The 57,671-nt window shown below is 47.2% G+C and carries 53 protein-coding genes and 3 pseudogenes (1 of these 56 running past the window's edge); 18 read left to right on the top strand and 38 right to left on the bottom strand.

What is annotated here, in order from left to right:
* Positions 1-1,765 carry the 5' portion of an alpha-glucan family phosphorylase gene (gene glgP, locus BLU47_RS04680; RefSeq protein ID WP_091959126.1) on the bottom strand. The gene continues 812 nt to the left of window position 1, outside the view, so 1,765 of the gene's 2,577 nt are visible here — the first part of the coding sequence; its start codon is at positions 1,763-1,765; its stop codon lies beyond the left edge, outside the window.
* Between the two features lie 34 nt (positions 1,766-1,799).
* Positions 1,800-3,473, bottom strand: a complete 1,674-nt coding sequence (locus tag BLU47_RS04675) for a glycogen/starch synthase (protein WP_091959124.1) — start codon at positions 3,471-3,473, stop codon at positions 1,800-1,802.
* A 136-nt stretch (positions 3,474-3,609) separates the two neighbouring features.
* On the opposite strand from BLU47_RS04675, the gene BLU47_RS04670 reads away from it, so the two are divergent.
* Complete coding sequence (locus BLU47_RS04670; RefSeq protein ID WP_091959121.1) at positions 3,610-4,035, top strand: hypothetical protein; 426 nt, start codon at positions 3,610-3,612, stop codon at positions 4,033-4,035.
* Positions 4,036-4,054: 19 nt separating this feature from the next.
* Here BLU47_RS04670 and BLU47_RS04665 read toward each other — a convergent pair whose 3' ends face one another.
* The 3 genes from BLU47_RS04665 to BLU47_RS04655 are packed head-to-tail and all read right to left on the bottom strand — an operon-like array spanning position 4,055 to position 9,631.
* Positions 4,055-7,057: a glycoside hydrolase family 2 TIM barrel-domain containing protein gene (locus BLU47_RS04665; RefSeq protein ID WP_091959617.1), complete on the bottom strand. Its 3,003-nt coding sequence runs from the start codon at positions 7,055-7,057 to the stop codon at positions 4,055-4,057.
* A 40-nt stretch (positions 7,058-7,097) separates the two neighbouring features.
* Positions 7,098-7,988: a glycoside hydrolase family 25 protein gene (locus BLU47_RS04660; protein ID WP_091959118.1), complete on the bottom strand. Its 891-nt coding sequence runs from the start codon at positions 7,986-7,988 to the stop codon at positions 7,098-7,100.
* Between the two features lie 8 nt (positions 7,989-7,996).
* Positions 7,997-9,631: a diphosphate--fructose-6-phosphate 1-phosphotransferase gene (locus tag BLU47_RS04655; protein WP_091959116.1), complete on the bottom strand. Its 1,635-nt coding sequence runs from the start codon at positions 9,629-9,631 to the stop codon at positions 7,997-7,999.
* Between the two features lie 187 nt (positions 9,632-9,818).
* Between BLU47_RS04655 and BLU47_RS04650 the strand changes: the two genes are divergently transcribed.
* The 13 genes from BLU47_RS04650 (at position 9,819) to BLU47_RS04590 (ending at position 22,943) form a co-directional block, all read left to right on the top strand.
* Complete coding sequence (locus BLU47_RS04650) at positions 9,819-10,079, top strand: hypothetical protein (RefSeq protein WP_091959113.1); 261 nt, start codon at positions 9,819-9,821, stop codon at positions 10,077-10,079.
* Positions 10,080-10,088: 9 nt separating this feature from the next.
* On the top strand, positions 10,089-10,643 hold the full coding sequence (locus tag BLU47_RS04645; protein WP_091959110.1) for a 1-acyl-sn-glycerol-3-phosphate acyltransferase: 555 nt from the start codon (positions 10,089-10,091) through the stop codon (positions 10,641-10,643).
* A gap of 2 nt (positions 10,644-10,645) precedes the next feature.
* On the top strand, positions 10,646-13,534 hold the full coding sequence (locus BLU47_RS04640; RefSeq protein ID WP_091959107.1) for a golvesin C-terminal-like domain-containing protein: 2,889 nt from the start codon (positions 10,646-10,648) through the stop codon (positions 13,532-13,534).
* 11 nt (positions 13,535-13,545) lie between these two features.
* Positions 13,546-13,893: a hypothetical protein gene (locus tag BLU47_RS04635; RefSeq protein WP_091959105.1), complete on the top strand. Its 348-nt coding sequence runs from the start codon at positions 13,546-13,548 to the stop codon at positions 13,891-13,893.
* 24 nt (positions 13,894-13,917) lie between these two features.
* Positions 13,918-15,741: a YgiQ family radical SAM protein gene (locus BLU47_RS04630; RefSeq protein WP_091959102.1), complete on the top strand. Its 1,824-nt coding sequence runs from the start codon at positions 13,918-13,920 to the stop codon at positions 15,739-15,741.
* Positions 15,665-16,474: a hypothetical protein gene (locus BLU47_RS04625; RefSeq protein WP_091959100.1), complete on the top strand. Its 810-nt coding sequence runs from the start codon at positions 15,665-15,667 to the stop codon at positions 16,472-16,474. Before BLU47_RS04630 ends, BLU47_RS04625 begins: the two co-directional genes overlap by 77 nt.
* Positions 16,475-16,555: 81 nt before the next feature.
* Positions 16,556-17,524: a PhoH family protein gene (locus tag BLU47_RS04620; RefSeq protein WP_091959097.1), complete on the top strand. Its 969-nt coding sequence runs from the start codon at positions 16,556-16,558 to the stop codon at positions 17,522-17,524.
* Complete coding sequence (locus BLU47_RS04615; protein WP_091959094.1) at positions 17,502-18,455, top strand: phosphoribosylaminoimidazolesuccinocarboxamide synthase; 954 nt, start codon at positions 17,502-17,504, stop codon at positions 18,453-18,455. Before BLU47_RS04620 ends, BLU47_RS04615 begins: the two co-directional genes overlap by 23 nt.
* A gap of 2 nt (positions 18,456-18,457) precedes the next feature.
* Complete coding sequence (gene ubiE, locus BLU47_RS04610) at positions 18,458-19,192, top strand: bifunctional demethylmenaquinone methyltransferase/2-methoxy-6-polyprenyl-1,4-benzoquinol methylase UbiE (protein WP_091959091.1); 735 nt, start codon at positions 18,458-18,460, stop codon at positions 19,190-19,192.
* Positions 19,193-19,213: 21 nt separating this feature from the next.
* Complete coding sequence (locus tag BLU47_RS04605) at positions 19,214-19,960, top strand: shikimate dehydrogenase family protein (protein WP_091959088.1); 747 nt, start codon at positions 19,214-19,216, stop codon at positions 19,958-19,960.
* A complete protein-coding gene (locus BLU47_RS04600) occupies positions 19,950-21,101 on the top strand; it encodes a TPM domain-containing protein (protein WP_091959085.1) in 1,152 nt (383 codons plus the stop codon). The genes BLU47_RS04605 and BLU47_RS04600 overlap by 11 nt, the downstream gene beginning before the upstream one ends.
* 86 nt (positions 21,102-21,187) lie before the next feature.
* Positions 21,188-21,769 carry a LemA family protein gene (locus BLU47_RS04595; protein ID WP_176780473.1) on the top strand — a complete coding sequence of 194 codons (582 nt, stop codon included), beginning with the start codon at positions 21,188-21,190 and terminating at the stop codon, positions 21,767-21,769.
* A gap of 10 nt (positions 21,770-21,779) precedes the next feature.
* Positions 21,780-22,943: an AIR synthase-related protein gene (locus tag BLU47_RS04590; RefSeq protein ID WP_091959079.1), complete on the top strand. Its 1,164-nt coding sequence runs from the start codon at positions 21,780-21,782 to the stop codon at positions 22,941-22,943.
* A 391-nt stretch (positions 22,944-23,334) separates the two neighbouring features.
* On the opposite strand, the pseudogene BLU47_RS15110 reads toward BLU47_RS04590, so the two are convergent.
* The 9 genes and pseudogenes from BLU47_RS15110 to BLU47_RS04550 all read right to left on the bottom strand — a co-directional run.
* Positions 23,335-23,535: pseudogene (locus tag BLU47_RS15110) on the bottom strand (IS982 family transposase); the annotation flags it as partial.
* 116 nt (positions 23,536-23,651) lie between these two features.
* Positions 23,652-24,491, bottom strand: a complete 840-nt coding sequence (locus tag BLU47_RS04580) for a hypothetical protein (protein ID WP_091959076.1) — start codon at positions 24,489-24,491, stop codon at positions 23,652-23,654.
* Between the two features lie 12 nt (positions 24,492-24,503).
* On the bottom strand, positions 24,504-26,189 hold the full coding sequence (locus tag BLU47_RS04575; RefSeq protein ID WP_143025465.1) for a hypothetical protein: 1,686 nt from the start codon (positions 26,187-26,189) through the stop codon (positions 24,504-24,506).
* A gap of 85 nt (positions 26,190-26,274) precedes the next feature.
* Positions 26,275-26,550 (bottom strand): hypothetical protein, encoded by a 276-nt coding sequence (locus BLU47_RS14495; RefSeq protein ID WP_143025464.1) that lies wholly within the window; start codon positions 26,548-26,550, stop codon positions 26,275-26,277.
* Positions 26,551-27,172: 622 nt separating this feature from the next.
* A pseudogene (locus tag BLU47_RS15105) lies at positions 27,173-27,316 on the bottom strand (IS982 family transposase); the annotation flags it as partial.
* 264 nt (positions 27,317-27,580) lie between these two features.
* Positions 27,581-28,513 (bottom strand): PGN_0703 family putative restriction endonuclease, encoded by a 933-nt coding sequence (locus BLU47_RS04565; protein ID WP_091959070.1) that lies wholly within the window; start codon positions 28,511-28,513, stop codon positions 27,581-27,583.
* Positions 28,514-28,517: 4 nt separating this feature from the next.
* A complete protein-coding gene (locus BLU47_RS04560) occupies positions 28,518-29,474 on the bottom strand; it encodes a hypothetical protein (protein ID WP_091959068.1) in 957 nt (318 codons plus the stop codon).
* 4 nt (positions 29,475-29,478) lie between these two features.
* Complete coding sequence (locus tag BLU47_RS04555) at positions 29,479-29,679, bottom strand: HAD domain-containing protein (protein ID WP_091959065.1); 201 nt, start codon at positions 29,677-29,679, stop codon at positions 29,479-29,481.
* Between the two features lie 446 nt (positions 29,680-30,125).
* On the bottom strand, positions 30,126-31,409 hold the full coding sequence (locus BLU47_RS04550; RefSeq protein WP_091959063.1) for a Fic family protein: 1,284 nt from the start codon (positions 31,407-31,409) through the stop codon (positions 30,126-30,128).
* A gap of 415 nt (positions 31,410-31,824) precedes the next feature.
* Here BLU47_RS04550 and prfA point away from each other — a divergent pair, with 415 nt between their 5' ends.
* From prfA to pyrF, 3 genes are read left to right on the top strand one after another with little or no spacing between them, the layout of a single operon-like run.
* On the top strand, positions 31,825-32,934 hold the full coding sequence (gene prfA / locus BLU47_RS04545; RefSeq protein WP_091959060.1) for a peptide chain release factor 1: 1,110 nt from the start codon (positions 31,825-31,827) through the stop codon (positions 32,932-32,934).
* A gap of 17 nt (positions 32,935-32,951) precedes the next feature.
* Positions 32,952-33,155: a hypothetical protein gene (locus BLU47_RS04540; RefSeq protein ID WP_091959057.1), complete on the top strand. Its 204-nt coding sequence runs from the start codon at positions 32,952-32,954 to the stop codon at positions 33,153-33,155.
* Positions 33,152-34,009 carry an orotidine-5'-phosphate decarboxylase gene (gene pyrF / locus BLU47_RS04535; protein WP_091959054.1) on the top strand — a complete coding sequence of 286 codons (858 nt, stop codon included), beginning with the start codon at positions 33,152-33,154 and terminating at the stop codon, positions 34,007-34,009. Before BLU47_RS04540 ends, pyrF begins: the two co-directional genes overlap by 4 nt.
* Positions 34,010-34,028: 19 nt before the next feature.
* Here the strand turns inward: pyrF and BLU47_RS04530 are convergent, their stop codons facing one another.
* The 17 genes from BLU47_RS04530 to map all read right to left on the bottom strand — a co-directional run bounded on the left by BLU47_RS04530 (position 34,029) and on the right by map (position 50,061).
* On the bottom strand, positions 34,029-34,682 hold the full coding sequence (locus tag BLU47_RS04530; RefSeq protein ID WP_091959051.1) for a phosphatase PAP2 family protein: 654 nt from the start codon (positions 34,680-34,682) through the stop codon (positions 34,029-34,031).
* A gap of 15 nt (positions 34,683-34,697) precedes the next feature.
* The gene (locus BLU47_RS04525; protein ID WP_091959048.1) at positions 34,698-37,292 is read right to left on the bottom strand and encodes a BatD family protein; all 2,595 of its coding nucleotides are present in this window, start codon (positions 37,290-37,292) and stop codon (positions 34,698-34,700) included.
* 17 nt (positions 37,293-37,309) lie between these two features.
* Entirely contained in the window at positions 37,310-39,016 is a 1,707-nt protein-coding gene (locus tag BLU47_RS04520) for a VWA domain-containing protein (RefSeq protein ID WP_091959046.1), read from the bottom strand.
* 14 nt (positions 39,017-39,030) lie between these two features.
* Positions 39,031-40,029, bottom strand: a complete 999-nt coding sequence (locus BLU47_RS04515; RefSeq protein WP_091959043.1) for a vWA domain-containing protein — start codon at positions 40,027-40,029, stop codon at positions 39,031-39,033.
* A 10-nt stretch (positions 40,030-40,039) separates the two neighbouring features.
* The gene (locus tag BLU47_RS04510; RefSeq protein ID WP_091959041.1) at positions 40,040-41,083 is read right to left on the bottom strand and encodes a BatD family protein; all 1,044 of its coding nucleotides are present in this window, start codon (positions 41,081-41,083) and stop codon (positions 40,040-40,042) included.
* Positions 41,083-41,952: a DUF58 domain-containing protein gene (locus tag BLU47_RS04505; RefSeq protein ID WP_091959037.1), complete on the bottom strand. Its 870-nt coding sequence runs from the start codon at positions 41,950-41,952 to the stop codon at positions 41,083-41,085. Before BLU47_RS04505 ends, BLU47_RS04510 begins: the two co-directional genes overlap by 1 nt.
* Positions 41,952-42,947, bottom strand: a complete 996-nt coding sequence (locus BLU47_RS04500) for an AAA family ATPase (protein WP_091959034.1) — start codon at positions 42,945-42,947, stop codon at positions 41,952-41,954. The genes BLU47_RS04505 and BLU47_RS04500 overlap by 1 nt, the downstream gene beginning before the upstream one ends.
* 143 nt (positions 42,948-43,090) lie before the next feature.
* The gene (locus BLU47_RS04495; protein ID WP_091959031.1) at positions 43,091-44,251 is read right to left on the bottom strand and encodes an HU family DNA-binding protein; all 1,161 of its coding nucleotides are present in this window, start codon (positions 44,249-44,251) and stop codon (positions 43,091-43,093) included.
* A 2-nt stretch (positions 44,252-44,253) separates the two neighbouring features.
* Entirely contained in the window at positions 44,254-44,535 is a 282-nt protein-coding gene (locus BLU47_RS04490) for an HU family DNA-binding protein (protein ID WP_091959028.1), read from the bottom strand.
* The gene (gene rimO, locus BLU47_RS04485; protein ID WP_091959025.1) at positions 44,532-45,839 is read right to left on the bottom strand and encodes a 30S ribosomal protein S12 methylthiotransferase RimO; all 1,308 of its coding nucleotides are present in this window, start codon (positions 45,837-45,839) and stop codon (positions 44,532-44,534) included. Before rimO ends, BLU47_RS04490 begins: the two co-directional genes overlap by 4 nt.
* A complete protein-coding gene (gene ftsY, locus BLU47_RS04480) occupies positions 45,832-46,788 on the bottom strand; it encodes a signal recognition particle-docking protein FtsY (RefSeq protein ID WP_091959022.1) in 957 nt (318 codons plus the stop codon). The genes rimO and ftsY overlap by 8 nt, the downstream gene beginning before the upstream one ends.
* 82 nt (positions 46,789-46,870) lie before the next feature.
* On the bottom strand, positions 46,871-47,029 hold the full coding sequence (locus tag BLU47_RS04475) for a DUF4295 domain-containing protein (RefSeq protein ID WP_006950479.1): 159 nt from the start codon (positions 47,027-47,029) through the stop codon (positions 46,871-46,873).
* Positions 47,030-47,041: 12 nt separating this feature from the next.
* Positions 47,042-47,233, bottom strand: coding sequence for a 50S ribosomal protein L33 (gene rpmG, locus BLU47_RS04470; protein ID WP_091959019.1), 192 nt, complete (start codon positions 47,231-47,233; stop codon positions 47,042-47,044).
* 5 nt (positions 47,234-47,238) lie between these two features.
* The gene (gene rpmB, locus BLU47_RS04465; RefSeq protein ID WP_091959014.1) at positions 47,239-47,502 is read right to left on the bottom strand and encodes a 50S ribosomal protein L28; all 264 of its coding nucleotides are present in this window, start codon (positions 47,500-47,502) and stop codon (positions 47,239-47,241) included.
* 123 nt (positions 47,503-47,625) lie between these two features.
* Positions 47,626-48,132, bottom strand: coding sequence for a CinA family protein (locus BLU47_RS04460; RefSeq protein WP_091959011.1), 507 nt, complete (start codon positions 48,130-48,132; stop codon positions 47,626-47,628).
* 27 nt (positions 48,133-48,159) lie between these two features.
* A complete protein-coding gene (gene tsaD, locus BLU47_RS04455; protein ID WP_091959008.1) occupies positions 48,160-49,194 on the bottom strand; it encodes a tRNA (adenosine(37)-N6)-threonylcarbamoyltransferase complex transferase subunit TsaD in 1,035 nt (344 codons plus the stop codon).
* Between the two features lie 12 nt (positions 49,195-49,206).
* Positions 49,207-50,061, bottom strand: a complete 855-nt coding sequence (gene map / locus BLU47_RS04450; RefSeq protein ID WP_091959005.1) for a type I methionyl aminopeptidase — start codon at positions 50,059-50,061, stop codon at positions 49,207-49,209.
* Between the two features lie 89 nt (positions 50,062-50,150).
* On the opposite strand from map, the gene htpG reads away from it, so the two are divergent.
* Positions 50,151-52,211: a molecular chaperone HtpG gene (gene htpG / locus BLU47_RS04445; protein WP_091959002.1), complete on the top strand. Its 2,061-nt coding sequence runs from the start codon at positions 50,151-50,153 to the stop codon at positions 52,209-52,211.
* A gap of 37 nt (positions 52,212-52,248) precedes the next feature.
* Here the strand turns inward: htpG and BLU47_RS04440 are convergent, their stop codons facing one another.
* The 7 genes and pseudogenes from BLU47_RS04440 to BLU47_RS14960 all read right to left on the bottom strand — a co-directional run.
* Positions 52,249-53,565 carry a pyridoxal phosphate-dependent aminotransferase gene (locus tag BLU47_RS04440; RefSeq protein WP_091958999.1) on the bottom strand — a complete coding sequence of 439 codons (1,317 nt, stop codon included), beginning with the start codon at positions 53,563-53,565 and terminating at the stop codon, positions 52,249-52,251.
* Complete coding sequence (locus BLU47_RS04435; protein ID WP_091958996.1) at positions 53,562-54,134, bottom strand: indolepyruvate oxidoreductase subunit beta; 573 nt, start codon at positions 54,132-54,134, stop codon at positions 53,562-53,564. Before BLU47_RS04435 ends, BLU47_RS04440 begins: the two co-directional genes overlap by 4 nt.
* The gene (locus tag BLU47_RS04430; RefSeq protein ID WP_091958993.1) at positions 54,131-55,732 is read right to left on the bottom strand and encodes a thiamine pyrophosphate-dependent enzyme; all 1,602 of its coding nucleotides are present in this window, start codon (positions 55,730-55,732) and stop codon (positions 54,131-54,133) included. The genes BLU47_RS04435 and BLU47_RS04430 overlap by 4 nt, the downstream gene beginning before the upstream one ends.
* Positions 55,733-55,865: 133 nt before the next feature.
* Positions 55,866-56,210, bottom strand: a complete 345-nt coding sequence (gene rplT / locus BLU47_RS04425; RefSeq protein WP_091958990.1) for a 50S ribosomal protein L20 — start codon at positions 56,208-56,210, stop codon at positions 55,866-55,868.
* A gap of 37 nt (positions 56,211-56,247) precedes the next feature.
* The gene (gene rpmI, locus BLU47_RS04420; RefSeq protein WP_091958987.1) at positions 56,248-56,445 is read right to left on the bottom strand and encodes a 50S ribosomal protein L35; all 198 of its coding nucleotides are present in this window, start codon (positions 56,443-56,445) and stop codon (positions 56,248-56,250) included.
* Positions 56,446-56,525: 80 nt separating this feature from the next.
* On the bottom strand, positions 56,526-57,218 hold the full coding sequence (gene infC, locus BLU47_RS04415) for a translation initiation factor IF-3 (RefSeq protein ID WP_091958984.1): 693 nt from the start codon (positions 57,216-57,218) through the stop codon (positions 56,526-56,528).
* A 248-nt stretch (positions 57,219-57,466) separates the two neighbouring features.
* A pseudogene (locus BLU47_RS14960) lies at positions 57,467-57,671 on the bottom strand (helix-turn-helix transcriptional regulator); the annotation flags it as partial.

Here is a 57,671-nt window from a genome sequence, read left to right as displayed (position 1 = left end):
CACCAGAAACAAGACGACGAGCCAATAGGAAGTCGTAGTCCTCAAGGAAGATAATCTTACCCTGGAACTCAGGCATCTGGCTAATGTCGAAGATCTTCTTGATAAGTCCCTGACCAGCACCATCGGCGGGGTGAGCCTTACCAGCGAAGAGGAAGACTACGGGGCGCTCAGGATCGTTGACGATACGTGAGAGACGCTCCAAATCGGTGAACAGTAGGTGGGCACGCTTGTAGGTAGCAAAACGACGACAGAAGCCGATAACGAGTGCGTTGGGGTTGAAGCGTTCAACAAGTTTCACAACGCGCGCGGGATCACCCTGATTCTTCAGCCAGGTCTCTTTGAACTGAACGGCGATATAGTCGAAGAGCTTTGCCTTCAATGCCTTGCGGGTAGCCCATACCTCTTCATCGGGACAGTCGTAGATGCCGTGCCAGATTTCCTCGTTAGACTGGTCGCTCATGTGCTTGGCATCGAAGTACTTAGCATAGACGCGACGCCACTCGGTAGCACACCATGTGGGGAAGTGAACGCCATTGGTGACATAGCCCACGTGGTTCTCCTCAGGATAGTACCCCTGCCAGATAGGAGCGAACATCTTCTGGCTTACCCAGCCATGGAGCATAGACACACCATTAACCTCCTGACAGGTGTTGCAGGCGAAGGTAGACATACAGAACTTCTCGTCGTGGTTTTCAGGATTGGTACGACCCATGCCGATGAACTCGTCCCAAGAGATGCCGAGCTTCTGGGGATAGGCGCCCATGTACTTGCCGAACAGGCCTTCGTCGAAGTAGTCGTGACCAGCAGGAACGGGGGTGTGAACGGTATACAGACCGCTGGCGCGAACCAGTTCGAGTGCCTGATTGAAGTTCAGACCGTCCTCCTCGATGTAGTCGCAGAGGCGCTGCAGGTTGCAGAGTGCTGCATGACCTTCGTTGCAGTGGTAGATATCCTTCTTGATGCCGAGCTTCTTAAGCAGCAGCATACCACCAATACCCAGCAGAATCTCCTGCTTCAGACGATTCTCCCAGTCGCCACCGTAGAGTGAGTGGGTGATGGGCTTGTCGAAGTCGGAGTTCATCTCGTTGTCGGTATCGAGCAGGTAGAGTTTCACACGACCGACGTTGACGCGCCATACATAGGCGTGAACCTGATAGTTGGTGTAGGGAACATCGATAACCAGAGGGTTACCGTCCTTGTCGAGCTGACGCTCGATGGGCAGCGAGGCGAAGTTCTGCGACTCGTAGTTGGCAATCTGCTGTCCGTCGATGGACAGGCTCTGGGTGAAGTAACCAAAGCGATAGAGGAAACCTACGGCGCACATGTCGACATTGGAGTCGGATGCTTCCTTCACATAGTCACCGGCGAGCATTCCCAGACCGCCAGAATATATCTTCAAAGCAGAATGGATACCATACTCCATGCAGAAATAGGCTACTGAGGGACGCTTGCTATCGGGCTTAACATCCATATACTCACGGAACTGAGCATAGACGGCCTTGATGCGCTTCATGAGGGCCTTATCCTTGACAATGGCTTCCTTACGGGCGAAGGTCAGACGCTCGAGCAACATCACAGGATTGTGCTTTACCTCGTGATACAGTTCAGGGTCAAGGTCGCGATACAGGTCGCGTGCCTCGTAGTTCCACACCCACCACATGTTGTGGGCAATCTCATCCAAACACTGCAATTCCTCGGGAAGACTTGACTTTACAACCAGTTCTTTCCACTGGGGAGCATTTGCATAATCAGCTTTAATTTTCATAATGTAATGATATTTACTATTTACAATTTATTTGTCAATTGGATTGATGAGCCATTCTTTCCTCTGCTTTGCGCAACGCTATGTCATAGGCCTCGTGGTAGTACTTGATAAACTGACTCCACAGGGCTTTCTTGGACAAGGTGTCTGCGGCTTTACGGCAAGCATCTATTTCCTTCTGAGACATCGCAGAGAAATCGGCCACCGTATCCTTGATGGCATCAGCCACCTCGGAATAGTTATAGTCGGTGCGATGGATGACCTTAACACCATCCATAATCTCGCCATAGCGACCGCCAAACTCAGTGTTAGCCCAAAGGCCGAAACCAGCCAGGTCGGTGGTGATACAAGGCACTTTAAAGGCTATTGCCTCCAGCGGCGTGTATCCCCAGGGCTCATAATAAGATGGATAAACACAAAGGTCGTTACCCAGTACGACATCATAGTACGACATGTTGACAATGCCGTCCTTGCCGTCGAGATAGCAAGGCAGGAAGATGACCTTTACATGGTCGTCCTTGCGGTTGTGCATGTCGTAGTATTTCATCATGCTGAGCACGTTGTCGTGACTCATGTTATGAAGCCAGTGGGTGACCTGGGGGACTTCAAGGGGTGTATCGAATTGACCACCCTTCTGCAAACGCTCCTGCAAGTCCTTGCGAGGCTCTCCTACCCAACCGGGTACCTCGATGAAGGCTAACACCTTCTTCTTCAGGTCGCGGTCGCGCAACAGACGGTTCATGGCTTCCACGAAGACGTCGATACCTTTGTTGCGGAACTCATAGCGGCCGCTGGTAGAAACAATCAGTGTGTCGTCGTCCAGTTGCTCACCCAACAGGGCATTGGCTACGTCGAGCAAACGCTTACGGGCGGCCCTGCGCTTACTGTTAAACACGGCACCCTTGGGCACGAAACTATTATCGAAGCCGTTGGGTAATACTACATCAACAGGCTTATCGAGCAGTTCCTTACACTCATTGGCTGTGATGTCGCTAACCGTCGTAAAGCAGTCTACATGCAGTGCGGTCTGCTTCTCAATAGAGTGCTTCGACTGCATGTTCAGTTCACCGGCCATCTGGTCGCCATTATAAGCGAAGAGATAGTCGTAGAGGGGCTTCTGATTACCAGCAATAGAACGACCGATACTGGTGGCATGAGTGGTGAACACCGTACCAATCTGAGGCAGATGGGCATTGATGTAAAGGGCACCCAGACCACACATCCACTCGTTGGCGTGATAGATAACTTTCAACGACGGGTTAGCCAACCAGTTGTAGAAGCTCTCAACAACCAGGGCTGCAGCATACGAGAACATAGAAGCCTCGTCGTAGTCACCATAGGCGTGGAGTGAGTCAACCTGGTAGTTCTCCCAAAGCCATCCATAGATTTCGTTCTTTTGCTCGAAATAGGGTTGAAAGTCTACTAGGATAGCAATCGGCTCGCCAGGAACGGTCCAACGACCTACCCTCACCTTGAGGCCTTGCTCCTTGGCAACCCATTGCCATTCGGCAAAAAGCGCCATATCTTCCTTAAAATAGGGACTTTCACTCTCCTTCCAAAAATCAGGACCAATAAAGATTATCCTGTCTTTCATTTCATCCTGAAGGGTCTTTGCGCGCGATGAGAGAACAGTGTAGATGCCACCTACCTTGTTACATACCTCCCAACTGGACTCAAAGATGTAATCAGGCGTAATTTTTGTCTTTCCCATTATCATTTATACATGTATACGGCTGCAAAGATAATTAAAAAAAATAAAATCTTGCATCGTTTCATTATATTTTTCTACGTAAACGATATTTTATTGACTTAGATTGATTACCTTTGACGACAAAAACAGGACGACTATGGCAAAGAAAATCATACTCGTAGCCTGTCTGGTCATGCTGACGACAGGCATACAGGCACAAAAGAACTTTCGCGCGTACCTTTATAATAATGAATATAACGTGTATTTGCGCATCAACTTCTACGATCAGGACATCAGCGTACCCGGACAGGACCTGTATGGCAAGTTGCCGGGATACCTGGGCAAGTTACACAACTCGTTCTGCTGGGTCATCACGGCTTGTGAAGTGAAAGACGAGCAACATGCCGAGATGCAGCTCATCAACGACTTCGGAAGCGAGGACCTCACCGCTACCCTCACCTGGCTGAACGACTCGACATACGAGTTAAAGCAAGGCGCCGGCAGCACGATCAAGGTTCCCAACAAAGGAAAATGGCAAAAGTTGCCTAAGACGCTAAGACTAAAAAAAGACCCCAAGAGATAAATCTTGGGGTTCTTTATGCTTAGCGAACTGGCGTGATGCGGAACTGGAAGTCGTAGGCTTCCAACGGGATGCGATAAACTTCCTCAGGCCAAGCGCCCCACGAGTTGACACACCCCAGTCCCATCTGACGCTGTTGGATATGCACCTGTGTCAACGGGCGTTCCACGAGGTCGCCGCTGTGCATGTGGTGTGCATCCTTGCTAACACCACCATCGAGGTCTTCAGTCAGATAAGGAAGCGCAGAACACTCCATAGGTGCTGTACTCTCAAACTTCAAGCCACGCTGACCGTCAGAGACGATGAACCAGCGGACATCGGTGTGGTTGCCACTCTCCTGGGGACGCACATAGGGGAAGTATTCGTCAGCCACCTTATTCTTATAGCGGCCTATGAACTCGCTGCTGTTACGGTCGCAATAGTTCTCGTGAGGACCACGGCCGTAGTACTCTACCCTATCATACTGCTTGGGCATCTGCAGCTGCATGCCGTAGCGGAACATCCAGGTCTCCTTCTGGTCGGCCTTGGGCTCCATCTGCTGACGGACGATGACGGATCCATCTGCCATAAGGGTATAAGTCATGGTGAGCGTAGCCATCGGAAGGTCGAGGTTGGCAATCACACTGTTGTCAACGACAGAACATGAGGTGACCTTCATCTGCGGATGCTTCCAAGCACTAAACTTCTGTTGCAGTCTGGCACCATAATCGTTGTCGGTAGGAGCACGCCAGAACTCGGGCGAAATACTCTGACGATCAATGAGCATAGGTTGTCCATCTACATCGAGATAGTCAATCATGCCCGACCACTTGCCAACAGTCATCGTGGTACCTGCTGCCATGAGTTTGATATAGCTCTTCGTCTCCTCCTTGACGACAGAAGCTTGCTGGGCTTTCAATTCGGGGAACTTGTAAGACTGGACGACAAACTGCTGACGGCTAACCACCTGCCCGTCCTGTTTGCAAGTAAAGTTCACGACAACCTCATCGTCGGCGTGATGAGAAAGCACACGCGCCAGCACCAGCTTCAGCTCAGCACTTTCGAAAGTCTTGCGTTGTTGTGGAGCAATGCCAGCAAGGTCAATCACGCCACCGTGCTTCTTGACCTTCCACTCCAGTTGGCAACCATCCAACGACTTGAAGAAATGCTCGTTATAAACCTCAAACTTACCATCCTTTAGGTCTTGATCGGTTATCCAGACGTTCTGATAATAATAACCTACCTCATAGGCATGCGGATTCAGACGGCGGTCAGGAGCGATAATGCCGTTGCAGTTGAAGTTGTTGTCGGAAGCGGGATAGCGTCCGTAATCACCACCATAGGTAAAAATCTCCTTGCCTGTAACCTTGCTCTTATCGCGCAGTCCCTGATCGACAAAGTCCCAGATAAAGCCACCCTGATATTTCGGATACTTGCGAATGAGGTCCCAATACTCCTTGAAGCCACCCATCGAGTTGCCCATTGCGTGGGCATACTCACACTGGATGAGCGGACGGGGATTATCCGTCTGGGCATACTTCTCGCAGTCACGATAATAGAAGTACATCGGACAGAAGATATCGGTCTTCCCCCAGTTACCCGCCTGCTCATACTGAACGGGGCGCGAGGTATCTACCGATTTAATCCAGTCGTAGACAGCCTCAAAATTTGGTCCGTAGCCTGCCTCGTTGCCCATACTCCATATGATGATACTGGGGTGGTTGCGCAAGGTGAGCACATTTCCCTGATTGCGCTCCAGGTGCATTTGCCGGAAGTCCTTGCGCTTAGCAAGTGTTCCCTCACCATAGCCCATGCCGTGACTCTCGAGGTTAGCCTCGGCTACCAGATAGAGACCTGCCGAGTCGCATAGTTCATACCAACGAGGATCGTCAGGATAGTGGGAAGTGCGCACGGCATTGATATTGAGCTGTTTCATGATACGTATATCCTGACGCATGCGCTCCATACTGACGATATAGCCTCCATCAGGGTCGAGCTCATGACGGTCGACGCCCTTAATGAGAATGGGCTGTCCGTTGACGAGCAGTTGTCCGTCCTTAATCTCCACATGACGGAAACCGACGTGTTGGCGGATAGACTGTACCACACGACCGTTCTTCTTGACATTGACGAACAAAGTGTAGAGATAAGGGGTCTCGGCAGTCCAAGCCTTAACCTGCGGAACGGTCTGTTGAAGACCAGTGCCCACCACGTTGCCTTCAGCATCCTCAAGACGCGCCTCTACCTCAAGACTCTTGGGAGCCTGGACGTCGACGGAGAGTAAACCGTTGCCGTTGGCATAATCTTGTGTGACAACAAGGTCTTTCACATGGTCGGAAGGACGGGCATAGAGGTAGACCTCGCGTGCGATACCCGTCAGACGCCAGAAGTCCTGATCTTCGAGATAGGAGCCGTCGCACCAACGCATCACCTGCATGGCGATGAGGTTGCGACCTTTCTTTAGATATTTTGTAATATTGAACTCAGCAGCTACCTTTGAGTCTTCACTATAGCCGACATATCGTCCATTAACCCATACTTTCAGGTTACTGGTGGCAGAACCCACATGGAACAAGACCTGCTGACCAGCCCATGACTCAGGCAGAACGAAGGTACGGCGATAGCTGCCCGTATAATTTTCCGTCTCTCCGATATACGGTGGATTCGTGTCGAATGTGGTTGCCCACGAATAACCAATATTCTTATAGATAGGGTCACCGTGTCCATTAAGCTCAAAGAGTCCAGGAACGGGAAAATCCTCCCATTGGGAGTCATCAAAATCGATTTCGTAGAACCGTTGTGGTGCCTCTTGGTGATTCTTCACAAAGCGGAAACGCCACATTCCTTCCATAGAGAGGTAGCAGGAAGACTTCGCCTTCTCACCGGCACGAGCCAGCGATTCACTCTCGAAAGCAAAAAAGTTAGCACGACGAGCCTCACGGTTCTCCTGATTCTTCTCAGGATTCCTCCACTCGGCATCCTGTTTGCCTGCCCATGCAGGAACAGCCGACGAGGCGATAAGTAAAGATATTAAAATGTTTCTTATCATAGTTAGGATAATAATTTAGTTTAGATTCCGGATTCAGTCACTCAGCATACGCATCCTCGCCAATCTGCTCAACACCACCGATGGTGAGCTTGCGCAGATCGTAGTAGGAACCATTGTATATATTAAAATCGACATTGCCTTTGATGCCGGGCAGCTTGCCCACATCGGTATGTTGCCAGAACTTCCATTCACCCTTATACTCCACCTTGTCCACATAATAATGGGCTATCCAATAAGGATACTGATTGAACACGGGGTCGCTCAGGTATCTCATCTTGAACTTATAATAGGTGTAGATAATGGGCTTCACACCATAATGGCGCTCCACGATGTCGAGCCAAGCCAGCACGCTGGCCTTGAAATCGGCATCACTCTGATTCTTCGGTTTGTGCTCCACGTCGAGCACTGGTGGAAGGTCGCCATTTTCTAGCTTGACGTTCTTGATGAAGAAGGCTGCCTGTTGGCGTGCCGACGTGTGGACACTATAAAAATGGTAGGCCCCACGCGTAAAGCCGTACTCACGGGCCTGATAGAAATTGTCGATGAAGTTCTCGTCAATCTGTGTAGAGCCCTCCGTCGCCTTGATCATGATAAAACGGATTGGCGACTTGTTGATAACACCTTTGTCGCGAAGCTCCGTCCAGTCGATATCACCCTGGTGGTGACTGATGTCGATACCATGAATCTCGTAGCCCTCAGGATAGCTGACATCACCATAGAGAGCGCGCCAACGAAACCCATAAGGACTCACGAACATATAATAGAAGAAATAGACGTAGACAGCCACAATGGCTGCTACGCCTATCCACACTGCCCATCCTGGCATGTATTGCAGAAGACGAACAAAGACACTCGGACGCTTATGAGCCACAGGACTCATTCGGCGCCCGGATGTCGATTTTCTATGTTGTGTCTTCTTAGAAGGCATGTTAATAATTAAGCCTTCTCAAGAGCCAACGTCTTAGTAGGCTGGTCACATACCTCCGTCGGTCCCCAATACTGGATAGGACCGGGATATACATAGCAGGTATCCTTTGCCCACTTGTCACGCTGAGCGGCAAACGTTTTGAAAGGTGCACCGTCCAACTCAACGAGGGCCTTGCGGATAACAGGCTTCATCTCACCATTACGCTTTTCCATGTTCATCATCATCGTGATGGGCACACCACCCGCAATCCACTGCTCGGCAGGAGCGGTTGTATTCTTCACGATAGCCATATAGCCCGTCTTGCCGTTGGCAATGAGCTGAGCAGCACTGGTACCCAATGCGTAACAGTAGTCGGCATCGAAGTTTGAAGGAGCTGCGCAACGTCCTTCGTATCCGAAGAAGTGATGCTGAGCAGAGAACTTACCGGTGAACTTGCCAGCCTTCTTCCATTCGTCGAGCTTGACAGCTACCATAGAACTCAGCAACTTCTCGGTCTCGATGAGTGATACCTGTACGTTTCCGTGAGGATCGCGGTCGAGGGCAAGCTGACGGGCAACACCCTCGGGAAGAGAGTTGAAGACAGCCAGGTTCTCTGCAGAGATGTGCGCCTTCACGAAGGCAATCTGCTCCTCGCTGTTCAGTCCCTTAGCCTCAGGCAAAGCGAGTACGTCGTTCAGCTGGGCAATGAGCTTCTTGATGGCAGGAATGAATTCAATCAGACCTTCAGGAATAATCACGGTACCGAAGTTATTACCCTCGGCAGCACGTACACAGACGGCGTTGGCGATGTAGGTAACAATATCGTCAAGGCTCTGCTCCTTAGCTTCCACTTCCTCGCTGACGAGACAGATGTTGGGCTGGGTCTGCAGGGCACACTCCAGAGCTATGTGTGAAGCCGAACGGCCCATCACCTTGATGAAGTGCCAGTATTTACGCGCTGAGTTACAGTCGCGCTCGATGTTACCAATCAGTTCTGAGTATGTCTTACAAGCAGTATCGAAGCCAAACGAGGTCTCAATCTGGTCGTTCTTAAGGTCACCATCAATGGTTTTCGGACAACCGATAACCTGTACGCCATAGTTCTTGGCTGCATAGTATTCAGCAAGCACGCAGGCATTGGTGTTTGAATCGTCACCACCAATGATGACAATAGCCTTGATATCCAACTGACGGATAATCTCCAGTCCCTTCTCGAACTGCTCAACCTTCTCCAGCTTAGTACGGCCCGAGCCAATCATGTCGAAGCCACCAGTGTTGCGATACTCATCAATGATGTCCTTGGTCAGTTCCATATAGTTATGGTCTACGAGACCACCAGGACCAAGGATAAAACCGAAAAGACGGTTCTCTGGGTTAAGTTTCTTAATCTGGTCGAAGAGACCGGTAATCACGTTGTGACCACCAGGAGCCTGACCACCACTAAGGATGATACCTACGTTCATCTTTGTGGTGTTAGCCTCCGTAGCAGGCTCAAACTCAACGATAGGCATACCGTAAGTGTTAGGGAAGAGTTTCTTGATCTCCTCCTGATTTCCTACACTCTGTGTCGGAGCACCTAACTTTACTTTTACCGCACCCTGAAGCGCCTTTGGCAGTTTCGGCTGGTAAGCGGCTCTTGCTTTCTGCAATGCACTTTTTTCCATTTTCTTTAATATTATAAAATGATGAATAATTGAATTTTCGAATTGCAAAAATACGCTTTTTCTCTGAAAAACGGAAAGAAAATACGCATTTTAATATTTTTTTGTGCAGAAAGTTGAGATATATCGAATATTTTGCGTATCTTTGACGTTCGAAACGATATTATTATAAAAATAAGGAGGATTAGAAATGGCAAACAAAAGAGAACTGAAAAGAAACATTAACCTGGTATGCGAAGAACTGATTGCTGAATGTATTGCAGCATCACTTTACGGCAATAAGCACGACACGGCAAACTCGCTCATCTACAGCACCGTGAAGATGCAGGACGACTTCATCCGACGCATCTCACATCCAGAGCCTGGCATGCCGGCTGCCAAGTATTACAAGAAGCTGAGAGAAGACTTAGTTGCTCAGATCTGTGATATCGTAGACCAAATCAACAACTAAAAGAAGACTATGTGGCAATCATTCTGCAACTGGCTGCTATACAAGAGAATGGGATGGACAGCCGACATTACTGAGGAGCATCCGGACAAATACATTATCTGCTTGGCTCCGCATACCAGCAACTGGGACTTCCTGATAGGCCAGTTGTATATCGGTGCGCAAGGCATGAAGAGCAATTTCCTGATGAAGAAGGAGTGGTTTTTCTGGCCCCTGGGGCCCATCTTCCGCAAGATGGGAGGCATTCCCGTTTGGCGCTCCAAGAAAACCAGTATGACGGACAACCTGGCGGCAACGGCACGTCAGGAACGCACGTTCCATCTGTGTATTACACCTGAGGGAACTCGCTCGCTGAACCCTGAATGGAAAAAGGGGTTCTATTATATCGCACAAAAAGCCGAACTACCCATTCTGCTCTACGGAGTGGATTACGAAAAACGACACATCCAGTGCACAAAGACCATTATTCCCAATGGCGACATCGACAGTCAGATGCGGGAAATTAAATTGTATTTCAAGGGGTTCAAGGGTAAACACCCGGAGAACTTCACGATAGGAGAAATTTAAACATGAAAAAGATTGTTATCTTACTTTTCTACCTTTTCACGCTTACATCCTTATGTGCACAAACCGCTAAGGACGAAGCAAAACTGACAGAAAGGCTACAAGATTATTTCAGGAAGTACAAGCCAAAAGGCACCAAGCTAACGCAGGCTCCACACATGGTGGACTACCAGTTGGACAACGACGCCAAGACACTGACAATTACCGCTGACGAGTTTTTTGCCGCTCAGGAATTTACCCCAGAGGTGACTGCCCATATATATAAAAAGGTAAAGGGTGAACTACCTAAGCCATATCGCGACTATCAGGTGACCATCATCACCAACGGTATGGAAATCAGCGAACTGATACCCAACCGGCTCTCACAGAATGCTGACAAATCCCGTCTATGGAGCGACATAGACTACGACGGTGAACCTTGGGTAAAGGACATCTCCCACCCCGTCAAATACACTCATGGACTGCAGAACCGACACCTCGTGCTATGGGCCAGTCACGGACGCTACTACGACCAGTCAAGAGGTTACTGGCGCTGGCAGCGCCCGAAGCTCTTCGGTACCACCGAGGACTTGTTTACACAGACCATTGTCATCCCCTACCTCATCCCCATGCTAGAACAGTCTGGTGCCGTCGTATTCTCACCCAGAGAACGTGACTGGCAGAAGGAGGAAGTCATCGTAGACAACGACGGTTCGAAACGTAACTATATCGAGGTGACCTCACATAGCAAATGGATGAGCACAAACCAACGAGGCTTTGCTTGGCACGCAGGAGCCTACCACGACCAGGAGAATCCCTTTGAAGCCGGTACCGCCCGCATGGTAAGAACCACTAGCAGCAAGTCGCGCTATTCACTGGCGACCTATCAGCCAGATTTCCGCAAGGCTGGTCGCTATGCCGTCTATGTGAGTTACCAGACATTGCCCAATAGCGTCGACGACGTGCTGTACACAGTATGGCACCGTGGTGAGCGCACCCAGTTTCATGTCAACCAGAAGATGGGTGGTAGCACGTGGGTTTATCTCGGCACCTTCGATTTTGACGCAGGCTACAGCGAGTTCAACCGTATAACGGTATCGAACCAGAGCAGTCAGGATGGTGTGATTACAACGGATGCAGTGCGCTTTGGAGGCGGCATGGGCAACATCGAACGTTTCGGAACGGTTAGCGGTTTGCCGCGAGCGCTGGAAGGTGCTCGCTACTCGGCACAATGGGCGGGTATGCCCTACTCCGTATATAGCAGCAAGAATGGTGCCGACGACTATGCGGACGACATCAATGTTCGTTCGTATACCCTCAACCTATTGGGAGGTGGTTCGTGTTACATGCCTAACATGGAAGGACGCAAGGTACCTTTCGAACTTTCACTGGCAGTACACAGCGACGCTGGCTATGCCAAGGACGGTCAGGGACTGATTGGTTCGCTGAGCATCTGCACCACCAAGTTTAACGACGGGAAACTGAATGCCGGCATCTCTCGTATGGCATCGCGTGACTTTGCCGATGCCCTGCTGAGCAACGAACTTCTGGACATCAAATACAAATACGGCAAATGGAATCGTCGCGAGCTTTTCGACCGTAACTACTCGGAAACAAGACTACCAGAGGTTCCGAGTGCTATCCTCGAGACAATGTCACACCAGAACTTTCCCGACATGCGTTTCGGACAGGATCCCAACTTCCGATTCACATTAGCACGTTCCATCTACAAAACCATTCTACGATACGTCAACGACCAGCATGGACGCCCCTTTATAGTGGCTCCACTGACTCCTGACCATTTCCAGGTGGAGTTTAAGAATGATGACGAGGTAAAGCTTAGTTGGGACGCGGTGAACGACCCACAAGAGCCAACAGCAAAACCTACGGGATATATTCTCTATACGGCTATCGGAGAGGCAGACTTCGACAATGGAACCTATATCCGTGCGAAGAACTCGCACACCATGAAACTGGAACCTGGACTGCTGTATCACTTCAAGGTGGCAGCCGTCAATCGTGGCGGTCGAAGTTTCCCCACGGAGGTCCTTTCAGCTTACTATCAGCCTCGCGCAAAAAAAACGATAATGATTGTCAACGGGTTCCACCGTCTGGCTTCTCCTGCCGTACGCAACTCAGCGGAGGAACAAGGCTTTGACCTCGACGAGGATCCTGGCATTACCTATGGTCCCACCTATGGATGGTCTGGGCGACAAATCAACTTCGACACCACAAAGATGGGCATCGAGGACGGCGGATTGGGTTATACCGGTGAGGAACTGACAGGTATGCTCATTGCCGGTAACGACTTCAACTACGTCAAGACACACGCTGAAGCCATTGCTTCCGTAGGCCAGTACAATATCGTTAGTTGTTCGAGCGAGGCATTGGAAACGGGTAATGCGAGCCTGCGCAAATGTGCTGCCATCGACCTTGTACTGGGACTGGAATATTACGATGGACACAGCCTGAACTTCTATAAAACATTCAATCCGTCGATGCAGCGCGTGCTTAAAAACTTCACGACTCATGGCGGTGCTCTCATGGTTAGCGGTGCCTATATCGGACGCGACAACATGAACAGCAGCGACAACAAGTTCCTTGCTAACACGCTGAAATGCGAATATGCCGGACGTAACATGATATCCGCCGATTATCTGAACGGCATGGGTACCACCATACCCTATTGGAGACAATTGAATGAGGAGCATTATGCAGCCACTTCGTCTGACATTCTGCAACCTGTCAAGCCGGCTTACACCGCCTTACAATATGCTGACGGCTATGGTGCCGGTGTTGCATACCAAGGCAGCGACTACCGTTCCTTCGTCATGGGCATTCCCTTCGAGTGCATCAAGGGCGAACAGAAACGTGCTGCCATTATGAACGGAATACTTAACTTTCTATTAAAATAAAACTACAAACTATGTACAAGATTCAAACTAACTCAAGCGGTACGCGTAGTATCGACATCAGCGAAGATCACCTGCAAACCATTGAAGACTATCAGCTCTTCCGTGACTTGATTGACTCCAATGGGTATGTTGACGAGCAAGTGCTCGACAAACTCAAACTGAATATCCGCTCACTATTAGGTTCCGAGGCGGGCAAGGACAAACGGCTGTTGGATCTGTGCCTGGACGTCATCTATCATGCTAACATGAAAGCTTTCGGACTGCAACAGTTGGTGTTGTTATTTATCAACTGGAAAAACCGCGGAAGCAACGACCTGGGCATGACAACCCGCGCACTACAAGGAACACCATTTAATTAGAGGTGAGAGGTAAGAGATTAGACCATGGAGTATAGGCTGACAGATTTTCTGCCAACAACAAAGAAGGAACTCGAGTTGCGTGGCTGGGAAGAGGTGGACATCATCCTCTTCTCGGCAGACGCATACATTGACCATCCATCCTTCGGCGCAGCAGTCATCGGGCGCACCTTAGAGGCAGCGGGCTATCGCGTGGCCATCGTGCCACAACCCGACTGGCATGGTGACTACCGTGATTTCAAGAAACTGGGACGCCCACGACTCTTTTTTGGCATTGCTCCTGGTTGCATGGACTCGATGGTCAACAAATACACGGCCAACCGTCGTCTGCGCTCTGAGGATGCCTATAGTCCCGACGGGCGTCACGACTTGCGTCCGGAGTATCCCACCATCGTCTATTCCAAAATCCTACGCGAACTGTACCCTGACGTTCCCATCATCCTAGGCGGCATCGAGGCATCACTCCGCCGACTGACACACTACGACTACTGGCAAGACAAATTACGCCCTAGCATCCTTTGTGATGCACAGGCCGACCTCATCATCTACGGCATGGGCGAAAAACCTATCATCGAACTGGCCAACCGACTGGCGGTTGTCGGCAGTTCCATTGCGGATATTCCTCACGACATTCCCCAGACAGTCTACCTGACCGACCGCATCTCGCCTAGCGATGATGACATCGTGTTGCACAGCTACGAGGAATGCCTGCGCGACAAACGGTCGCAAGCCGAGAATTTCAGACACATCGAGGAACAGTCCAACATGATGCACGCCCACCGGTTACTACAACAGACAGGACGGCAGACAGTCGTTGTCAACCCACCTTATCCTCCGATGACAACTGCAGAACTCGATGCCTCATTCGACCTGCCATACACCCGTCTGCCACATCCCAAATACAAAGGCAAGCGTATTCCCGCCTATGAGATGATCAAGCATTCGGTCAACATCCACAGAGGTTGTTTTGGCGGCTGTGCTTTCTGCACCATTTCTGCCCACCAGGGCAAATTCATCTCCTGCCGTTCCAAGGAGAGTATTCTCAAGGAGGTCAAGCAGGTGGTACAGATGGATGACTTCAAAGGCTATCTTTCCGACCTCGGCGGACCTTCAGCTAATATGTACGGTATGCACGGACGCAACTTGAACATCTGTGAGAAATGCAAGCGTCCCAGCTGTATCCAACCACAGATATGTCCCAACCTGAATACCGACCACAGTAAATTGCTAGACATCTATCATGCCGTTGACGCACTGCCCGAGGTTAAGAAAAGTTTTATCGGCAGCGGTGTACGATACGACCTGCTTCTATATCGTAGCAAAGACGAGACTGCCAACAAGGCAGCAACAGCCTATACGCGTGAATTAATTACCAAACACGTCAGCGGAAGACTAAAAGTGGCTCCTGAACATACCAGCGACCGTGTGCTCCATCTGATGCGCAAGCCGTCGTTCCAGCAGTTCTACGAGTTCAAGCGCATATTCGACCGTATCAACCGTGAGGAGGGACTGCGCCAGCAAATTATTCCGTACTTCATCTCCAGCCACCCAGGATGCACAGAGGCAGACATGGCAGAACTGGCCGCCCTCACACGCAAGATGGGCTATCGACTGGAACAAGTACAGGACTTCACACCCACCCCAATGACCGTCTCTACCGAGATGTTCTATACAGGCTACGACCCCTATACCCTCGAACCCGTTTATACGGCTCACACACAACAGGAGAAACTAGCTCAGCGCGACTATTTCTTCTGGTACAAAGACAGCAAGAATGGAAATCATCGAGCAAAACCTCGTACCCAAGAACCCAAAGAAGAAAAGCGAGGACGGAATCGTCGTCACAAATGACTTCGTCGCCGTCATTGACGGCAGCACTTCGAAGACCAACTATCGGCATAGCCTGTTGCGCTCCAACGGCCGCTATGCCATGCAACTCACTGCCCGCTATATCAGTCACATGCCCAAGACCACCACGTGCGAACAATTTTTGACGGGTGTAACGGCCTATATCCGCAAGCACTACAAGAAATCCATGCTCCAACGGCTTACCGACCATCCCGAAGACCGGCTTACCTGCTCGGCTATCATCTTCAGCCGCGTCTGTCGAGAGATTTGGATGGTAGGCGACTGTCAATGTCTTGTCGGTGGCGAATATTACGACAACCCCAAGCCCTACGAGGCCCAACTGGCTGCCCTGCGCGCTGAGGAAGCCAAACGACAACTGGCAGAAGGCAAGACCATCGACGAACTGTTACGCAACGACACAGCGCGCCAGGTAATTATTGCCCAGATGATTGACACTATGCGCCAACAGAACGTAACCTACAGCGTCATCGACGGCTTCCACATTCCTCGCGAGCACGTCCGCATCATCACCCTCGACTTCCGTCCCTGGCAAATTGTGTTAGCCTCCGACGGATACCCTTTCCTTTGCCCCACACTGGCAGAAAGCGAACAACGACTCCAGCATCAACGCGCCACTGATCCGCTGAACATCAGTCCCGAATTCCAAGCCACCAAAGCTTTCCACCCCGACTTCAACTCCTTCGACGACCGCACCTATATTCGTCTAGATGTGTAGTGTAAAAAAATAAATCCCAATTTATTTTGGATTTAGCTTGCTAATTTGTACCTTTGCACGTAAATTAAAAAAACGTTAGTATTGATAGAGAAGCATATTGTTTTAGAGGACATCGACCCTGTGATGTTCTACGGCATAGGAAATCAGCACCTGCAGATGATGCGGGCATTATATCCGAAACTGCGCATCGTTGCTCGTGACAATGTCATCCGCGTGTTGGGTGACGAGGAACAGATGGCTTCGTTCGAAGAGGCAACTGAACGCATGCGCCAACATGTTCTGCGGTTTAACGCACTGCGCGAAGAGGACATCCTAGACATCGTGAAAGGGCATCGCACCAAGGACGAGGTACCAGAAGGAGTGGTCTGCTACTCCATGTCTGGACGCGCCATCAAGGCCCGTTCAGAGAACCAACAGCGACTGATTGATGCCTATGCGGAAAACGATATGGTATTTGCCGTAGGACCCGCAGGAACGGGCAAGACATACCTGTCGATAGCACTGGCCGTAAAGGCTCTGAAAGAGAAGACCGCCAAGCGCATTATCCTGTCGAGACCGGCTGTAGAGGCAGGCGAGAAACTGGGATTCCTGCCCGGCGATATGAAGGACAAGATAGACCCGTACTTGCAACCGCTATACGACGCTTTGGAGGATATGCTTCCACAGGTAAAGTTACAGGACATGATGGACAAGCACGTGATTCAGATAGCGCCGCTGGCCTTCATGCGCGGACGCACACTAAGTGACGCGGTGGTTATCCTGGACGAGGCACAAAACACGACTCCCCAGCAAATCAGGATGTTCCTGACGCGCATGGGTTGGAACACGAAGATGATCATCACGGGCGACATGACGCAGATAGACCTGCCTCGCACGCAGAAATCGGGACTGGTGGAAGCCCTACAGATACTCAGCGGTGTGGAAGGCATCGGTATAGTAGAGCTGAACCGCAAGGACATCGTGCGCCACAAACTGGTGACTCGCATCGTCAACGCATATGAGAGATTTGACAAAAACAACAATAGCAATGAAAGCATTAACAAAGACTGAGTTCCATTTCAATGGACAGAAAAGCGTGTATCACGGAAAGGTACGCGACGTGTACAATATCAACGACGACCTGATGGTCATGGTGGCTACCGACCGCATTTCAGCCTTCGACGTCATCCTACCGAAGGGTATTCCCTACAAAGGACAGGTACTGAACCAGATTGCCGCCAAGTTCCTCGATGCTACCTGCGACATCTGCCCGAACTGGAAACTGTCTACTCCTGACCCTATGGTGACCGTTGGTCTGAAGTGCGAGGGATTCCGCGTGGAGATGATTATCCGCTCCATCCTGACAGGTTCTGCCTGGCGCGAGTACAAGAACGGTTGCCGTGAACTATGTGGTGTCAAGTTGCCTGATGGCATGAAAGAGAACGAGCGCTTCCCCGAGCCCATCATCACGCCAACCACAAAGGCTGACGAGGGTCACGACATGAACATCTCGCGCGAGGAGATTATCGCCCAAGGCATCGTGTCGGAAGAGGACTACAAAGTGATGGAGGAATACACCCGTAAGCTGTTCGCACGCGGACAGATGATTGCCGAGAAGCAAGGACTGATTCTCGTAGACACTAAATATGAGTTCGGCAAGCGCGATGGTAAGGTATACCTCATTGACGAGATTCACACCCCAGACTCCAGCCGCTACTTCTATGCTGACGGCTACGAGGAGAAGTTAGCCAAGGGCGAGCCCCAGAAACAGCTTTCCAAAGAATTCGTTCGCCAATGGCTCATCGAGCATAACTTCATGAACGAACCCGGACAGGTAATGCCCGAGATTACCGACGAATATGCGATGAGCGTCAGCGACCGCTATATCGAGCTTTATGAGCACATCATCGGCGAGCGCTTTGAGAAAGCTGCCGACAGCGACGATATCGCCAAACGCATTGAGGAGAATGTCAACTCATATCTGAAATCAAGAGGCTTCTAAACATGTCCTACCGACAAGAGACGATAAAGCCCTATCATGAGGGCGACAAGGCTGCGCAGGTGGAGCAGATGTTCGACAACATCGCTCCCGCCTACGACACGCTGAACCATCGTCTCTCATGGAACATTGACAGAGGATGGCGACGCAAGGCCATCCGACAGTTGGCCCCATTCCACCCGCAGGCAATACTCGACATCGCCACCGGAACTGGCGACTTTGCCATCCTGGCAGCTGAGATGCTGAAGCCCCAACGTCTCATCGGTGCCGACATATCAGAAGGTATGATGCAGATAGGACGCCACAAGGTTCAGGAAAAAGGCATGCAGCACATCATCTCTTTCGAAAAAGAGGACTGCACCCGACTCTCCTACCCTGACGCCTCGTTCGACGCTGTCACAGCAGCTTTCGGCATCCGCAACTTTGCCGACCTGGACAAGGGATTGAGCGAGATGTGTCGCGTACTGAAGCCTGGCGGTCATCTGAGCATCGTCGAACTGACCACCCCTGTCTCATTCCCCATGCGCCAACTGTTCCAGATCTACGCTCATACGGTGCTACCTGTCTATGGACGACTTATCTCGAAAGACCAAAGCGCCTACTCCTACCTGACCAAGACCATCGAGGCTTTTCCGCAAGGCGAGCGGATGGTTGAGATACTACAGAAAGCCGGTTTCTCGGAAGCCTCTTTCAAACGACTCACCTTTGGTATCTGCACCATGTATTTTGCAACCAAATAATCAACTAATTAGACAAGCATTATGGATAAGTACGGATTGATAGGCTACCCGCTCGGGCATTCGTTCTCAGTAAGCTACTTCAACCAGAAGTTCGAGGACGAAGACATTGACGCAGTGTATGAGAACTTTGAGATTCCCACCATTGATTCCCTGGAAGAGGTGCTCGGTTCAAACCCTAACCTGCGTGGACTGAACGTCACCATCCCTTATAAAGAAAAGGTGATGCAGTATCTCGACACGATATCGCCCGAGGCGCGCGCCATCGGAGCCGTCAACGTGATTCGCGTCATTCACGACGGCAACAATATCAAACTGAAGGGCTACAACAGCGATGTCATCGGATTTACCAAGAGCATTGCTCCCATGCTTGACAAGAAATGGCACAAAAAAGCACTTATCCTTGGTACCGGCGGCGCATCGAAAGCCATTGACTACGGACTTCGTAACCTCGGACTGGAAACGGTATTCGTGAGCCGTTACGAGCGTCCGGGAACCATTCAGTATGAGCGAATAACGCCTGAGGATGTAGAGGAATACAACGTCATTATCAACTGCACACCCTTGGGTATGTACCCCAAGACGGAGGAGTGTCCCTTACTGCCCTACGAGGCAATGGACTCGCATACCATCCTCTACGACCTGATATACAATCCCGACGAGACGCTGTTCATGAAGCGAGGTGCCCAATATGGCGCACAGGTGAAGAACGGACTGGAAATGTTGCTTCTGCAAGCCTTTGCCTCGTGGGAGTTCTGGCATGAGAAATAATCAGATGGGAACCTATAGAGACCATATCAACACGTTGACGCTTCAGTACAATGAGGCGATTCGCGCCTTGGAGGACTCCTTCCGACAAGAGAAGAGCCTACTCACATGGATGGAGTCGTCTAACGGCTTGCGCTATCAGTATTCCCAGCGTTACGATACGCTGTTGCACGAATACCTGGACAAGCGCCGCCAATTGTCGCGTTCATACAAGCTGACACACCCGGAATGGGCCACACGTCGCAAGTGGCTAGGTTGGCTGTTCTATATCGGCATCTTGTCTGCTATGATTTGTTGTGGAACGGCAGTACCCTACAACGAGGAATACGCATCGTCTGCGACAACCAGTTCCGTACTTAACGACAATGCCGCCGAGGTCACTTACTGGAATGCCGACAACATTCCCATTCCTTATCTGCAGGACTCTACGCAATACGTATCTAATCCAGACCATGTACTGCAGCAGCCGACCGTCGACCGCATGAACATCACGCTAAAAAAGCTCGAGAACGAGTTGAAGATACAGTCGGTAGTCGTGGTGGTGAACCACATATCGAACGATGATCCCTTCCGTATGGCACAAGACATCGGCAACCACTATGGCGTGGGCTTTCAGGATATGGGACTCGTCATCGTTTGCGGCTACGAAGACCACAGCCTCAACATTTCGCCAGGCAAGAAGTTGGAAGCCGACTTGACAGATGCAGAATGTCACCGGCTGGAACAGCAATATGCTGTACCGGCCATGCGCGCCAACATGCCTGACTCAGCCATGATTTACCTGACGGAGGCCGTCTATGCCACACTACAAAAGAAGGAATTGCCCCAAATGTCGAAACTCATAAGCGACGAAGAGTCTGACAGCGAGATGGCAGAAGCCATCGGTCTGACATTCCTCTTCATCATCGTCTGGTGCATTTTCTATCTGGCTCTGAACCGCAAATACGAATGGCTGGCCACACTGGGTGCCGTATCGCTTTTATCAAACCCCTTCTACGTCAGCACGGGAAGTCGTTCCGGAGGAGGCTTCGGAGGCGGCTTCGGCGGAGGCTTCGGAGGCGGTGGAGGCGGTTTCAGCGGTGGAGGCGGAGGCTCATTCGGCGGAGGCTCCTTTGGCGGAGGAGGTGCTACTTCCCGCTGGTAACCCATAAGACCCATAAGTCCCATAAGACCCATAAGTCCCATAAGTCCCATAAGACCCATAATAATAAAAATATAACGATTATGAAATTGAACAAAACCCTTATCGCAGTTATCGCAGCCGTCGTCATCATTGGAGGATGGGCAGCAAGTGCTTACAACTCAATGGTACAGGTGCAGGAGACCACTACCACCGCACTGGCTAACGTACAGTCTACCTACCAGCGCCGTGCCGACCTCATCCCCAATCTGGTGGAAACCGTCAAGGGCTATGCCGCTCACGAAAAGCAGACACTGGAGGATGTCGTTGCTGCCCGTTCGAAGGCTACATCCATCAACCTCGACCCGTCGAACATGACACCCGAGAAGTTAAAAGAGTTCCAGCAAGCACAGGGTGAGTTGGGCAGTGCTCTCGGCCGTCTGATTGCTATCCAAGAGAACTATCCCGACCTCAAGGCCAACGAAAACTTCCGCGACCTGCAGGTACAGTTGGAAGGTACCGAAAACCGCATCAACGAGGCTCGCAACAAGTATAACGAGACCGTTCAGCAGTATAATGTCGTTATCCGATCATTCCCCAAGAACATCCTCGCCGGCATGTTCGGATTCCAGCAGATGACCAAGTTCGAGGCTGAAGCCGGTGCAGAGAAAGCCCCTCAAGTAAAATTCTAAACTTCAGGAAATGAACAACCGATATATGCAGCGTGGCGTGAGTGCAGCTAAAGAGGACGTACATAACGCCATCAAGAACATCGACAAGGGTATCTTCCCACAGGCTTTCTGCAAAATCATCCCCGACATTCTCGGAGGCAATCCCGAGTATTGCAACATCATGCATGCGGACGGTGCAGGCACCAAGTCCAGCCTCGCCTACATGTACTGGAAGGAGACGGGTGACCTCTCCGTATGGAAGGGCATTGCTCAGGATGCAATCGTCATGAATACCGATGACCTGCTTTGTGTGGGTGCTGTCGATAACATCCTTGTTTCGAGTACCATCGGGCGCAATAAGATGCTCGTTCCCGGTGAGGTTATCTCGGCCATCATCAACGGTACCGACGAACTGTTGGCTGAGCTCCGTGAGATGGGCATCGGCATTTATCCCACAGGGGGCGAAACAGCTGATGTAGGCGACTTGGTGCGTACCATCATCGTCGACTCTACCGTCACCTGTCGCATGAAACGTGCTGATGTCATCGATAATGCGAATATTCGTCCTGGTGATGTGATTGTAGGTTTGTCATCCACCGGACAGGCTACCTACGAGAAACGCTACAACGGAGGCATGGGCTCTAACGGTCTGACCTCAGCCCGTCATGATGTCTTTGCCAAGTATCTGGCCGAGAACTATCCCGAGAGCTACGATCATGCCGTACCCGACGACTTGGTTTACAGCGGCAAATATAAGCTGACCGATGCTGTTGAGGGTTCACCCGTCAATGCAGGACAGTTGGTATTATCGCCCACAAGAACCTATGCACCGGTGATTAAGAAGCTGCTCGACGAGCTGCGCTCCGAGATTCACGGTATGGTGCATTGTACAGGTGGGGCTCAGACCAAGGTGCTACACTTCGTCAGCGATAACTGCCGCGTGGTGAAGGACAACATGTTCCCTGTTCCCCCACTCTTCCGCGCCATTCATGAGTGCTCAGGCACCGACTGGAAGGAGATGTACCAGGTGTTCAACATGGGGCATCGCATGGAGATTTACGTCCGTCCTGAGGTTGCAGAACAGGTCATCAGCATCTCCCGTTCATTCAATATTGACGCCCAGGTGGTTGGCCATATCGAGGAAGGCAAGAAGAGCCTGACTATTATGAGTGAGTTTGGCACTTTCGACTATTAGGAGATTCTGAACCTCTAAGCAGAAGGACGCCCAAACACGTAAATATTTTCATAAGCCCAAAACGGGCCGTTTTCAGGTGAGTTAACTCGATTGATTGTTTGAGTTAACTCATTTGATTTTTTGAGTTAACTCAAATTACCCCCTGAGCTAACAAGCATTTATACGTGTAAAAAAAATGTCATTCAGAAGCAATACTCCGAAAGTAACGAAAATTACTTTCGGAGAAATAAAATTTCTATTCGGAGTAATTATAATTACTTCCGGAGAAGCTCAAGTCAAGAGTCTCTCACCTCTTATCTATGGCATTTCTTTCGCTGTGTCTTTAAGTTTCTCCCAGATTTTCACCATAGCGAACGTATCGAGACAACAATAGCGCCAGTTCGGGATAAGATTAGAACAATGAGAGTTGATTCGTGTCCTCAATACAATACCCCTGAATAGCCTCAGGTTTGTTATCGAAGAAACAATATGCTCCAAGTGCAGCGATAAGGTTCATCAGGAAATTGTTGACAGACCTATGTCTGGAGTGTACGAGATTTCCTTTGTCCTTGAGCAAATGGTTAATGCACTCAATGATGTACCTTTTTCTGAGCCTGTCCCCCTGTGAGCAAAGAGAGTGGAAACTTGAATCCCCACCCTCTTCTATTAGAAAACTGTGATACTGTGAACTGTGATAATGACACACTTGATAGTATCCTTGCCGAATCACTATTTTATCGAATTCTCAATTTCATCAAAAAGGATGTTATCGCCTTCGCTAACAACAGAAATGATGCAGTATCCTTTGGTACCCCAATCATTATAGAACACCTTGTATTTACCATCACCCAGAGTTTCTATCTTCTCAACGGTTTGAATATCACTTTCTCCATCCTGATACCCACTACGGAAGTCCCAAATGGCATATCCACCACCTTCATACTCATAATCATCCGCAAGTTTTTTGGCAAGTTTCTTTGTGCAATACTTTTTAATAACGTCTTCGCCCGCACCTCTTTCTGCAAAGACATAATTCTTATAGAACTCATTTATTTTTTCAATTGCCAAAGCATCATTATCTTTTGATGAGGTCTCTTTCTCTATTTTAAAGTAAAAGAGATTATCTAATTTGTAATCATCATCTTTTCCTGTTGCGACAGCTTTGACTTTTGCTGATTCCATCGTATTGGGAATTGTAACAATTATGTCCGAACCGTCTGTGTCTCCCATACTGAGGCTCACAACATATTGATTATCTTTTATTTCCCATTTTCCTTGGAACAATTGGTTTCTGATCTCTGAAGAATGCAAAAGTGCTGTGGCCTTATTGCCTGGTTCCAAACTGACAGAGAATTCTTCATTGTCTTTTGCAATAGTGAATCTAGCTGTGTTAGCTTCTGCTATAGAATTTACAATCGCTTCTTGTGTCGCACCTTCAATAGCAGGCACTACAGCAATAAAGGAAGCATTAGATACAGAATCTTCAGGTACTTGAGACTGCTGAGAAGATTGCTTGTTTCCGCAGGATACTGCTATCGCAGCTACTGCAATAATAAAGACTTTTTTCATTTTACTATTTAGTTATTTAATACGTGTGAGAATTATCTCATAATTCGCGTCTGAAGGCCACATGGATTTTAAAACAATCTTATTATTTGTGGCGCTCATAATCTCGCATACGCAGTGATGGTTATCAGTACCTATACTTTTTGAATATAATTTGTCCTTTATCCACCCATCAGGTTTTTTGTGTGAAGTACATCTAATCTTCTGAATATAATCTGGAGCATATAAGAAGAATAAGTTTCCGGCAGCGACCCAAGGGCCACCTGAATAATATTTTATGTCGCCTATGATATGTTCTACTCCGTGCTGTCTCAAAACATAATCGGGGGGTGTAGCCTTGAAATCAACATGTTGAACGTATTCAATTGTTATATTATCATCTTTGAAGCTCCATATTTTCCCATGATTATCTTTCCATGTTCCACGCCATACTGGGCGAATTAACTCATGATCAATGTAGACATTTGAAGTCAATTTCTGAGGATTAGCATGTAAACTTATCGCCCCTTTTGCAGCATTAACAAAACGAACAGATCCACACACATTGGAGTTATTGTTATTCCCTTCACGCATCAAGTAATAAACATTGCCAACCTTCCCATATTGAAAATACAAATAATAGACGTCTTCTTTTCCGATACTCCAATCTCTCCATGGGACTTCTTCCGAAATCTGTATAGCCTTCTTGTTTTGTGATCCACTATTTGTTGGGACTTTGTGTGATTGAGTTGTTCTCTCAGGAGTAGTCTGAGATGGCTCTTGGGCTATTTCCCTACGCTCATATTTAAAAATGTCAAGATCTGGCGAATCTGCTATGGAATCAATTTGTATTGCAGAAAGAGTATATAATGGAACAGATTGCCCATTGACTGATACATATATGTCACGCGGTATTATTGTATTGGAACGATAACCCTTTTCACCTACTTGATTATTTTGAATTGCATTCTGTCCATTACTTGAAACAACCGCCCTAACATTTGCCCCATAATGCCTATTTAATGAAGTGATACCAAAATGTGTTCCAACTTTCATAACAAAGCTCATAGGGCCTATACCTGCCTGGCGAGCCCAGTAATATGCAATGATTTCTCTTGTATCAAGAAATGAATAATGTGGATTTTGGGAACCAGCGGAAACCATATTTTCAACATAATATCCCCAAACAGGAAGCAAAATATAATTTCCATTTTTACCTATTATTTTAAGATAGTTTTTTCCATTAAGAAATAAACTTTGCCAACGGCATTGGTCTCTGAGTTCACGCATTTGTTCTTTCGTCGGAGTACACCATGCTTTACCCCAGTTTAATGTAGCAGCATCATCGACATCGTCAAGTTCCTTCTTATTATCAACAACACCATATCTTGTATCATTATTGTATTTTAACAACTTAAATACAGTTTGTTTAACTTGATGAGTAATTGTAGTTTCTTTATAGTATTTGTATGAAGTAGGCAAATAATTACGGGTATCTTTGGGTTTGGTCTCACCCCAAGATATAAAAAAGCCTGCATCATATACATCTTTTGCACCAACATTACAATCTGCCCAAAGGGTTCCTGATGGCAAACCTAAATCAACATATCTATGACCTTCCAATTTATTCAAATCGTCACTATCATTTTCTGCAAACAAGTCATGACTCCCAACACATAGAGCACAAAATAACAAAACAACGTTTTTTAAAGACCTTTTCATACTAATATCTTTTATCGTTAGAATTAAAGTATAAATATCACTTATTCAATATATGGTTCACAATAATAAATTGAGCAAGACTAGATTATCTATAAAAAGAATCGCAATCAATTTCAATAATGCTATAACATAAACCAAACTTAACCATAGTTGCTTGACAAATAGCAACTTTCTGCGTTTCAGTAAATTTACTAAAAGTTTCATTATCGTATGGAATCTCTACATATCCTTCATAATTAAGTCTGTTTGACATATAAGAGTTCTCACTTGTTTTTGATCTAGGAATTACCACACCACACAACTCTGCCTTTACCCAAACATAAGTACATTGAGCCTTTAATCTAAATTCTTCTGTATTCATAATAATTGTTTATTAATTATTGCCTACTTTATCTAGGATTTTCGGCTTCTTCCATTTTCTATATTAAAGAATATGATCCTTCTAAACATCCTTAGTCGGAAGGTTCTGTAATCCCCGTGAATGTAAGAATGAAAATCGGTTCACACTTTTATAACTTCTTTTGTTTCATACCTTAAACTTACTATATCCTGAACTCCCTTAAGATATTGTCATTAATAGATGTTTTGGCTAATATACAAAAAAGCGTGGGAGTCAATCTGTTACTCGTCCCACTCCAAGAGGCTCTGGCATCGCCCAACTAGTCAGTGACGAGCAACGCCGAAGCCCACGCAATATGCAGATACCTTGTAGGGTATTACACATCCAATGAGCATCACCCGTTGCTTTGTTTTTGACTAGTTGTTTGGAACTGCCAGATTCCTTGGAGTCAAAAGACAAAGCGTAAGATAACGCTTTCCTATAAATTAGGTCCCCACCCCATCCCGCTTCGGCTTGTGGCTTTTGGCTTCAGGAGTAAAGACGGGGCAAAGATAAGAAAAGTTTTTGAAACTGAAAAGAAAAAGGCAGAAAACCTTTATGGATTCCCAGGGCTTTTTCATTTATGCGCCAGTTCGGGATAAGATTAGAACAATGAGAGTTGATTCGTGTCCTCAATACAATACCCCTGAATAGCCTCAGGTTTGTTATCGAAGAAACAATATGCTCCAAGTGCAGCGATAAGGTTCATCAGGAAATTGTTGACAGACCTATGTCTGGAGTGTACGAGATTTCCTTTGTCCTTGACATAAGTGATTGGAATTCAGATATAAAGGTACAAAAAATATCTCAGATTACCAACTTTTTATGCAACTTTCTTATCCCGAACTGACGTCTGTACTTCCAAACTTTCCTATCAAAAACTTGTCAAAGAGCTTGCAGCATGATGTGACAGGTCTCTGGAGTCATTTGGAGAACTTTGCATTCGTTTTCAGACGGCTTAGGGCAGATGGTTGGGTACCTTTGCAATCCCTAATGGGAACAAATGCGGAAGTTACCAATAACGGGATTCAAGATACTCAATAAGCTCAGGATACAAGTCCTTTACAGGCAGTAGAAAATCTGAAGGATCTATTATCTTATAGCCGTTGATGAATTCTTGCTTCAGGGAAAAGCCAAACTTTTCTGCATCAACTTTCATCTCCGTATTTTCTTTAGGGACGATAACGATATGACAGAATTTTTTTGCAATATCGGGATGTTTCTCGATAATTTTTTCCATGAGAAGTGTCTGTCGGGCTAACTCATAATATGGATCCTGATGGTAGAGGGACAGCCATAAAGGAAGACGTGAATCTACTGAGACCAGATTTTCATATCGGTGATAGCTCGGAGCGTCTTTTTTTTCGTAGGCCTCTGTGTATTTCCATTCAATAGGAACTAGCCATTTTTCAGAATCTTTTTGTGCATAAACAAGGGCATCGACAGAAGTGCACTTCTCGCCACGTGTTTCATGTCTTTCATTTAATAGCCGCTTGTTATCAAACACGAACTCAAACGATATTAAGGTATTGTCTTCAATAAATGAAGGAAGAATCTCGTCGAAGGTGATACCCGCAGCATTTCTAAGGATAGCTTTAATGGCCTCTTCATCGTTTCTTATCATAAATAAATGATTAAAGCAGCACACTTGTGAGGACAGGGTATGCGCGGTAACTTCTTTATTACTCTCACCTGCCATGTGCCACCAACTAATATGCGATTTGTTTACATATTGAATAACATCTTCACGAATAGGTCCATACAAGTTTTTCTCCCTATCTTCGCCTCTCAATACCACTCGGCTCTCTGCTTGCTTTATACGACCATCAATTTCTTTCCAGGACGCAAGGCCTCTATTCATTGCACCAGAGAAGATTTCTGCCCCCTGTTCTATTAACTGAACCTGTCTTTCTCCTTGCTTCTTCTTATAGGTTGTATTCTTCATTTGTCTATTCAATTATTTTTTTAACGTAGTTTGATTCATCAAGGATATCAGATATTCCCAGTTTTGGCAATGTTGCTTCTGAAAAGAGAAACACGGGCTTGAATGACTTGTCATCTCCGACAATAGTATAATATCCTTTTTCAGCTGCTTTTTTCGAGTTTTTGGATGCTTTCCAATCACCATTTGGTTTTGTAAACAGGTATTCCGCCATAGTCTCCATCGGTAATGTGTCTCGACCCGCTTCCTTGTTATTGTTCAAAGTGACAAAGTAGTATTCTGGAATCTTTGCGAAATCGCCTATTTCTACGTTATGTAAAGATTCGGGAACCTCAACTCCAAGTTTAACCAGAGCATTTAGTATACTTATCAATTCTGGTTTGAGAATTTCAAACGAGTTATCCTTATGGAATTTATAATAGTCTTTAATATGTTCTGTGATACCGCTATTACCACCAATAGCATGACTACCATATTTTAATTCTATAAGTGCAACTCGGAATGGTTTTATCTTGCTAATTGCAATAATATCGAACCGCCAATCTTCAGCATGTTCTCTACCTTTAAACGATTTCGTATATTCCACGTCTACGCAAAACCATTTAGAGGAAGAATTATTGTTGTTGTCTATGAAAAGTCTTTGCTGAGCTTGTTTTTCCTGTTTATTCCTTGCACAGCTTTTTCCCTTTATCTTGTCAAAATAGCGTACTATCTCATCTTCTTTCAAACGGCATTTCTCTCCATCTGTATAATATCGGTCTATTTTGCAGATATTGGGATTACTAACCTCAATCTTTGCTATGTTATCCAAATTATAATACATGTTTATAAAGCCGTCACGCACTCCTATTAAGACCTCCTCCTTATGCTTAAAATAGATGTCTTTATAAAATCTGCTCTTTTTAAACGAATCAGCAAAAGTATCGTCTATTGACGTACCTCTAAACGAATCTCTCTCCTTCATATATTTATTGTAAAATAGTTATAGTTCTTTCTACGTCTCTCTTCGTTATCCCAAACTGCGGATTAGTCTGCACAAAGTGTTGTTGCTGCTCAGGCAGCATTCCGCTTTCATCATCAATGATGACATAATGACTTACCTGTTTTCCATGATTTGTAAGCCACTCCTTGTAGTGTTTCTGCTGCACAGACAATTTTACTTCTTCCATATATATACTAAGTTGATTACACAATATATAATCGTAAGTTTTGGACGAAATCTATACAGGATTTTTAATATATTAACTACTAGGGGGCTCTTTTAACCAATTATAACACCATGCGTTCAATCATTCGATAGAAGCCAGAATCTCTTGTCTTACTTGCCCTACCAGACAAAGTGACGAGGTTAAATCATTATTTTGAGTGATTTAGTTTCAGCTTCGACAGGAGGCACTCCGAACTGGTGGTATTCTCCCGATTTTGTCAAGAAATACGAGACGTAATCTCGTTGCTGACGAGCCGTAATCTCGTCGAGAGTGAGCCGTAATCTCGTTGACGACGAACCGTCGCTCGAGCTCTGCTCGCTTGCTACAGAAAGGACGCAAGAATCTCATAAAGATGTATGGGGTTGCAACGGTTCGTCTTATTGTCGCCTAAACGTTTGTATAATGATTTACCCCTCCTGCACTTTAATGTAACCACGAGTAACCTTGTTTAGCGCAATTTCTGTCATATAGCCTTGCTGAACCAAGTCTGACAGGTCTTTTCTTGCTGTCATAGAGGAAACGGAGAACTGTTCTTGCACATCTTTTACTGTAAAGATGGTGTCGGGTTCTTCCTTAAGCCGCTGAAGAACCAGCGCCTGGCGCTGATTGATATTTCCTGCCATCATAAAGGAACTGGCTGCCCTCTTCTCCCGTTGCTTCCGCTGGATATAATCACGTAATTGCTGGAAGGATTTTTCCAATGCTCCCAGATTGTAAGCAACAAAATAACCCATATCATTTCCGTCATTCTCTACATAACGGAAGGCTTTCTCATAATTTGACTTGGATTTTGCAATAACTCTCGAAATAGACATATACTCCGTCAGTTTGTAGCCTTCTTTAAGCATATACCAATAGAACAAAGCACGTGCTGTACGCCCATTTCCATCAACAAACGGATGCATGAATGCCAACATAAAATGCACAATGATGCCCCGTATAATAGGATGGATGAAAGTGCGTGGATTGTCGTTGTTGAAGAAATCGCAAAGAGACTCAACAAACTCTGGGATCTCTTGAAATGAAGGCGGGGTATAAATGATATCACCCTCTACCATATCAGCCACAACAACCTTATCGTTAGTTCTGAAACGACCTGCATCCTCCAGAATATCCAATGTCTTTTCCGTCATCAGCCGATGAATCGTAAGCAGCAATTCTTCTGTCAATGGCTCGTCCTTATGTTCAACAATATACTGGATGGTATTATAGTTGTTGACTATCATCTGTTGAGACTTGTTCTGTGGAGACTTTTTCTTTCTCAGCATGTCCTTAGCTACGATTCTCGTAGTAGAGGCACCTTCCATCTTACTGGAGTAGATGGCCTCTTCCATCAAAGAACTCGACAGATAGTATTTCTTTTCTGCAGATTGAGTATCGCCCTCCACTTCCCAAAAACTGCCGAACTTCATATCGAACTCATGACATAAGCGTTGCATCTGGCTGGTGACACACAGATTGATATCATATTTATTCCAGACAGAAATCATACTCCTCAGACGTGATGCTTTGACATTCGCCCATAACATCTGTGGGGTGAAACCTTCTGGCAGTTTCTTGTATTTCGCTTTGTCCCAATATTCATAGTCGGCATTGATTTTATCTACAACTGGCATGATATTAGGGTCAATACCTTTTAGCAAGACATTTACAAGCGTTTTCCTGTCAATTTTTGGTGGCAGTTCTATCATAAAACCCTATTTAAAAAATTCTGCCACAAAGATACTAATATTATTTCAAATCCTTGCCAATTCTTGCAAGTTTTTGCAAAATTAGCAAGAATTTTTTAGTTTAAGAGGTTATAGCCTAACTTCTCAATCTCGTCAAGGGTGAGACGAAATCTCGTTGGCGACGATCCGTAAACTCGTTTTAAGTATAATAGGTTCCTGGATACTGTCATTCGTCTGAATGGATTTGCAATTACAACTCCTAATACTTACATTTGCAACTATTAATACTTACAATTGCGGAGATTAATACTTACAATTGCTACCATTAATAGTAACAAATGAGGGGATTGCCACTTCGTGGCGAAGGTACTCTCGTTCGAGAAAACTCAAAATTCTTTTGGTTTTCTGCTCACTTAATCGTACCTTTGCATCCGATATGGAGAATAATAGTATTTTGCAGAAACTGGACGGACTGGAAGCTCGCTTCGAGGAGGTGTCAACGCTGATTACCGACCCTGATGTGATTGGCGACCAGAACCGATTTGTGAAACTGACCAAGGAGTATAAGGACTTGGGCGACATCATGGATGCCCGCAAGCGATACATCGCCTGTCTGAACAGCATCCGCGAGGCCAAGGACATTCTCGCCAACGAAACGGATCCCGAAATGAAGGAAATGGCGCGCGAAGAATTGGCAGAAAACGAGGCTTTGCAACCCAAGCTGGAAGAGGAAATCAAGATTGCCCTTATCCCTAAGGATCCTGAGGATGCCAAGAACGTACAGATGGAAATCCGTGCAGGAACGGGTGGTGACGAGGCTGCCCTCTTTGCCGGTGATTTGTTCAAGATGTACAAGAGCTACTGCGATTCGAAGGGTTGGCAACTCTCCATCACCAGCGTCAGTGAGGGTGCTGTGGGTGGCTACAAAGAGATAGACTTTGCCGTCTCGGGTGCCGATGTCTATGGCACGCTGAAATATGAATCGGGCGTGCATCGCGTACAGCGCGTTCCCGCTACAGAGACACAGGGACGTATGCACACCTCTGCCGCTACCGTTGCCGTACTGCCAGAGGCTGATAAGTTTGAGGTACATGTAAACGAGGGAGAAATCAAGTGGGATACCTTCCGCAGTTCGGGTGCCGGTGGACAGAATGTGAACAAGGTGGAATCGGGTGTGCGTCTGCGCTATATGTGGAAGAACCCCAATACGGGTGAGACCGAAGAGATTCTCATCGAATGTACGGAGACGCGCGACCAACCCAAGAACAAGGAGCGTGCCCTCTCTCGCCTCTATACCTTTATCTACGATAAGGAGCACCAGAAATATATGGACGATATTGCCTCGCGTCGTAAGAGTCTCGTCTCTACGGGCGACCGTTCAGCCAAGATCCGCACCTACAACTTCCCGCAGGGACGCGTAACCGACCATCGTATCGGCTATACCACTCACGACCTGCAGGGCTTCCTCGGAGGCGACATCCAGCCTATGATTGACGCCCTGACCGTGGCTGAGAACGCAGAACGTATGAAAGAAACGGAATTATAATACAAAAAAATTGAAATATGGGATTTTGGAAAGAAATTAAAAAAGAATGGACATGGTCTAGCATCAAGAAGCAATGGTCTGACTTTCTGGCAATATTCATTGCCGTAGCAATTGCCGGAGAGTTCCGGGAGCATGGCTTTTGGCTTTATTGGCTGGTATGGTTAATCGTCTTCTTCCTATCAAGATTTATCCTAACATTAATAAAGAAAAGCATTTCATGACAAGAACAGAATTAATAGAACAGATTCGCGAGAAACGCTCGTTTCTCTGTGTCGGTCTCGATACCGACCTCAACAAGATACCCCAGTGCATCATCAACGAAGCGAAGGCCAAGGATGGCGAGGACTACGTCTTCCGCGCCCTCTGCGAGTTTAATGCCCTCATCATCGATGCCACAGCCCCCTACTGCGTAGCCTACAAGCCCAACTTGGCTTTCTACGAGGCTTACGGCATGGACGGCATCCTTGCCTTCGAAGCTACCATTTACTATCTGAAAGAAGAATACCCCAACCACTTCATCATTGCAGATGCTAAGCGTGGTGATATCGGCAACACGTCGAAGATGTACGCCAAGACATTCTTTGAGCAGTACGACGTCGACGCACTGACCGTTGCTCCTTATATGGGTGAAGACAGCGTTACCCCCTTCTTGGGCTACGACGACAAGTGGGTTATCCTGTTGGCACTCACGTCGAACAAAGGTTCTCACGATTTCCAACTGACGGAAGACAAGGATGGTGAGCGCCTTTTCGAGAAGGTATTGAAACAAAGTCAGCAGTGGGGCAACGATGAGAACATGATGTATGTTGTAGGAGCTACTCAGGGACAGATGTTCGAGGATATCCGCAAGATTGTACCCAACCACTTCCTACTGGTTCCCGGCGTCGGAGCACAGGGCGGTAGTCTTGAAGAAGTCTGCAAATACGGCATGAATAAGGATTGCGGACTGCTTGTCAATTCCTCACGAGGCATTATCTACGCCTCCAATGGTGAAGACTTTGCCAAAGTAGCAGCTCAGAAAGCCCAAGAGTTACAACAACAAATGGACATAGAACTAATAAAAGCGGGACTTTAACAATCCCGCTTTTTTCTTCTTATAGGAAGGCTATCCAGTATGCCCGACAAAGGGCATAGATAATCGTCAGTAGAAGAACGGCGATAGGAATGTCACAAAGCTTGGATTGATAGTCTACCGGTGTGGCAAAGTGGCGGTGCAAGCGATAGATGGAATAACCCACCAATGCACCCCACAGCAGACCAACAGTGATGTCTCCGGGATAATGAACACCCAGGTAAAGTCGCGTCCAGCAGTTGATGAGCGAATAGGCTATCATAGCGATGACAAATGCGCGCCGACGCATCAGCAGCGAGAAGAACATGGCGATGGAAAACGTGTTGGCAGCATGAGCGGAGAAGAAGCCATAGTTACCACCACGATAGCCGTCGACGGTATCAATAAGCATTCCAATCTCTGGGTCATGAGTGGGGCGCCAACGGGCTACCATTGGTTTTACAATCATGTCGTCGACAGCACCTGCAAACAATACGCACAGGCCTGCAGCCCCGACAACCAACAAAATGTCGCGCACAGTATTATTGCTCTTCATCACCACATAGAACAGGGAGATATAGAGCGGTATCCACGTCTTGGCATTTGTCAGCGTCATCACAAGATAGTCAATAAACAGCGACTCGCTGCCATTCAGCATCAACAGCAGATGTTTGTCAAATTGAATCAGTTCTTCCATAGTTTCATGCGCTCTCTAAATAATTTCTATCTGATTGGTTTCCAACCATCCTTCCTTACCATCAGCAACACGCACCTTCTTCCAACTGCGCATTGAGCCGTCAGTAATATTAACCTTTGTTCCTTCATGCAGGATGAAAAGGTCGGTACCATTCTTAGATGGGGTACTCTTCACGGTAACTGCCGAGTGAATGATAACGGCACCTGTACGGTTCATGATGGCCCGTTTCTGTTGCCAGGCAAACAGATTGCTGGCCAAGAAGAGAACAACAAACAGCAGTCCACCAAAGAAACCGATCTTGCGTAGCCAAACGGCATTGCCAAAGAGATAGGCCAAAGCCAACACGATAGCTATAGCAAGGGCTATCAACGCCATCTGAGCCCAGGCATCAACGCTCTGCAAGTTGACCAGCGAACGGTACCAGGTCACGAAGAACATCTCTGACTCAGGAACAATCTTGTCAATCGTCTTTGAACGAGCCATCTGCAAATTGAAACGAATGTCCTTATCACCAGGTGACAACAACAGGGCGCGTTCGTAGTTGAGGACGGCTTTCGTAAAGTTGTCCATACGATAGTAGCTATTGCCCAGATTGTAATACAGGTCCGGGGAAACACCCTTCTTCAATAACTGTTCATACAACTGAGCAGCCTGCTGATAATGCTCATGGACATAAGCGCTGTCGGCATCGGCCTTAGTCTGTGCACCAACAGCCATCGGCACGAGCATTAACAGCCAAAGGACAGCTGAAATCCTGCTCGAATGACCTTTCTTCATGGTGGTTGCAATTTGTGTGATAGCAGTCATAGCCGCATCATATACTTTATTCATATTTCCCTTTGCATCACCAGGAGCATAGCGCGCGAACTCGCATTCGTCAAGTGCTCCGATGAACTGTTGGATAGTCTCGGCAGGTACACCGCAAACTTCCAACTGTTGACTGATATTCTCACGCGACAACTGCTCGACAGGCATTGAGAGCTTGTCGCCAACATATCCCCAAAGTGCACGAAGTACTTCATCGTAGAAATCACCCTGTTGCCCATTCTTCATCAATCGAGCAGCCTTCTTCAGTCGCTTAGCAGCCACCTTGTTGGCCTTGCCGGCTCGCTGTTTAACAACATTGGCATTCTCAATAGCACGACGACGGAAGATGACGAACAACGACACAAATCCTAACAATAATACCGCCAATGTCACCCAATATGCCGTTGAGCCAAAGAAATAGTCGCCTATGGCATGTTGACGCGTGCTACCAGTCTTGATATAGTGGATATCACTATTAAGCAATTTCACATCTTCCTGACCATTGAAAGTAGCTACTGTTCCAGAACCATCTCCCTTGGCAACACTTAGATGAAAGGGCTCTGTCTTGACCGTCTTATAAGTATTTGCCTGTGTATCAAAATAGGTATATTCGACGGCAGGAATGTCAAATTCTCCCTGATGGCGCGGAACGGCCAAAAAATCGTAGATAATAGAGCCTTCTAAGCCCTGCGTGGTCAGTTTTGTCTGGTCGGTAACCTTTGCATCGTAGCTGTCAAAATCCTTAGGGAACTTGACAACGGGTTGTTTGAGCAGTTTCATGTTACCAACGCCGTTCACTACTACGCGTAACTTCACAGGATTATTGGCCTTTACTTGCGCATGGTCGAGAGTGGCTGAGATATTAAACTGACCGACACCGCCCGAGAAACCAGTTGGACGCTGAGGAAGCGGGTCAACCTGAATAGAAATGCCAGGAGCTTTGATTTGCTTCTTGACCTCGATATAACCGGAGCCACCATTAAAGAAGGCTTCGAACGGATCAACATTGCGATTCTGCTGTACAACAAGTCCTTCATAGGTGATACTGGGAATTTCCAACTTACCCGTAGCCTGCGGGAACATGACGTACTGTTGCCAGGTCACCGTGCGATACTGGCGTCCGTTGAAAGACTCAACCTTGAAGGTCTTCTCCTGTGGCAACGGGACTTCACGGGTATAAAAACTCTTCAGGTCGGCCATCTTACCGTTAAGTTGCGTCAATCCGACCAGCGTATATACCTTATAGGTAAGCAAAATAGGCTCTTGCTCACGAACGCGTTGTTTCGAGGCTGTCACTTTAATAAACAAGTCGCTGCCGGATATCGCACTGCCTGCCGGACGCACCTCTTCACCTGCTCGACTCTGCTGACGACCTTGCTGACCGTTGCTTTGAGCCTGACCGCTAACCTTGATGTGTATCTCGTTACTATGAATGGTTTTACTACCCACCTGAGCCTGTGCTGCAGGTATAGTGAACGAACCATTTTTAGTGGCCGAGAGGATATAGGTGTAAGTTACCGATGACGAACTGGACATATGACCATTGACCAGTTGATAACTTGACTGGGTTGACGTACTAGGTCCCATCAACACATCGAATGCATCAGGGATGTTGCCTGCACGGAAACCTTTCACGTCATCCGTATTCACGGTATAAGAGAGGCGAAACTGTTCACCTATGGCCACTTGGGACGGGGCACGTCCAGTCAACTGCTGCGCCCTTGCCTGACTAACGAATAGTGAAAGTTGAATAGTGAACACCACTATCCATACTGCTCCATATTTAACTTTATCGTAACTCATAGTTGTATTTCCTTCACTTACCAGTTCTTTTCCAGCCGACGACGGTTAGGCTGCTGCTGTGCTTTCTTCATGCGTTCCTGCGTCTGCTTCTCCTCCTGAATGGCAGCATTCAACATCTGTTCAGCATTCTCACGACTCATCTGTTGCTTCTGCTGTTGTTGCTGGTCCTGTTTCTGCTCTTTTTTGTCTTGCTGCTTTTGCTGATCCTGCTTGTCTTTCTGGTCTTTTTTATCTTTATTGTCTTTGTTATCTTTATTTTGCTGATTTTGCTGATTCTGTTGCTGTTGTTGCTGACGCTTGCAAAGTTCCAGATTATACCGAGTCTCATCATCTGTGGGGTTGTTACGTAACGCTTCTTTGTAAGCCTCGATAGCCTGTGCATACTGTTTCTGTCCCTGACAAATCACACCGATGTTATGATATGACTGCGCCTTTCGCATCGGATTGGTTTCCTGCTTTGCTGCATTCTCAAACTGCACAACGGCTGCAGAGTCCTTGCGTTGTCCCAACAGAGCGTTTCCCAGGTTATAGTGAGCCTGAGCATTTCGTGGATTTTTCTCCACAGCCTTGCGATAGGAAACTTCTGCCTCAGCATAGTTACCTGCACGGAACTGCTTGTTACCCTGACGCACCAACAGCCTGTCACCTTGAGCCTGGACACTAGTTGCAACTAGCAGGAAAAGCACTGCAACAACAGCCTTCTTGTTACGTTTGAAGAGTGACACATTCTTAAGCATCGGGTTCTTGATGTCGAGGATGCAGACCTCGATAATGAGCAATAGGAGCACTATAATGCACACCGCTTGAAATTGTTCGTCATAGTCACTATAGATAGTGCTCTCTATTTCTTTCTTTGCTAACTTGTCTAACTCATGGTCTAACTGGTCCTGCGCATTACTGTTGTTCTCAACATGGATATATGCCCCACCGCCAGCCTGGGCTATCTGTCGACACATCTCCTCATTCAGTCCGGTCATCACAGTTTGACCCATATTGTCCTTCATGTAGTCACCATTTCCTGTAGGGATTGGTGCACCTTTCGGAGAACCGACACCCAGCACATAGACACGCATCCCCTTGTTCTGTGCTTCTTTTGCTGCCTCCAGCGCTCCACCTTCGTGGTCTTCACCATCGGTAATAACAATGATAGCCTTACCGACTCCTTCCTGTTGTGTAAAGCTGTTGGTTGACATCGTAATAGCTTTGGCTATATCAGTTCCCTGTGTGGCAATCATCGATGGTGTGATACTTGACAAGAACATCTTGGCTGATACATAGTCGCTAGTGATGGGCAATTGGATAAAGGCATCGCCAGCAAAGACGATAAGTCCAATCTTGTCGTTGGTGAAATGGTCAACCAGATTCTCAACCATCATCTTCGAACGGTCCAAACGACTTGGTGTGACGTCCTCTGCCAACATCGAGTTACTGATATCCATTGCAATGATGGTCTCTATACCAGTACGTTTCTCACGATTGATTTTCGTACCAAACTGCGGACGGGCAATCATCAAAATAATCAATGCAAGTGCTGTCAGCAGCAACACAAACTTGACTAGCGGACGAAAACGTGAAACATCAGGCATTAACTGGCGTACCAAATCTCGATCGCCGAATTTGCGCAGACGTTTCTTCTGTCGGCTGACCATCCACAAACGAATGACAGCCAACAGGGGTATCAGCACCAAAGCGTATAAGTATATAGGATCTTCAAATCGAAACATCTTCTTTCAATCTATTATGGTAGTTTTCTGAATACGGTAATGCGCAGCAACATCTCCAGCAACAACAGAATGGCTGCTGCCAACGCATAGGGCTGGTAGGCCTCATAGCGTTTGCTGAACTTCTTGACATTAAGTTTTGATTTCTCCAACTTGTCTATCTCCTTGTATATTTGCTGCAACTCACGATTATTGGTGGCGCGGTAGAAATCGCCATCTGTAGCAGCTGCAATCTCACTCAGCGTCTTCGTATCAATCTCTACAGGTACATTGATATATTGTATGCCTCCAGCCACAGACATGGGATAAGGAGCCACTTTGTTAGTTCCCACACCGATCGTATAGACACGAATACCGAAACTCTTGGCAATCTCAGCAGCTGTCATTGGCGACAAGTCACCACGATTGTTACTACCGTCAGTCAGGAGAATGACAACCTTACTCTTGGCTTTCGAGTCCTTCAATCGACTGACAGCATTAGCCAGTCCCATACCAATAGCCGTTCCGTCTTCTATCAGTCCACGTTGGGCGATATCCGTACGAACATTCTGCAAAAGATTAAGAAGCGAGGCATGATCGGTAGTCATCGGACATTGAGTGAAGGCCTCACCAGCAAAGATACTCAGCCCAATGTTGTCATTCGGGCGACCGATGATGAAATCGGCGGCGACCTGCTTAGCAGCTTCCATACGGTTGGGCTTCAGGTCTTCTGCAAGCATTGATGTCGACACGTCCATTGCCAGCATGATGTCGATACCTTCCATGGTTTTGTTCTTCCATGAATTCTGTGTCTGTGGACGCGCCAACACAAGTACCAGCAAGACGAACACCGCTAGCCGCAGCAACAACTGAAGTGGCATAAGACGTACCTTCCACGAGCGTGGCGCAAAACGGTATGCATATGTGTCACTCATGCGCATCGTCGGCTCGCTCTTTTTTCTGTACATCAGATACCATATTAGATAAGGTATGATGAGCAGTAGCAGCAACAGATATTCTTTATTGGCAAATTCCATGTTTTTCTCTTTAGTTCAACAGTTGGTAAACACTATAGACAACCAGACAAAACAGCAATATCGAAATGGTGCAGACTGTCCAGATAATGCATTTCAGAACACGCCGGGTTTTCTGCGACCGCTGGTCTTCCTCTGACAACTGCGGCTTAATGACTTCCTCGGTAGGTTGGTTTTCCTGCTTCGTCTGGTTGATGAAATCAATAGCATTAACCAAATTAGCGTCATTCTCATTAATCATAGTCGAATACTTGGCAAATTTTACCAAGTCTGCCGTCATAAAGAGGCGACGCAACTCATCCAAACTCTGTTGGTCACCCGAGGAGGTGAGTCGAGCGATAATCTCGGAACTGGTCATCTCCATAGCAGAGAAGCCGTAACGTTCCTCAATATACTTACGTAGTGTATCAGTCAATTTTGTGTAGTATTCCTTCTGGTCTTCGGATGCAACCATCTTGTCTGCCTTTATTTGTTCTATCTCTTTCATCGCCTTCTGATGAGGCAGCAGACGCTTCACTATTTTAATCCGCGCAATAATAGGTTTGTTGTCACGGAGACGGAGATACAGATAATAGGCGACAGCCCATAGTACGAGAATCAGAATACTCAACCAGAACGACAGCTTCCAGTCGCTCCATTGGAAGGGATTATCCTGTACGTCCTTGGGACCAAAGAACTTGTCTAGCTTCGTCGTGTCCACCTCGACCTCAACGACTTTGAGAGCCAAGCTCTTGCTCTCGACAGTCTTGCCATTGACCTTCACCTTGAAAGGAGGCAGATAATACAAGTTGCCGTCAAAAGAGGTCAGCGTCAGCAGCAAAGTGCGGTCATCGGTACGCTGGGTGGCGATTACTTCCACACCGGCAACGATTTGCTGACGGGGCTGGAAGGTTGGCATTTCAACCCTAGCACCCTCTGGAGCCTGCACCGTCACTGTGACTTGCGCCTGCTCGCCAATCATCATTTCTATCGGCTCTATCTTGACTTCAACTCCTGACTGAGCAAAACCCAGTAACGTACAGGCTATCAAGATAATAAATAATAACACTCTTCTCATCAACTTCTACTTTTAAACAGCATCAGCAGTGCCTTAACATAGTCCTCATTAGTGGCTATGCTCACCAGGTCGACATTACTTTTATTCATCGTCTCACGCAAGTGCTGTTGACGATTCTTCCAATACTTTTCATGAGCTTGACGCAAGCTACGACTACTGGTATCAATATACTGCTCATGACCAGTTTCTGCATCAACAACGCGCATTAATCCCACGTCAGGCAATTGCCGAGCCAGCACATCATATACCTGCAGAGCCACCACATCATGCTTGCGATTACATATCTGTAAAGTCTGCAGGAAGTCCTGACGAACATAGAAGTCACTAAGCACGAAAGCCGTGCAGCGGTGCTTGGCTACGCTAGTCAAGAACTCCAAAGCCTGTTTCACATCCGTACGACGTGATTCGGGTTTAAAGTCGAGCATCTCACGGATGATATAGAGAATATGTTTGCGACCTTTCTTAGGGGGAATGTACTTCTCCACATGGTCTGAGAAGAATACAACACCGATCTTATCGTTATTCTGGATAGCCGAGAAGGCAATGGTAGCAGCAATCTCCGTCACCATATCACGCTTCATCTGACGTTGTGTTCCGAAATCAAGTGAACCGCTGACATCGACTAACAACATCACGGTAAGTTCACGCTCTTCTTCAAATACCTTGACATAAGGTCGATGAAAACGAGCAGTCACATTCCAGTCGATGTCGCGCACGTCGTCACCATACTGATACTCGCGCACTTCGGAGAAGGCCATACCCCTACCCTTGAAGGCAGAATGATACTGACCAGCAAAGACGTTCGAGCTCAAACCACGTGCTTTGATCTCTATTTTCCGGACTTTCTTTATGATCTCAGATGTTTCCATCAGGGAACTTCCACCTTATTAATTATTTTGGAAACGATTTCCTCACTGGTCATGTTAGAGGCTTCTGCCTCGTAAGTCAAGCCGATGCGATGTCGCAGCACATCGTGAGCCACAGCACGCACATCTTCAGGAACAACGTATCCACGGCGTTTGATGAAGGCATATGCACGGGCAGCTTTTGCTAAATTAATAGATGCACGGGGAGAGCCACCGAAGGATATCATATCCTTCATGTCTTTCAGACCATAACGGTCGGGATAGCGAGTAGCAAATACAATATCTGCAATATACTGTTCTATCTTCTCGTCAATATAGACTTCACGTACTACAGAACGGGCATTTACTATCTCGTCGGCGGTGGTCACGGGTGTCACCTGAGGCAACGAACCAGCAATATTCTCACGAATGATTTTCTTCTCTTCATCAATGGTGGGATAGCCAATGACCACTTTCAGCATGAAACGGTCCATCTGAGCCTCAGGCAGAGGATAGGTACCTTCCTGTTCTATAGGATTCTGTGTAGCCATTACTAAGAACGGATTCGGAAGATTGAAAGTCTCACTTCCAATAGTCACCTGTTTTTCCTGCATGGCTTCAAGCAAGGCGCTCTGAACCTTGGCAGGGGCACGGTTGATTTCGTCTGCCAACACGAAATTAGCAAACACCGGACCTTGCTTTACTTGGAACTTTTCCTCTTTCTGCGAATAAATCATCGTACCTGTTACGTCGGCAGGCAACAGGTCGGGGGTAAACTGAATACGACTGTATGAAGCATCTATCAATTGTGCCAGTGTCTTAATAGCCAGTGTCTTTGCCAAACCGGGAACACCTTCAAGAAGAATGTTACCGTCACTTAGCAAGCCAATGAGCAACGAGTCCACCAGATGCTTCTGTCCTACGATTACGCGATCCATTCCCGTCACCAGATTAGTAACGAATCCACTTTGTTGTTCTATCCGCATATTCAATTCGCGAATGTCAATAGCTTCTGCCATAATATAAATTCTATTTTATACGTTATTTCTTTTTGATTTGCAAAAGTAGTCATTTCCCTTCTGATAATGGACACTTGCATACCTAAATAATATTAAAAAAGTTTCCTAAAACTTACATTTTAAGAAACTTTTGAATATACGCTTCATCGACGGCGTTTTTTCTTGGATTCCAACTTGGGAATCTTGATTATTTGTCCCGTCTTGAGTTTCGGGTTGCGAGGCAAGTCATTAAAGACTTCCACATAGCATTCCATGTCTGGTCCTAGATGGGCTCGGCATATGCTATAGAAAGTCTGTCCTTCTGCTATTTTGATTTCTTTTTCAGTTCCAACGATGCGATAAGCACCTAGGCGAACACGCTCATCCTTGGCAGCATAGGGGTCCACCTCTGGTTTAGGCTCTGGTTTAGGTTCTACCATGGATTCTGATTTTTGCTCTACCTTGGGCTCTTCTACAGGAACAGCCTCTACTGGTTCTGCAAGAACAGAATCATTCTGAACAACTACGCTATCGATGGTAACAAGCTTTTCAGCCACCGGTTCCTTCGCAGCAGTCTTTTCCTGTTCTGAGGCCACTTTATACATCGCATAACGATAACCGCCAAAGGCTGAAAGTCCCATCAAAGCCAGTACAACAAGAATGATTAATGGCCATTTCCACCACCGTACTGATTCCTCCTCTTCGTCCACAAACGATTGAAGGATTGGCTCCACTTCTGGTTCTGGTTCGGGTTCAGACTCTGGTTCGGGTTCTGATTCGGATTCCAGTTCAGGTTCGGCAACTGACTTAGAAATAGTCTTGGGTTCAACATCTGTCTCAGGTTTTTGGTCGGTCTCAATTTGGGGGGCCGATTCGGATTGTGAGAACTCAAGTACGGAAGCCTCTACAGGTTGCTCTTCCACTGCAGCCACCTCATCTATTTCCTCATCAGCCTTTACCGGTTCTTCTTCCGCAGCATCGTCATTGAGGTCTTCAAACTCCACACCCTCGTTCAAGACAACGGTTTCAAACTGTGAGAAAGGTTTATTAACCAGTTCTTTCATCACACTATCGGGGGTAAAAGAGACTTTCTCGTGACCTTCTATCACGACACGTTCACCCGTGCGTACACTAATACTCTCACGCGCCTCAACAGAGATAATCTTAAATGTTCCAAGTCCTTTAACCTTAACTTGTCCGTCTTTTTCCAGCCCTTGTAAGATGACTGCAAATACCTCAGAGGCAAACAGACTTGCGTCACGCTGCACAAGTCCACTTTTCCCTGCTAGACTCTTAGCAAGATCTTGTAACGTCAACTTTCCCATTCCTATTGTCCTCCCTTTAATTTATCCTTCCACGTTTGGTTGGGTTTAAAGTTCAACACTAGTTTCGGTGGTACCAGCATACGCTGACCTGTAGATGGATTGACCATGATGCGCTCCATCTTTTTCTTGGTTTCAAACAGTCCAAAGTTTGGCACGAGTACCGAATCGCCTTCCTGGAAAGCGTCACCCATGGCGTCAACCAAGAAGTTGACCATTCGTTGGGCATCTTTCGTCGAATAACCGGTGCGTTCCGCCAGTTCGGCAATAAATTCCTTGTTGTTCATATTCTCGTTGTTGCGTATAAGTCAAATTCTTCTGCATCAGTGATATAGGCATCATAGAAAGCACCTATCTGTAAGTGTTCTTCGGCAGGAATAAGTACCTCAGGGTCTACCTCAGGTGAACAGAATTCTGTGCGTCCAATCCAGTAGTCTCCCTCTTTCCTGTCAATAATGACACGTAAGTTCTTTCCAACCTTCTCACCTTCTATCTCGGCACTGATATTTTGTTGTACGCGCATCAGTTTATCCAGTCGTGACTGCTTCACTTCCGTCGGCACATCATCCTTATAGTGCTGTGCTGAGTAGGTGCCGTCCTCTTCAGAATAGGCAAAAGCACCCATACGTTCAAAGCGAGCCCACTTGGTAAACTCAATCAGTTCGCGAAAATCTTCATCGGTCTCACCAGGGAATCCCACCATGAGCGTTGTACGAATATGGATACCGGGTACTTCCCGTCGCATCCTTCTGATTAAATCGTAGGTTTGCTCCTTGGTTACATGTCGCTGCATTCGTTCCAACATATGGTCGGAGATATGCTGCAAAGCAATGTCAAGATAGTTACACACATTTTTCTTCTCGCGCATAACGCGTAGGAGGTCCCATGGGAAATGAGCTGGATAGGCATAGTGTAGTCTGATCCACTCCACACCTTCTATATCAGCCATCCGCTCTATCAGATCGGCAATATGCTGTTTGCCATCAATGTCTATCCCATAGTATGTCAGTTCCTGTGCGATGACCTGAAACTCTTTCGTTCCCTGACTGACCAAGTAACGAACTTCATCAAGAATCTCCTGCATCGGTCTACTCTGATGTTTCCCAGTAATAATGGGAATGGCACAATAGGCGCAATGGCGGTCACACCCCTCGGCTATCTTAAGATAGGCATAGTGGCGTGGCGTGGTAATATGACGATGAAGATGTTCTATTTGATCTTGAACTTGCGAATGATCCAACTCATCTAAGATTCCCCGATAGTTAAACTTCCCATACCATCCGTCAACCTCTGGAATCTCAGTTTCCAAGTCTGCCAAATAGCGCTCCGATAAGCATCCCATCACATAGATTCGTTCCAGTCGGCCCTCCTCCTTGGCCTGTACCAGTTCCAAAATAGTATCAATACTCTCCTGCTTGGCATCCTCTATAAATCCACAGGTATTGACAATGGCTATCTCGCCCTGCGGATTCTCCGCATCGTGGGTAACATGATAGCCACGCGATTCGAAGAGCCCCATCAAAGTCTCCGAATCAACTAGGTTCTTCGAGCACCCCAGTGTGATGATGTCTATCGTGGGCTTTTTATTCATGCTTAAAAAGTGAATCTACGAACTGACGCTTATTGAAGAGTTGCAGATCTTTCATCCCCTCGCCCAATCCGATATATTTCACGGGGACCTTTAGTTGATCTGAGATACCGATAACGACACCACCTTTGGCTGTTCCATCGAGTTTCGTGATAGCCAGACTGGTAATCTGGGTAACAGCGGCAAACTGTTTGGCTTGCTCGAAGGCGTTCTGTCCAGTAGACCCATCAAGGACTAGCATCACCTCGTCTGGAGCTTCTGGCAGCACTTTTTTCATCACGTCCTTGATTTTCTTCAACTCATTCATCAGACCGACTTTGTTGTGCAGACGACCTGCCGTGTCTATCAGCACGACGTCAGCACCGTTGGCTTTGGCACTCTGCAAGGTGTCGAAGGCTACAGAAGCAGGATCTGAACCCATCTGCTGTTTCACTACTGGCACGCCGACTCGCTCGCCCCAGATGCACAACTGCTCAACGGCAGCAGCGCGGAAAGTGTCAGCAGCACCCAGATAGACTTTCTTTCCGGCCTGCTTAAACTGCCAGGCCAACTTGCCAATAGTAGTGGTTTTTCCAACTCCATTGACTCCTACCACCAAGATGACGTAGGGTTTATGATCGTTGGGCAGTTCCCAATTATCGTTATCGTCCGAATTGTTTTCCGCCAGCAGCGAAGCAATCTCATCGCGTAGGATAGCATTCAATTCACTGGTTGACACGTATTTGTCGCGCGCAACACGCTCTTCAATACGTTCGATGATCTTCAGCGTTGTTTCCACACCGACATCCGACGTGATAAGAACCTCTTCCAGATTATCCAGCACATCGTCATCCACTTTCGACTTACCTGCCACGGCACGCGCTAGTTTGTCGAACACGCTAGTCTTGGTCTTCTCCAGGCCTTTGTCCAACGTTTCCTTTTTTTCCTTATTAAAAAAACCGAAAATACCCATAATATTACAATTTCAGCGCAAAGATACAAAAAAAAGCTGAAACCACCTTCAGTTTCAGCTTTTTCTATCGAGATTTTTTATATTAATTCTTAAAGAAGTCCTTAACAGCCTCGTTAGGAACCATCTGCTCGTCAAAGATGTAAGCACCCGTCTTGGGGCTCTTTACCATCTTGATGACCTTTGTGTATGCGCGACCATCCTTTGAACCTTCATGGAGGGTAGCGACGGTTTTCTTTGCCATGCTTTATATAGATTATTTAATCTCCTTATGCACAGTCATGCGCTTCAGGATGGGGTTATACTTCTTCAATTCCATTCTCTCTGGTGTGTTCTTACGGTTCTTCGTGGTGATGTAACGGCTTGTTCCGGGGAGTCCACTCTCCTTCATCTCCGTGCATTCCAGAATCACCTGAACTCGGTTACCCTTAGCTTTCTTTCCTGCCATAGTTGTTAGTCTCCTATTACTTTAATGTCCTTCCAATCAACATAACCCTTGGCAACAGCCTGCTTCAGGGCAGCGTCTAGACCTACCTTATTAATCATACGCAGACCAGCAGCACTGATCTTCAACTGAATCCAGCAAGCCTCCTCTACATAGTAAAACTTCTTGCTGAACAGGTTAACGTCAAAGCTGCGCTTTGTGCGATGCTTTGAGTGAGACACATTATTACCAATCTGTGCCTTCTTTCCCGTAATCTGACAAACTTTCGACATTTCTATCTACTTTTTATTTGTTCCTTAATTATAACTTATTCCAAACAGGGTGCAAAGGTACTTATTTTTAATGAGAAACGAGAACCGAGCAATAAGAAAAATCGCAATCTTAACATTTTTTAGCTATCCTTCTTCGTTTTCATTCTCACTTTTGAGGAAATCAAGGAACAATTGCATGACCGTATTCGTTGCAATAGCCAAATTGATGTCACGTCCGTGGTCTTCTTCCACTTTGACAGATACTTGTTTTTCTGGTGTTCCGCAAGCCAGCCATATAGTACCTACGGGGATTTCTTTCGTGCCACCCGTAGGTCCTGCAAAACCGGTTGATGCGATGGCATAGTCTGTATTCAGGGTCCTACATGCTCCCTTTACCATCTGTCGCGCGACTTCCTCGCAAACAGCAGTCTGCTCTTCCAGTACTTGCGGGTCAACGTTCAGCAACGACATCTTAATTTCGTCGACATAAGAGATAACACCGCCTTTGAAGTACTTCGAAGCGCCAGGCACAGAGATGATTGCTTCTGCGATACGACCGCCTGTACAACTTTCGGCAGTACCTACCGTCTTTTCCATTTCCCACAGCAGTTGACTGATTTCTCTGCTGATAATTTTGCTTTCAAAATCCATATGATTGAATTTTAATTAGACTATTTCTTATTTAAACGTGACTTTTGAGAATGCAGGAGCATCAATCGGACAGAACTCCTGATCCAGGTATTTAAAATAACCCACGATACCAATCATCGCGGCGTTGTCGGTGGTATAACTAAACTTAGGAATATAAACCGTCCATCCGAAGCGTTTTGCATGGTCGTGGAAAGCATTACGCAATCCATTGTTAGCACTCACGCCTCCGGCCACGGCAACATGTTTGATACCTGTCTGCTTGACGGCCAACTTGAGTTTTTTCATCAAGATATCCACGATGGTCCATTCCAGCGACGCCGCAATGTCTTCCTTGTGATGTTCTATGAAATCCGGATCTTCCTCCACCCATTTGCGCAGGTTATAGAGGAACGAGGTCTTCAGTCCGGAGAAACTGTAGTCTAGTCCAGGGATGTGAGGCTCGGCAAACTGGTATGCCTTAGGATTTCCCTGGCGAGCCAGTCGGTCGATAATAGGGCCACCTGGATAACCAAGTCCCATTACCTTCGAACACTTGTCGATTGCCTCACCTGCAGCATCGTCAATGGTCTGGCCTAGCACCTCCATATCGTTATAGGCACGCACTAGTACTATCTGTGAGTTACCTCCCGAAACGAGCAAACATATAAAGGGCAATGGTGGCTGACTTTGATCGTCGTCACTTTCCTTGATGAAATGCGCCATTACATGTCCTTGCAGGTGGTTAACGTCAATCAAGGGAATGCCCAACGAACGAGCAAAGCCTTTTGCGAAGTTGACACCCACCAGCAACGAACCCATCAGACCTGGACCGCGGGTGAATGCAACCGCAGACAACTGTTCCTTTAGAATGCCGGCACGCTTGATGGCTTCATGTACCACAGGCACCACATTCTGCTGGTGAGCACGACTTGCCAATTCGGGCACTACACCGCCATATGACTCATGTACGGCTTGTGATGCCGTCACGTTCGACAACAGCACACCGTTTTTTAAAACGGCAGCCGACGTGTCGTCACATGACGACTCTATACCTAATATATATACATCTTTCTGTGTATTCATGACCTTCAATGATTAATGACTCAACACTTCAACGCCGTGTTCGGTCATCAGCAGGGTATGTTCCCACTGAGCCGAAGGCAACTCGTCCTCCGAGATAACCTCCCATCCGTACGGGTCGTCAGCATCAACGAACACCTTCCATGTGCCCATGTTAATCATAGGTTCGATAGTGAACACCATACCAGGAACCAGCAGCATACCGTCGCCACGCTGGGAGAAATGGCACACCTCCGGTTCGTCATGGAACTTCACCCCAACGCCGTGACCACACAGGTCGCGTACTACGCCGTAGTGGTATTTCTTGGCATGTTTCTCGATGGCGCGGCCTATCTCATTCACTCCGTGCCAAGGCTTTGCCGCCTCCATGCCAATTTCCAGACATTCTTTGGTCACCTTAACCAGCTGTTCCTTCTCGGGGGTTGTCTTACCAATAATGAACATACGTGATGCGTCAGCATAGTAACCGTCAAGAATGGTGGTAAAATCAACGTTGATGATATCACCTTCCTCCAAGATATCGTCAGCTTTGGGAATGCCGTGACATACTACTTCGTTGATACTCGTACATACCGACATGGGGAATCCCTCATAATTCAGACAGGCAGGAATGGCTCCGTGCTTTTCGCAATAGTCGCGACATATCTGATCAATCTCCAGCGTTGACATACCGGCATGTATCGTCTCACCGACTGCATCCAACACGCCGGTATTGACGACACCCGAACGACGGATGCCTTCTATCTGTTCCGGAGTTCTGATTAAGTCGCGTGTAGGAACCAGTGCTCCTTTGTTTTCCAAGTACATGATGTGCTTATCTAGTTCCGAGGGCTGTTCCCCCGGTTTGCAATGCCATCTTCTTTTTACCATAGCTTTTCTCAATTTGAGTGCAAAGGTACAATTTTGGCACGATATTTGCAAATATATCGGCAGAAGATTATAATTAAACAGAAAAGTATATGCAAAAAGGTAACATCGGGGTTACAACCGAGAACATTTTCCCCGTCATCAAAAAGTTTCTCTACTCAGATCACGAGATTTTCCTGCGCGAGATGGTATCAAATGCCGTCGATGCCACACAGAAACTGAAAACGCTGGCTCAGCAGGGTGAGTTCAAAGGCGAAGAAGGCGACCTTACCGTTCATGTCAGCCTTGACAAGGATAAGGGCACCATCACCATCTCCGACCGCGGTATCGGAATGACCGAGGAGGAGATTGACAAGTACATCAACCAGATAGCTTTCTCGGGCGTCAATGATTTCCTAGAGAAATATAAGGACAATGCCAACAACATCATCGGCCATTTCGGACTGGGATTCTACTCTTCATTCATGGTATCGAAGAAAGTGGAAATCATTACCAAATCATACAAGGATGGTGCCAAGGCTGTCAAGTGGAGCTGCGACGGTTCGCCCGCCTATGAGATTGACGAGGCAGAGAAAGAAGACCGCGGTTCGGACATCATCCTCTATATCGACGACGACTGCAAGGAATTCCTGGAAAAGGAAAAGATCCAGCAGTTGCTGAACAAATACTGCAAGTTCATGGCTGTTCCCGTTGCCTTCGGCAAGAAACAGGAATGGTCGAGCGAGAAGAAGGAGATGGTTGACACCGACAAGGATAACGTCATCAACGATGTGGAGCCGTTATGGACTAAAGCCCCGTCAACATTGAAGGACGAGGATTACAAGTCGTTCTACCGCACGCTCTATCCTATGCACGATGAACCGATGTTCTGGATTCATCTGAATGTGGACTATCCGTTCAATCTTACGGGTATTCTCTACTTCCCCCGTATCAAGTCGAATATCGACTTGCAGCGCAACAAAATCCAGCTGTACTGCAACCAGGTGTTCGTCACCGATCAGGTGGAGGGCATCGTACCTGAATTCCTGACGCTGCTGCATGGTGTCATCGACTCACCTGACATTCCACTGAACGTAAGCCGTAGCTATCTACAGAGCGACCGTGAGGTAAAGAAGATTTCCACCTATATTACCAAGAAAGTGGCCGACCGTCTGCAGGCGATCTTCAAGGAAGACCGCAAGGGTTACGAGGAGAAATGGGATGACTTGAAACTGTTCATCAACTATGGTATGCTCAGCGAAGAGTCTTTCTACGACAAGGCAAAGGACTTTGCCCTGTTGAAGGACACCGAGGATAAATACTTTACCTTCGACGAATACAAGACCCTCATCGAGAGTGCCCAGAAAGACAAGGACGGTAACCTCATCTACCTATATGCCACCGACAAGGACGAGCAGTACTCATACATCCAGGCTGCCAAGGACAAGGGTTACAGCGTGCTGTTGCTGGACGGACAGTTGGACGTGCCTGCCATCCAGATGTTGGAGCAGAAGTTCGAGAAGTCACGCTTTACACGTGTGGACAGCGACATCATTGACCGCCTCATTGTCAAGGACGACGCACCGAAGTCAAACCTGTCAGAGGACGAGTCTGCCAATTTGTCACAAGTCTTCCGTTCACAGATGCCTAAGATAGAAAAGACGGAGTTTGTGGTTGAGGTACAGAGCCTTGGCGACCAGCAACGTCCCGTTGTCATCACACAGAACGAGTGGATGCGTCGTATGAAGGAGATGAGCAGATTCCAGCAGGGCATGAACTTTTATGCCCAGATGCCCGACTCGCTGAACCTTGTGCTGAACAGCGACCATCCGTTAGTAAAGCGTGTGCTTGACGACTGCAAGCAGAACACCGAGGAGGCACTGAAGCCTATCGAGGCCGAGTTGAAGGGACAGGAGGCCCGTCTAGCAGCAATCCGTCAGCAACAAGATAAGAAGAAACCCGAGGAGCTGACACAGGACGACAAGGACATGAAGGCCGAGACGGAGAAAGCTGTTGAGGAGCAGAAACAGAAGAAACAAGATGTGCTGAACAACTTTGCCGCCAAGAACGACATCGTTCACCAGCTCATCGACCTGGCATTGTTGCAAAACGGCATGTTGAAGGGTGAAGCGCTGGATAAATTCCTGAAACGTTCCGTTGACTTGATTAAATAAGCCAACTAAGACAAAGATAAAAGCCTGACCGTTGTGGTCAGGCTTTTTTATTGTTCTCTTCAAAGATGGTCATCCGTTCTTCCAATTGGTCGTACTGATGATCCTCGATGAATGAAGTGCAGACGCGCAATCCTTCCTGATGCGAACCGGTTGTAATCAGACAGATGGCCGACACCCCATAATACATCAGTTCCTTTGCCAACTCGCCGCTGGTCATTCCAGGATATCCTATGGTGAAATAGAATCCGTCAGCAACAGGTTGGTCTAAGTCCTTGTCATAGACAATATGGAATCCGTGGCGACAGAATATTTCTTTCAGTTTATGAGCTCGCTCGCCATAGACGCTTACCTCCTTACGGAAGTCATACTCCCCGTCAGTAGCAGCCTTCAACATGGCAGCCATTGCATACTGTGCCGAGTGACTGGTACCCGACGAGAGGGCATACAGCATACGTGTCGAGAAGACTAAGCCGAAGGGAAGTCCCTCGTAACGGGCAGCAAGATCGGCAAAATGACGATGGAACAATTTATTGGAGATACAGGTGACACCGATACGTTCGCCGGCATAACTGAATGCCTTGGAACCGGAAATCAACAGCATGTAATTATCCGTATACCGGCCTACCGATGCTTGATAAGGAGGTTGGAAGGGCACGCTGAGGTTCTGTCGGAAGTCCATGGCGAAGTAGGCAAGGTCTTCCATCACGATAGTGTCGTATTTTGTTGCTAGCGTACCAATAGTTTTCAGCTCGTCCTCATTCAGACAGATCCAAGCAGGATTGTTCGGATTGGAATAGACGATGGCGCAAATGTTACCCTTCTCCAGATAGCTCTCCACCTTAGGACCGAGTTTCTCGCCACGGAAGTCATAGACGTCAAAGGTCTCGTACTTCACACCCATCACCTGCAACTGCATCTTCTGCACAGGGAATCCTGGGTCAATAAACAACACAGTATCCTTCGATTTCTGAGCTTGCGAACAGGTGAGGAACGAAGCAAAAGTACCTTGCATGGAACCCGTCACAGGAACGCAGCCTTCGGGAGCCACATCCAGACCGATAAAGGCTTTGACAAAGCGGGAGGCCTCTTGTTTCAGAGCCGGCAGCCCCTGGATATCAGGATAACTATGGGCAATACCGTCTTGCAATGCTTTTACTTGAGCATCGACACCCACTTGGGCAGCAGGCAGACCAGGAATGCCCATTTCCATCTTAATGAACTCCACCCCACTCGCCTTCTCAGCTTTTGCAGCCACTTGCTTCACCTCGCGGATAGTGGCTTTTGCAAAATCATTGATGCCAAGTTCGGCAATCAGCCCATCCACTAATTCTTTTTTAATAGGAGTCTCTTTCATCGCTGTGCTTGTTTTCCTATGGCCAGTGCCTTGATATTGGCTTCAACGATAGCATCACCCTTTCGACCAAAGACACGACGGATGGCATCTTCCAACTTTTCATACTCAATACCCAATGCTTTCTGGGCTGCGCCCAGCAAAATCACGTTGGCAGAACGGGGGACACCAGCATCCTTAGCAGCCTGTTCGATGTCGAGCATAATAACATTAGGAAGTTTCTCTAAGTCACCCTTAATTACCTCAATCTCAGGATAGTTAGGTATATTTACAAAAGGAGTACTTGACGTGATAATCCAGCCATCTTTCGAGAGGAACGGCAGGTAGCGAAGTGCCTCCATAGGTTCCATTGAGATGATGACATCTGCCCCGCCCTTAGGAATCAGGTCACTCTGAATAGGGTCGCTGCTGATGCGCAGATTCGACTGCACGTCACCTCCACGCTGTGACATGCCGTGCACCTCTGCCTGCTTGATATACAGGTTTTCTTTCATGGCAGCTTCGCCAATAATAGTGGCAATAGAGAGAATACCCTGTCCACCTACGCCACATAATATAATATCTGTCTTCATTTTGCTGCTTTCTTTTGTTTAAGATGACGTTGTAATGTTTGCATACACTCGCGACGAGGAATGATGACACTGACACCGTGGTAGTTGATTTCAGCATCAATGGTCTTTTTGATTTCCTCCATGTTTTTGGGCAGGGGAACAACCACCTTCAGGTGATCATCGCTGACACCCAGTCCACGACAAATAGCCTCAAACTTATTGGTACCTGCCGAGTCCTGTCCGCCCGTCATAGCAGTTGTCAGGTTATCTGAAATAATCACGGTGATGTCAGCATTCTCGTTGACAGCATCCAGCAGACCCGTCATTCCTGAATGGGTGAACGTAGAATCGCCAATAATAGCGATAGCAGGCCACTGGCCAGCATCCGATGCGCCTTTAGCCATCGTAATGGAAGCACCCATATCCACGCACGAGTGAATAGCCTTATAGGGAGGTAGGAAACCCAACGTATAACAACCGATATCACCAAAAACGCGAGCATTGGGATAATTGAGCAGCACCTCGTTCAACGCAGCATAGACATCACGGTGACCACAACCCTGACAGAGTGCTGGCGGACGTGGAGCCACATCCTCGCATGGTGCATAGTTCTCGCCGATTTCCATTCCTAACGCCTTCTTGATGACATCGGGATTAAGTTCACCCGTACGGGGCAGTTCACCGGTCAGTCGTCCCTTGATGACAGCATTTCCCGGCATGACACCACGAACCTGATCCTCGATAAAGGGCTGACCTTCTTCGGCAATCAGCACAAACTCGCAATCGTCAGTCATACGACGAATCAACTTCTTAGGAATAGGATACTGCGAAATCTTCAATACCGGATAGGGACATCCGTTGGGGAAGCATTCCATCAGGTAGTTATAGGCAATACCGCTGGCTATAATACCCAGCTGCTGGTCTTTGCCGTCAACATACTGGTTGTACTGGCTGTCGACGGACATCTGCTCCAACAGTGGCTGTTGGGCGGTAACGATATCGTTGCGCTTGCGGGCAAAGGCAGGCAGCAACACCCAGTTGCTGGCCTTAGCATTATAATTCAGTGCATTTTGCTCACGTGGACTATCGGCAACCGTGACGACAGCGCGCGAATGTGCCATGCGGGTTGTGACACGCATAAGGATGGGCAACTGCAACTGCTCAGACATCTCATAAGCCTTCGACATCATGTCGTATGCCTCCTGCTGACTGCTGGGTTCCAGTGTCGGAATCATGGCAAACTTACCATAGAAACGAGAGTCCTGCTCGTCCTGTGAGGAGTGCATAGAGGGATCATCGGCCACTAGCACGACGATACCGCCATTGGTTCCCGTCATGGCTGAGTTGACAAACGGGTCGGCACAGACATTCAGTCCGACGTGCTTCATGCACACCAGTGCGCGCTTACCCATATACGACATACCCAGCGCTGCTTCCATGGCCGTTTTCTCATTGGTTGACCAACGACTATGAACGCCACGTTCTTTGGCTAACGGCGACTGTTGGATATACTCCGTAATCTCCGTAGATGGAGTGCCAGGATAGGCATAGACACCACTCAGTCCAGCGTCGAGCGCTCCCTGAGCAATGGCCTCGTCTCCTAATAACAACTTCTTCATATTCCTTATATTTGTGATGATTATTAACTGTTTAGTCGTGCAAAGATACAATTTATTTTTCAATAGTGCAAAAAAAAGAGCCGCAATCATTACTGATGCAGCTCTTTTTTATCTCGCTTATAAACGATTTCGCTTACTTTACCTTAGCTACGATAGCCTTGAAAGCCTCAGGATTGTTGAGGGCGAGGTCAGCGAGCACCTTGCGGTTGATCTCGATACCAGCCTTTGAGAGCGCTCCCATTAGGGCAGAATAGCTCATACCTTCCTGACGAGCGGCAGCGTTGATACGCTGAATCCACAGTGCACGGAAAGTGCGCTTCTTGTTCTTACGATCGCGATAAGCGTAGGTAAGACCCTTCTCCCAAGTGTTCTTGGCTACTGTCCAAACATTCTTGCGGGCACCAAAGTAACCGCGAGTGAGTTTCAGAATTCTTTTACGTTTTGCTTTTGATGCAACGTGATTGACTGATCTTGGCATAGTTTTCTTTACTTTTTAATGTTTGACAATAGGTGAATTAACGGAGACACAACAGGTCACGAACCTGCTTCATGTTTGATACGTCAACGATGGTTGAACCTACCAAGTTACGCTTCTGCTTCTTGGTCTTCTTAGTCAGAATGTGACTGTGGTAAGCATGATGTCTCTTGATCTTACCTGTACCGGTGAATGAGAATCTCTTCTTGGCACCGGAATTTGTCTTTACTTTTGGCATTGTTTTATAAAATTTAAATTGTTATTAATAAATCGGCGACTACGCATATACCGGGCGCGCCACCTTTTCTTTCTTCCTTTTTATTCGTCCTCGTTCTCTGTCAACTTCTTCAGCGCATCGGCACTGATTTTGGCATTGGCGAAAAGTCCGCCGTTCGAAGGCTTCTCAGCTGCTGACTGCTGCTTGGCATTCTCCTTGGCCTCTGCCTCTGATGCCTCACGGTCGCGTGCCTGCTGGCTCTTCTTGGCGACGCCTGCTTTCTTCGGAGCGAGATAGAGGAACATTTTCTTGCCTTCCAGCGATGGCATGCCCTCTACTTTACCGCACTCCTCCAGATCATTGGCAAAACGGAGCAGCAGGACCTCACCTTGCTCTTTGAAGAGGATGGAGCGTCCGCGGAAGAACACATAGGCGCGAACCTTGTTGCCTTCCTCTAGGAACTCCTTAGCATGCTTCAACTTAAACTGATAGTCATGCTCGTCGGTCTGAGGTCCGAAACGAATCTCCTTGACCTCTACCTTCACTTGTTTCGCCTTCATTTCCTTCTGGCGCTTTTTCTGCTGATAGAGGAATTTCGAATAGTCTATCAAACGGCAAACGGGAGGATTGGCATTGGGCGAAATCTCTACCAAGTCAACGCCTTGGTCGCGCGCCATGTCCAGAGCCTCACGAGTGGGGACTACGGTAGAACCGTCCTCTCCTACTATACGTACTTCGCGTACACGAATCTGTTCGTTGACGCGGTACTGATTCTTCATTTTGTCGTTCTTCATCAACTGTTTTTTACGAAATCGGGTGCAAAGGTACTAATATTCAAGCAAATAACAAAATAAAACATGGATTATTTTTGAGCATATTGGTTGTTTTTTCCACATTATTGTTTTTTTTCACATATCAAACAAAATACTGCACATTTTTTTTGCAAATGTACAGTATAGAATGTAATTATATCATCTTCAGTTATTTACAAAAACATAAAATCTAACACTGAGAGAAATTTGCAAGTTTATTAGAAAATTCTCTATTTTAGAGCAATAACTGCAAGCACCTTATACCACCCCCTTATATCAACTTTAAAGACATTAAAATCAGGATAGTTAGGATTAATAGAATGGCATACTACCTGCTTTTCGTCAATAGTACACGGAAAGACGTTCTTAATGATAATGCCGTTTACTGTGTCAAGGACGAATGTATGTCCCCAATCAATAAAAGCCTTATCGTTT

This window comes from Prevotella sp. tc2-28, from assembly GCF_900107705.1.
Taxonomy (GTDB): Bacteria; Bacteroidota; Bacteroidia; order Bacteroidales; family Bacteroidaceae; genus Prevotella.
This window is presented reverse-complemented; position numbering and strand designations above follow the sequence as displayed.

Excerpts from the sequence above, each read along its gene's own strand:
- BLU47_RS04655 (WP_091959116.1), bottom strand. The coding sequence starts at position 9,631 with ATGGAAAAAAGTGCATTGCAGAAAGCAAGAGCCGCTTACCAGCCGAAA.
- BLU47_RS04590 (WP_091959079.1), top strand. The coding sequence starts at position 21,780 with ATGAACAACCGATATATGCAGCGTGGCGTGAGTGCAGCTAAAGAGGAC.
- BLU47_RS04440 (WP_091958999.1), bottom strand. The coding sequence starts at position 53,565 with ATGAAAGAGACTCCTATTAAAAAAGAATTAGTGGATGGGCTGATTGCC.
- prfA (WP_091959060.1), top strand. The coding sequence starts at position 31,825 with ATGGAGAATAATAGTATTTTGCAGAAACTGGACGGACTGGAAGCTCGC.
- BLU47_RS04605 (WP_091959088.1), top strand. The coding sequence starts at position 19,214 with ATGGATAAGTACGGATTGATAGGCTACCCGCTCGGGCATTCGTTCTCA.
- BLU47_RS04645 (WP_091959110.1), top strand. The coding sequence starts at position 10,089 with ATGTGGCAATCATTCTGCAACTGGCTGCTATACAAGAGAATGGGATGG.
- BLU47_RS04600 (WP_091959085.1), top strand. The coding sequence starts at position 19,950 with ATGAGAAATAATCAGATGGGAACCTATAGAGACCATATCAACACGTTG.
- rpmI (WP_091958987.1), bottom strand. The coding sequence starts at position 56,445 with ATGCCAAAAGTAAAGACAAATTCCGGTGCCAAGAAGAGATTCTCATTC.
- BLU47_RS04490 (WP_091959028.1), bottom strand. The coding sequence starts at position 44,535 with ATGAACAACAAGGAATTTATTGCCGAACTGGCGGAACGCACCGGTTAT.
- BLU47_RS04460 (WP_091959011.1), bottom strand. The coding sequence starts at position 48,132 with ATGGATTTTGAAAGCAAAATTATCAGCAGAGAAATCAGTCAACTGCTG.
- map (WP_091959005.1), bottom strand. The coding sequence starts at position 50,061 with ATGGTAAAAAGAAGATGGCATTGCAAACCGGGGGAACAGCCCTCGGAA.
- BLU47_RS04580 (WP_091959076.1), bottom strand. The coding sequence starts at position 24,491 with ATGAAAAAAGTCTTTATTATTGCAGTAGCTGCGATAGCAGTATCCTGC.
- BLU47_RS04670 (WP_091959121.1), top strand. The coding sequence starts at position 3,610 with ATGGCAAAGAAAATCATACTCGTAGCCTGTCTGGTCATGCTGACGACA.
- BLU47_RS04540 (WP_091959057.1), top strand. The coding sequence starts at position 32,952 with ATGGGATTTTGGAAAGAAATTAAAAAAGAATGGACATGGTCTAGCATC.
- BLU47_RS04505 (WP_091959037.1), bottom strand. The coding sequence starts at position 41,952 with ATGGAAACATCTGAGATCATAAAGAAAGTCCGGAAAATAGAGATCAAA.
- BLU47_RS04475 (WP_006950479.1), bottom strand. The coding sequence starts at position 47,029 with ATGGCAAAGAAAACCGTCGCTACCCTCCATGAAGGTTCAAAGGATGGT.
- BLU47_RS04515 (WP_091959043.1), bottom strand. The coding sequence starts at position 40,029 with ATGGAATTTGCCAATAAAGAATATCTGTTGCTGCTACTGCTCATCATA.
- BLU47_RS04660 (WP_091959118.1), bottom strand. The coding sequence starts at position 7,988 with ATGCCTTCTAAGAAGACACAACATAGAAAATCGACATCCGGGCGCCGA.
- BLU47_RS04495 (WP_091959031.1), bottom strand. The coding sequence starts at position 44,251 with ATGGGAAAGTTGACGTTACAAGATCTTGCTAAGAGTCTAGCAGGGAAA.
- BLU47_RS04615 (WP_091959094.1), top strand. The coding sequence starts at position 17,502 with ATGAAAGCATTAACAAAGACTGAGTTCCATTTCAATGGACAGAAAAGC.
- BLU47_RS04500 (WP_091959034.1), bottom strand. The coding sequence starts at position 42,947 with ATGGCAGAAGCTATTGACATTCGCGAATTGAATATGCGGATAGAACAA.
- BLU47_RS04525 (WP_091959048.1), bottom strand. The coding sequence starts at position 37,292 with ATGAGTTACGATAAAGTTAAATATGGAGCAGTATGGATAGTGGTGTTC.
- tsaD (WP_091959008.1), bottom strand. The coding sequence starts at position 49,194 with ATGAATACACAGAAAGATGTATATATATTAGGTATAGAGTCGTCATGT.
- htpG (WP_091959002.1), top strand. The coding sequence starts at position 50,151 with ATGCAAAAAGGTAACATCGGGGTTACAACCGAGAACATTTTCCCCGTC.
- BLU47_RS04435 (WP_091958996.1), bottom strand. The coding sequence starts at position 54,134 with ATGAAGACAGATATTATATTATGTGGCGTAGGTGGACAGGGTATTCTC.
- BLU47_RS04565 (WP_091959070.1), bottom strand. The coding sequence starts at position 28,513 with ATGAAGAATACAACCTATAAGAAGAAGCAAGGAGAAAGACAGGTTCAG.
- BLU47_RS04560 (WP_091959068.1), bottom strand. The coding sequence starts at position 29,474 with ATGAAGGAGAGAGATTCGTTTAGAGGTACGTCAATAGACGATACTTTT.
- BLU47_RS04520 (WP_091959046.1), bottom strand. The coding sequence starts at position 39,016 with ATGTTTCGATTTGAAGATCCTATATACTTATACGCTTTGGTGCTGATA.
- rpmG (WP_091959019.1), bottom strand. The coding sequence starts at position 47,233 with ATGGCAGGAAAGAAAGCTAAGGGTAACCGAGTTCAGGTGATTCTGGAA.
- pyrF (WP_091959054.1), top strand. The coding sequence starts at position 33,152 with ATGACAAGAACAGAATTAATAGAACAGATTCGCGAGAAACGCTCGTTT.
- BLU47_RS04640 (WP_091959107.1), top strand. The coding sequence starts at position 10,646 with ATGAAAAAGATTGTTATCTTACTTTTCTACCTTTTCACGCTTACATCC.
- BLU47_RS04430 (WP_091958993.1), bottom strand. The coding sequence starts at position 55,732 with ATGAAGAAGTTGTTATTAGGAGACGAGGCCATTGCTCAGGGAGCGCTC.
- BLU47_RS04675 (WP_091959124.1), bottom strand. The coding sequence starts at position 3,473 with ATGGGAAAGACAAAAATTACGCCTGATTACATCTTTGAGTCCAGTTGG.
- BLU47_RS04530 (WP_091959051.1), bottom strand. The coding sequence starts at position 34,682 with ATGGAAGAACTGATTCAATTTGACAAACATCTGCTGTTGATGCTGAAT.
- rplT (WP_091958990.1), bottom strand. The coding sequence starts at position 56,210 with ATGCCAAGATCAGTCAATCACGTTGCATCAAAAGCAAAACGTAAAAGA.
- BLU47_RS14495 (WP_143025464.1), bottom strand. The coding sequence starts at position 26,550 with ATGAATACAGAAGAATTTAGATTAAAGGCTCAATGTACTTATGTTTGG.
- ubiE (WP_091959091.1), top strand. The coding sequence starts at position 18,458 with ATGTCCTACCGACAAGAGACGATAAAGCCCTATCATGAGGGCGACAAG.
- ftsY (WP_091959022.1), bottom strand. The coding sequence starts at position 46,788 with ATGGGTATTTTCGGTTTTTTTAATAAGGAAAAAAAGGAAACGTTGGAC.
- BLU47_RS04630 (WP_091959102.1), top strand. The coding sequence starts at position 13,918 with ATGGAGTATAGGCTGACAGATTTTCTGCCAACAACAAAGAAGGAACTC.
- rimO (WP_091959025.1), bottom strand. The coding sequence starts at position 45,839 with ATGAATAAAAAGCCCACGATAGACATCATCACACTGGGGTGCTCGAAG.
- BLU47_RS04625 (WP_091959100.1), top strand. The coding sequence starts at position 15,665 with ATGGAAATCATCGAGCAAAACCTCGTACCCAAGAACCCAAAGAAGAAA.
- BLU47_RS04575 (WP_143025465.1), bottom strand. The coding sequence starts at position 26,189 with ATGAAAAGGTCTTTAAAAAACGTTGTTTTGTTATTTTGTGCTCTATGT.
- BLU47_RS04635 (WP_091959105.1), top strand. The coding sequence starts at position 13,546 with ATGTACAAGATTCAAACTAACTCAAGCGGTACGCGTAGTATCGACATC.
- BLU47_RS04510 (WP_091959041.1), bottom strand. The coding sequence starts at position 41,083 with ATGAGAAGAGTGTTATTATTTATTATCTTGATAGCCTGTACGTTACTG.
- rpmB (WP_091959014.1), bottom strand. The coding sequence starts at position 47,502 with ATGTCGAAAGTTTGTCAGATTACGGGAAAGAAGGCACAGATTGGTAAT.
- infC (WP_091958984.1), bottom strand. The coding sequence starts at position 57,218 with ATGAAGAACGACAAAATGAAGAATCAGTACCGCGTCAACGAACAGATT.
- BLU47_RS04650 (WP_091959113.1), top strand. The coding sequence starts at position 9,819 with ATGGCAAACAAAAGAGAACTGAAAAGAAACATTAACCTGGTATGCGAA.
- BLU47_RS04550 (WP_091959063.1), bottom strand. The coding sequence starts at position 31,409 with ATGATAGAACTGCCACCAAAAATTGACAGGAAAACGCTTGTAAATGTC.
- BLU47_RS04555 (WP_091959065.1), bottom strand. The coding sequence starts at position 29,679 with ATGGAAGAAGTAAAATTGTCTGTGCAGCAGAAACACTACAAGGAGTGG.